The sequence below is a fragment of the Thalassolituus sp. UBA2009 genome (assembly GCF_002335285.1).
Taxonomy (GTDB): Bacteria; Pseudomonadota; Gammaproteobacteria; order Pseudomonadales; family Oceanobacteraceae; genus Venatoribacter; species Venatoribacter alkanivorans.
Window position 1 is genome coordinate 21,574 of the sequence record NZ_DDCJ01000103.1, and the last position, 49,870, is coordinate 71,443.

Annotated in this window: 38 protein-coding genes and 9 tRNA genes; 14 read left to right on the plus strand and 33 right to left on the minus strand. The window is 52.6% G+C overall.

Annotation, left to right across the window (positions count from 1 at the left end; translation table 11 throughout):
* A partial coding sequence (locus tag B3P58_RS13160; protein WP_286718088.1) for an ABC transporter ATP-binding protein occupies window positions 1–608 on the minus strand: 608 nt, incomplete at its 3' end.
* Complete coding sequence (locus B3P58_RS13165; protein ID WP_145468485.1) at window positions 601–1,851, minus strand: lipoprotein-releasing ABC transporter permease subunit; 1,251 nt, start codon at window positions 1,849–1,851, stop codon at window positions 601–603. The genes B3P58_RS13165 and B3P58_RS13160, both read right to left, overlap by 8 nt.
* Before the next feature lie 269 nt (window positions 1,852–2,120).
* Here B3P58_RS13165 and B3P58_RS13170 point away from each other — a divergent pair, with 269 nt between their 5' ends.
* The gene (locus B3P58_RS13170; protein ID WP_286718091.1) at window positions 2,121–2,759 is read left to right on the plus strand and encodes a hypothetical protein; all 639 of its coding nucleotides are present in this window, start codon (window positions 2,121–2,123) and stop codon (window positions 2,757–2,759) included.
* Between the two features lie 187 nt (window positions 2,760–2,946).
* Window positions 2,947–4,224: an alpha/beta fold hydrolase gene (locus tag B3P58_RS13175; protein WP_286718094.1), complete on the plus strand. Its 1,278-nt coding sequence runs from the start codon at window positions 2,947–2,949 to the stop codon at window positions 4,222–4,224.
* 66 nt (window positions 4,225–4,290) lie between these two features.
* Here the strand turns inward: B3P58_RS13175 and dinG are convergent, their stop codons facing one another.
* From dinG to B3P58_RS13205, 6 genes are all read right to left on the minus strand, one after another.
* Window positions 4,291–6,381, minus strand: a complete 2,091-nt coding sequence (dinG, locus tag B3P58_RS13180) for an ATP-dependent DNA helicase DinG (protein ID WP_230332304.1) — start codon at window positions 6,379–6,381, stop codon at window positions 4,291–4,293.
* 16 nt (window positions 6,382–6,397) lie between these two features.
* A complete protein-coding gene (locus tag B3P58_RS13185; protein ID WP_286718099.1) occupies window positions 6,398–7,093 on the minus strand; it encodes a general secretion pathway protein GspB in 696 nt (231 codons plus the stop codon).
* A 1-nt stretch (window position 7,094) separates the two neighbouring features.
* Window positions 7,095–8,615 carry an ExeA family protein gene (locus B3P58_RS13190; RefSeq protein WP_286718101.1) on the minus strand — a complete coding sequence of 507 codons (1,521 nt, stop codon included), beginning with the start codon at window positions 8,613–8,615 and terminating at the stop codon, window positions 7,095–7,097.
* 163 nt (window positions 8,616–8,778) lie between these two features.
* Window positions 8,779–9,687, minus strand: a complete 909-nt coding sequence (locus B3P58_RS13195; RefSeq protein WP_286718104.1) for a hypothetical protein — start codon at window positions 9,685–9,687, stop codon at window positions 8,779–8,781.
* 140 nt (window positions 9,688–9,827) lie between these two features.
* Window positions 9,828–12,833, minus strand: a complete 3,006-nt coding sequence (locus B3P58_RS13200) for a hypothetical protein (RefSeq protein WP_286718106.1) — start codon at window positions 12,831–12,833, stop codon at window positions 9,828–9,830.
* Window positions 12,834–12,992: 159 nt separating this feature from the next.
* Window positions 12,993–15,170, minus strand: a complete 2,178-nt coding sequence (locus B3P58_RS13205) for a malate synthase G (protein WP_145468469.1) — start codon at window positions 15,168–15,170, stop codon at window positions 12,993–12,995.
* A gap of 297 nt (window positions 15,171–15,467) precedes the next feature.
* Between B3P58_RS13205 and B3P58_RS13210 the strand changes: the two genes are divergently transcribed.
* Window positions 15,468–16,412, plus strand: a complete 945-nt coding sequence (locus tag B3P58_RS13210) for a nucleoside recognition family protein (RefSeq protein WP_286718109.1) — start codon at window positions 15,468–15,470, stop codon at window positions 16,410–16,412.
* A 78-nt stretch (window positions 16,413–16,490) separates the two neighbouring features.
* On the opposite strand, the gene B3P58_RS13215 is transcribed toward B3P58_RS13210, so the two are convergent.
* Window positions 16,491–19,421 (minus strand): hypothetical protein, encoded by a 2,931-nt coding sequence (locus tag B3P58_RS13215; protein ID WP_286718111.1) that lies wholly within the window; start codon window positions 19,419–19,421, stop codon window positions 16,491–16,493.
* A 317-nt stretch (window positions 19,422–19,738) separates the two neighbouring features.
* Between B3P58_RS13215 and B3P58_RS13220 the strand changes: the two genes are divergently transcribed.
* Window positions 19,739–20,575 carry a 6-carboxytetrahydropterin synthase gene (locus B3P58_RS13220; RefSeq protein WP_286718114.1) on the plus strand — a complete coding sequence of 279 codons (837 nt, stop codon included), beginning with the start codon at window positions 19,739–19,741 and terminating at the stop codon, window positions 20,573–20,575.
* 99 nt (window positions 20,576–20,674) lie between these two features.
* On the opposite strand, the gene B3P58_RS13225 is transcribed toward B3P58_RS13220, so the two are convergent.
* Window positions 20,675–21,235 (minus strand): DedA family protein, encoded by a 561-nt coding sequence (locus tag B3P58_RS13225; protein WP_286718117.1) that lies wholly within the window; start codon window positions 21,233–21,235, stop codon window positions 20,675–20,677.
* Window positions 21,236–21,498: 263 nt separating this feature from the next.
* Between B3P58_RS13225 and purB the strand changes: the two genes are divergently transcribed.
* The 3 genes from purB to B3P58_RS13240 all read left to right on the plus strand — a co-directional run bounded on the left by purB (window position 21,499) and on the right by B3P58_RS13240 (window position 25,015).
* Window positions 21,499–22,866, plus strand: a complete 1,368-nt coding sequence (purB, locus tag B3P58_RS13230) for an adenylosuccinate lyase (protein WP_145469057.1) — start codon at window positions 21,499–21,501, stop codon at window positions 22,864–22,866.
* 78 nt (window positions 22,867–22,944) lie between these two features.
* Window positions 22,945–24,114 (plus strand): cupin domain-containing protein, encoded by a 1,170-nt coding sequence (locus B3P58_RS13235; protein ID WP_286718120.1) that lies wholly within the window; start codon window positions 22,945–22,947, stop codon window positions 24,112–24,114.
* On the plus strand, window positions 24,104–25,015 hold the full coding sequence (locus B3P58_RS13240; protein WP_286718121.1) for a GNAT family N-acetyltransferase: 912 nt from the start codon (window positions 24,104–24,106) through the stop codon (window positions 25,013–25,015). The genes B3P58_RS13235 and B3P58_RS13240 overlap by 11 nt, the downstream gene beginning before the upstream one ends.
* 24 nt (window positions 25,016–25,039) lie before the next feature.
* Here the strand turns inward: B3P58_RS13240 and B3P58_RS13245 are convergent, their stop codons facing one another.
* From B3P58_RS13245 to B3P58_RS13295, 11 genes are all read right to left on the minus strand, one after another.
* Window positions 25,040–25,456 carry a DUF3429 domain-containing protein gene (locus B3P58_RS13245; RefSeq protein WP_225692622.1) on the minus strand — a complete coding sequence of 139 codons (417 nt, stop codon included), beginning with the start codon at window positions 25,454–25,456 and terminating at the stop codon, window positions 25,040–25,042.
* A gap of 276 nt (window positions 25,457–25,732) precedes the next feature.
* Window positions 25,733–26,500 carry a 3-deoxy-manno-octulosonate cytidylyltransferase gene (gene kdsB, locus B3P58_RS13250; RefSeq protein ID WP_286718125.1) on the minus strand — a complete coding sequence of 256 codons (768 nt, stop codon included), beginning with the start codon at window positions 26,498–26,500 and terminating at the stop codon, window positions 25,733–25,735.
* Between the two features lie 7 nt (window positions 26,501–26,507).
* The gene (locus B3P58_RS13255) at window positions 26,508–27,515 is read right to left on the minus strand and encodes an NAD-dependent epimerase (RefSeq protein WP_225692621.1); all 1,008 of its coding nucleotides are present in this window, start codon (window positions 27,513–27,515) and stop codon (window positions 26,508–26,510) included.
* A complete protein-coding gene (locus B3P58_RS13260; protein WP_145468448.1) occupies window positions 27,512–28,072 on the minus strand; it encodes a KdsC family phosphatase in 561 nt (186 codons plus the stop codon). Before B3P58_RS13260 ends, B3P58_RS13255 begins: the two co-directional genes overlap by 4 nt.
* Window positions 28,073–28,259: 187 nt before the next feature.
* Window positions 28,260–28,335: transfer RNA gene (locus tag B3P58_RS13265), tRNA-Glu, on the minus strand.
* A gap of 19 nt (window positions 28,336–28,354) precedes the next feature.
* A tRNA-Ala gene (locus B3P58_RS13270) sits at window positions 28,355–28,430 on the minus strand.
* Window positions 28,431–28,464: 34 nt separating this feature from the next.
* Window positions 28,465–28,540: transfer RNA gene (locus tag B3P58_RS13275), tRNA-Glu, on the minus strand.
* Between the two features lie 21 nt (window positions 28,541–28,561).
* Window positions 28,562–28,637: transfer RNA gene (locus B3P58_RS13280), tRNA-Ala, on the minus strand.
* A gap of 162 nt (window positions 28,638–28,799) precedes the next feature.
* Window positions 28,800–30,317 (minus strand): glutamate--tRNA ligase, encoded by a 1,518-nt coding sequence (gene gltX, locus B3P58_RS13285; RefSeq protein WP_286718128.1) that lies wholly within the window; start codon window positions 30,315–30,317, stop codon window positions 28,800–28,802.
* A gap of 363 nt (window positions 30,318–30,680) precedes the next feature.
* A tRNA-Ser gene (locus tag B3P58_RS13290) sits at window positions 30,681–30,768 on the minus strand.
* 83 nt (window positions 30,769–30,851) lie between these two features.
* Complete coding sequence (locus tag B3P58_RS13295; RefSeq protein ID WP_286718130.1) at window positions 30,852–31,403, minus strand: nitroreductase family protein; 552 nt, start codon at window positions 31,401–31,403, stop codon at window positions 30,852–30,854.
* Window positions 31,404–31,666: 263 nt separating this feature from the next.
* On the opposite strand from B3P58_RS13295, the gene B3P58_RS13300 reads away from it, so the two are divergent.
* Window positions 31,667–32,995, plus strand: a complete 1,329-nt coding sequence (locus B3P58_RS13300; protein ID WP_230332324.1) for an adenylate/guanylate cyclase domain-containing protein — start codon at window positions 31,667–31,669, stop codon at window positions 32,993–32,995.
* 75 nt (window positions 32,996–33,070) lie between these two features.
* Here the strand turns inward: B3P58_RS13300 and queF are convergent, their stop codons facing one another.
* From queF to B3P58_RS13315, 3 genes are read right to left on the minus strand one after another with little or no spacing between them, the layout of a single operon-like run.
* A complete protein-coding gene (gene queF / locus B3P58_RS13305) occupies window positions 33,071–33,892 on the minus strand; it encodes an NADPH-dependent 7-cyano-7-deazaguanine reductase QueF (RefSeq protein WP_286718134.1) in 822 nt (273 codons plus the stop codon).
* A 12-nt stretch (window positions 33,893–33,904) separates the two neighbouring features.
* Window positions 33,905–34,681 (minus strand): ABC transporter permease, encoded by a 777-nt coding sequence (locus B3P58_RS13310; protein WP_145468438.1) that lies wholly within the window; start codon window positions 34,679–34,681, stop codon window positions 33,905–33,907.
* A complete protein-coding gene (locus B3P58_RS13315) occupies window positions 34,678–35,598 on the minus strand; it encodes an ABC transporter ATP-binding protein (protein WP_286718137.1) in 921 nt (306 codons plus the stop codon). The genes B3P58_RS13310 and B3P58_RS13315 overlap by 4 nt, the downstream gene beginning before the upstream one ends.
* Window positions 35,599–35,623: 25 nt before the next feature.
* Between B3P58_RS13315 and B3P58_RS13320 the strand changes: the two genes are divergently transcribed.
* Window positions 35,624–36,025, plus strand: a complete 402-nt coding sequence (locus B3P58_RS13320; RefSeq protein ID WP_230332321.1) for a PA2817 family protein — start codon at window positions 35,624–35,626, stop codon at window positions 36,023–36,025.
* A gap of 85 nt (window positions 36,026–36,110) precedes the next feature.
* Here the strand turns inward: B3P58_RS13320 and B3P58_RS13325 are convergent.
* The 4 genes from B3P58_RS13325 to B3P58_RS13340 all read right to left on the minus strand — a co-directional run bounded on the left by B3P58_RS13325 (window position 36,111) and on the right by B3P58_RS13340 (window position 36,577).
* Window positions 36,111–36,186, minus strand: a tRNA-Gly gene (locus B3P58_RS13325).
* 27 nt (window positions 36,187–36,213) lie between these two features.
* A tRNA-Glu gene (locus tag B3P58_RS13330) sits at window positions 36,214–36,289 on the minus strand.
* Between the two features lie 110 nt (window positions 36,290–36,399).
* Window positions 36,400–36,475, minus strand: a tRNA-Gly gene (locus B3P58_RS13335).
* Window positions 36,476–36,501: 26 nt separating this feature from the next.
* Window positions 36,502–36,577, minus strand: a tRNA-Glu gene (locus B3P58_RS13340).
* Window positions 36,578–36,764: 187 nt separating this feature from the next.
* On the opposite strand from B3P58_RS13340, the gene B3P58_RS13345 reads away from it, so the two are divergent.
* Together B3P58_RS13345 and B3P58_RS13350 are read left to right on the plus strand one after the other, a co-directional pair.
* A complete protein-coding gene (locus B3P58_RS13345; protein ID WP_286718142.1) occupies window positions 36,765–37,508 on the plus strand; it encodes a hypothetical protein in 744 nt (247 codons plus the stop codon).
* 105 nt (window positions 37,509–37,613) lie between these two features.
* Window positions 37,614–39,755, plus strand: coding sequence for a response regulator (locus tag B3P58_RS13350; protein ID WP_286718144.1), 2,142 nt, complete (start codon window positions 37,614–37,616; stop codon window positions 39,753–39,755).
* Here the strand turns inward: B3P58_RS13350 and B3P58_RS13355 are convergent.
* From B3P58_RS13355 to msrB, 3 genes are all read right to left on the minus strand, one after another.
* A complete protein-coding gene (locus tag B3P58_RS13355; protein WP_145468428.1) occupies window positions 39,724–40,191 on the minus strand; it encodes a MarR family winged helix-turn-helix transcriptional regulator in 468 nt (155 codons plus the stop codon). The genes B3P58_RS13350 and B3P58_RS13355 overlap by 32 nt on opposite strands.
* A gap of 3 nt (window positions 40,192–40,194) precedes the next feature.
* Window positions 40,195–40,674 carry a glutathione peroxidase gene (locus tag B3P58_RS13360; RefSeq protein ID WP_225692615.1) on the minus strand — a complete coding sequence of 160 codons (480 nt, stop codon included), beginning with the start codon at window positions 40,672–40,674 and terminating at the stop codon, window positions 40,195–40,197.
* Between the two features lie 113 nt (window positions 40,675–40,787).
* Entirely contained in the window at window positions 40,788–41,186 is a 399-nt protein-coding gene (gene msrB, locus B3P58_RS13365; protein WP_230330288.1) for a peptide-methionine (R)-S-oxide reductase MsrB, read from the minus strand.
* A 94-nt stretch (window positions 41,187–41,280) separates the two neighbouring features.
* Here msrB and B3P58_RS13370 point away from each other — a divergent pair, with 94 nt between their 5' ends.
* The gene (locus tag B3P58_RS13370) at window positions 41,281–42,498 is read left to right on the plus strand and encodes a pyridoxal phosphate-dependent aminotransferase (RefSeq protein ID WP_145468422.1); all 1,218 of its coding nucleotides are present in this window, start codon (window positions 41,281–41,283) and stop codon (window positions 42,496–42,498) included.
* On the plus strand, window positions 42,498–42,935 hold the full coding sequence (locus B3P58_RS13375; protein WP_230330287.1) for a hypothetical protein: 438 nt from the start codon (window positions 42,498–42,500) through the stop codon (window positions 42,933–42,935). Before B3P58_RS13370 ends, B3P58_RS13375 begins: the two co-directional genes overlap by 1 nt.
* Window positions 42,936–42,999: 64 nt before the next feature.
* Here B3P58_RS13375 and pdxB read toward each other — a convergent pair whose 3' ends face one another.
* On the minus strand, window positions 43,000–44,142 hold the full coding sequence (gene pdxB, locus B3P58_RS13380) for a 4-phosphoerythronate dehydrogenase PdxB (protein ID WP_230330286.1): 1,143 nt from the start codon (window positions 44,140–44,142) through the stop codon (window positions 43,000–43,002).
* Window positions 44,143–44,228: 86 nt separating this feature from the next.
* On the minus strand, window positions 44,229–46,364 hold the full coding sequence (locus B3P58_RS13385) for a molybdopterin oxidoreductase family protein (RefSeq protein WP_286718149.1): 2,136 nt from the start codon (window positions 46,362–46,364) through the stop codon (window positions 44,229–44,231).
* A 499-nt stretch (window positions 46,365–46,863) separates the two neighbouring features.
* On the opposite strand from B3P58_RS13385, the gene B3P58_RS13390 reads away from it, so the two are divergent.
* Window positions 46,864–49,656: a bifunctional aconitate hydratase 2/2-methylisocitrate dehydratase gene (locus B3P58_RS13390; protein ID WP_230330284.1), complete on the plus strand. Its 2,793-nt coding sequence runs from the start codon at window positions 46,864–46,866 to the stop codon at window positions 49,654–49,656.
* Window positions 49,657–49,870 lie beyond the last annotated feature (214 nt).

Sequence of the window (49,870 nt, forward strand, 5' to 3'; positions counted from 1 at the left end):
ACCATAATAAATGCCGTCTCAGCCTGCTCGGTCAGAGCTAACATAGCAGCCTCGACCTGTCGCGCGGTTTGCTGATCCAGATTACCGGTTGGTTCATCCAGCAACACCAGTCGTGGACGATTCACCAAAGCCCGGGCAATCGCCGTACGCTGACGCTCACCACCGGACAGCTCCGCCGGTTTATGATCAACACGATGTTCAAGCCCCAGCTGCGCCAGGCACTCACGCGCCCGGGCGGCCGCGGCCTTACGTGCAACACCGGCCAGCAACTGCGGCATCATCACATTTTCCAGCGCCGAAAATTCCGGCAATAAATGATGAAACTGATAAACGAATCCAATTTCCTGATTACGCAGGCGGGTACGCTGCGCATCACTCAATTTGGTCAATGGCTGGCCACCAATAATGACGGCACCGGCATCGACCGTGTCCAGTCCGCCAAGCGCATTCAGTAATGTGGTTTTACCGGAACCCGAGGCACCGACAATGGCGACCGACTCCCCTGCTTTGATCTTTAAATCCACATCCTGCCAGACTGTTACCGCCTGTGGTCCGGATGTGTAGGTTTTACGCAGGCCCGTAGCCTCAAGCACCCAGGACTCACTCATAGCGTAATGCCTCCGCAGGCTGAACACGCGATGCGCGATACGATGGATACAGCGTCGCCAGGAAACTCAGCAACAAGGAAGCACTGGTTACAATCACCACATCACTCCATAACAACTGTGACGGTAAATATGAAATAAAATACACGTCGGCACTTAAAATCTGGAAACCAAAAGTCTGCTCAACCCAGGCAACAATCTCGGAAATACTTAACGCTCCCAACACGCCCAGTATCGTGCCAAGGACAACGCCGACCAGACCAATAGACAGACCCTGCACCATAAAAATACCCATCACGGTCGATGGCCGTGCGCCCATGGTACGTAAAATCGCAATATCGGCTTGTTTATCGGTTACGACCATAACCAGCGTTGAAATAATGTTAAAGGCAGCCACCGCAACGATAATCAGCAACAGCAGGCCAATCATGGTTTTCTCAAGCTTAATCGCCTGAAATAAATTGCCGTGGGTACGGGTCCAGTCGCTGCCGGTGTAATAACCATCCAGCGTATTGACCATGCGCCAGATACCAGCCGGCGCATCGAATAAATTACTGAATTTAACCCGTAAAGCCTGAGCCTGAGCATTGATGCGCCCAAGCTTGCGCGCATCCTCCAGATTCACGACGGCAAGATTGGCATCCAGCTCAGCCCCTACCGAAAAAATACCCACCACCGTTAAACGTTTAATGCGTGGCAATACCCCGGCCGGTGACAGAGTTGCTTCCGGCAGCATCAAAGTAATTTTATCGCCCACCACAACATTCAGATGTTGCGCCAGCAAACTGCCCAGCAGCACACCAAAACTGCCGGGCTGTAAATCGTCCAGCTGACCATCAATGACATGCTGCGGCAAAATCGAAACCCGCGCCTCTGCCGCGGGTTCAATCCCGGTAACCATTACCCCCTGAACACGACCGCCATAACCCAGCATGCCCTGCAGACGGGTTAAAGGTGCGGCAGCCACGACACCCGGCTGCTGTTCAACCTGTTCAGCCAGCACCTGCCAATCGTTAATACCACCGCGTTCATACAACACGCCATGGGGCACCATTCCGAGAATCCGCTCGCGTAATTCGCGATCAAAGCCATTCATCACCGACAGCACCAGAATCAGGACTGCCACACCCAGTGTCATACCAACCATCGAAGATGCTGAAATAAAAGAAATAAAATGATTTCGTCGCTTAGCTGCCAGATAACGCAGGCCTATCCATAAAGGCAGAGAGGATTCTGAAATGTTCATTGTGACCTTAATCAAACAGAGAGAACGGGGTGGACAACAATCCGGACGCAATAGTGCCCGACAATGCCGGATTTAGCGACACCCGTGCACGGAAAAGCTGCGGATTGTATAGAGACGATGCCTCTTCAATCACAAAAATATGCGGCATTCCGGGCCATCAGTTCCACCACAGACGCCGCACAGAGAACCAGAGGCAAACTTGACGTAAAGAACCTTGTCCTTTTATCGCCCTGCTCTAGGATAAAGAAAAACTAACCGGACACACCGCCATGAACCGTTCCTTTCTTTCCGCGTTGCTGCCTCTGTCACTCATACTGCCGGCCAGCATACTTATCAGCGCGTCCGTTCAGGCCGAAATCACAGAAATTCCGCCCGAAGAAATGACCGAAGCCTACATTAAAGACACCACGGTCATTGTCCGCCGGCAGCCCGCCGCCCAGAAAGCGGAAAACGGTCAGGGGGACGCCTCCCTGCGGGTGTCACCACTGGATAAGCCCTACAGCGAAAGTGATCAGTTAAATGGCGGAACAGAAGTCCCCTCCCAAATTGCTGATCAATATTTGTCAGAGCAGCGGGACAACGCTCTGCTGAGTCAAAGCACCTACGATTTCCACACTCCGGCACTGGACCCACAACAGGCTCTGCGAGAGGAATACCTGCGTGATGTCCTTGGCCTCGAACCCGGTACGCCGATTGACTACGGTAACCTGCAATTCCCGACCAACATAACTCCCGATGTCACGCCACCGGCCGGCCTGGGATACAACATTGCACCGGGACAGTTTGCTATCAGCATTCCGAACAGCGACAACATCAACGCCCAGACTCACCAAACTCCGGGCGGAGAATACCGGATAGATGTAACTCCTTCAGAAATCATTTTCACGATCAATCTTCCTCAGCAATAAGTCGGACATTGCGGGCCAATATCCCTGAAACGCCTCAGGAAACGGCCCACAAAAATACAAAAACATCAATATAATCAAACGCTTACAACAACATCAGCGTTCCGTAAAGAAAACATACAACTGTGGCCATTTGTCTATAAATGGGGTAGAGTCGGGAAACTATAAGAATAAAAGAGCCAATTGTGTTATGCAGTTCTCTACCTTCTCTGCCGCCGATCTACGCAACACTCCCCGCATCCAACTGCTGGATACTCCCCGCGGGCAGTACAAAGTCGAATTCCAGGCATACAGCCTTCCGGAAAACCTCCATAAAACGCCTGTCGTTTTTCTCGGTGGTGCATTCCAGAGTTTCACCTCATTCAAAAGTGAAGTGGAATTAGTCGTCAGCACACATCCGGTAATTCTGGCCGACTTCCCCTCACAGGGCAGCAACGATCAGCTTGCTCCGGAACTCAGCCTGAATGACTACGCTGACCTGATTGAGTTGTTCTGTCAGGAACAGCAGCTGGATAAAGTTCAGATGCTGGGCATCAGCTATGGCTCGGCCATGGCCACTCTGTTTGCGGCGGCCTACCCGCAGCGGATTGAACGCCTGTTGTTATCGGGCATCACCTGTTTCCGCCGCGAAAGCCTGATCACCCTGCTGGCAGACTCGCTGGAGTTGCTGGCCGCTGGTGATATGAACGCTTTCGCGACCACCGCCGTCTGCAATCTGATCAATCACAATCGTCTGCAGGCAACCGAAGTCAGCCCGACCTATCGCCGTCTTCTGTTCCGTCAGATTGCCCGACTGAACGACAATGAGCGTCAGCGCTACGCACAAAACACGCAACGCTTGCTCGATTTCCCAGGCTTCGAACGTTTCCCTGAATGCCCGACCATGATTGCAACCGGTGAGTTCGATAACTTCACCCTGCCATCAGAAAACGCTGCCGTTGCCCGTCAGTGTGCCAATGCTACTTTCGCCATCATCAAAAACGCTGATCATCTGGCCCAGTTTGAGCGCAAAGAAGCCTCAAGCACCCTGTTCCACAGCTTTATGTGTGGCGAGTCTCTGGAAGGTATAGACGGTACCGAAATATACAATCCGGAAGCCTATGATCTTGCCGACCAGCGTCTGCAAAGCCGCCAACGTCCGCTGGAGCAGCCTTATCGTCTGATCGATGAAGTGAATGGCAAAGAGCACATTGTTCGCATTAACAATATTAACTTTGCTGGCTGCGAACTGGAGCAAACTCATGTGGATCTCAGCCTGTCTGAATCCAGCCGTGGTTTGTATCTGGAAATTCCGGAAACCGGCGCCCGCTTCCATGTGCGTATTATGGAGCGTGAGCGCAAACAGCTGCGCTGCCTGCTGATTCAGCGCGATCTGAAAGAAGCCGATCAGCTGCTCGCCTATCTTGAAGGTCATTTACTGATGATTCGCGATCAGAATGATAATGACCTCAGAGAGCAGCTGGCCTGAAAACCCCTCCTCTGGCACAAAAAAGCCCGGTAATTACCGGGCTTTTTTTATTCGCGTATTTCTTTATTAAATCCGCTTAAAAGGCGGTAAAGAATCCAGTAACAACTTGCCATAGCGATGCGACAACAGCCGCTTATCGAGAATACTGATGCGTCCCCGATCCTCTTCGGTACGGATTAAACGCCCACAGGCCTGCACCAGACGAATAGAAGCCGCAGGCAGGGTTAATTCCATAAAAGGATTGCGTCCACGGCTTTCCATCCATTCGCTGATCGCAGCCTGAATCGGATCATCGGGCACCGCAAACGGAATTTTAACAATCACCACATGGGTGACATATTCGCCCGGTAAGTCGATCCCTTCAGCAAAACTGGCGAGACCAAAAATAATGCTGCCCTCACCATTATCAATCCGCTCTTTATGGCGGCGGACAATTTCTGCTTTCGGTAAAAAGCCCTGACACAGCAGCTGGTCATACCAGTCGTGCAAAAACGTATCACGCGTAGCCTCAAGCTGGGCACGGGAACTGAATAACACCAGCGTTCCCCGGCTCAGGTCGGTATTGTTTTTCAGCCAGTCTTCAATATCCGCCTGAAACTGATCGCTCTTGGGATCAGATGCCAGCGACACCGGTTGCAACTCACCCAGCTTCTGATAATCGAAAGGACTCATAACCCGCTGATAATTTGCCCAGTCGGGCAAACCGCTTTCCCAGCTTAATTTATTAAAGCTGTTCAGCGCCGTCAGGGTTGCCGAGGTAACCACCGCACCATAGCAGCGCCACCAGAGGTTTTTGCGTAACTGATCGGCCACCGCAATAGGCGAGGCACTCAGACGAATATCCCAGCCATCGCCAAACGGGGTTTTCGACAACCAGCGCGCTACCGGCAGAGCACCCTCAGCCTCTTCGGCACAGAGCCAGGACAGCGCTTCGGATAATTGCTCCGCACGGGAAAACATAATACCCATTGGCGCCTGCCAGGCTTCTGCTACGTCGCGGGTAAAATCACCATCTTCTTTCGGATCGAGGGATTTCTGCAGCATGTCATTGAGCTTATCCAGACACAGCAACAGAGGCTGCAACGGTCCTTTTATATTGATCAGCAGCTGACGTAAGTTCTCCGGCATTTTTCCCGATTCAAAGCGCAGCCGGTCCTGATCGCCGATCATATCCATTAGTAATGGCCAGACCAGGCTGATGCTTTGCAGAATATCGCGGATATTCTGCGGTGCCTCCGTTAATGAATGCATGATGCTGTGCGGAATACCGCTGGCTGCAACAAACTGCTCAATGCCTTTTTCTAGCTGCTGCAACCACTGGCGTTGCGCCCGCACGCCGATTTCAAGACGGAAATGATTGAGGGCTTTATCGGCAAGATGATGGCCTTCGTCGAACACATAAATGGTTTTTTCCGGCGCAGGTAACACTGCACCACCACCCAGCGATAAATCAGCCAGCACCAGATCGTGGTTGGCCACAATCACATCCGCATCTTCCATCGCATTACGGGCTTTATAAAAAGCACAGTTCTGGAAATGCGGGCAGCGCCGGTTTGAGCATTCACGGTGTGTGGCGGTTAAATGCGACCATTGTTTGTCTTCGATGGCATCGGTCAGACGGTCGCGGTCACCGTCCCATTTACCGGAGCCATACGATTGCAATAAAGATTCATAAAGCTCCCTGTCCTGCTCTTCCGGCGTTTGCTCAAATAAATCGACCGTGGATAACAATCCGGACAAATGCTGCAATGATTTATCCAGTTTTAACAAACACAGATAACGGCCACGGCCTTTTGCCAGGGCAAAATTAAATGGCAGAGAAATGGTCTTTTTTAAATTCGGCAGATCCTTATCCAGAATCTGCTCCTGCAAGGCGACGGTGGCCGTCGAGATCAGCAGTTTCTTTTCTTTTTCAATCGCCATCGGCAAAGCAGCCAGCAGATACGCCAGTGTTTTACCGGTACCTGTACCCGCTTCCACCACCGCGATGCCATTATCATTATCGCGCTGGCCTTTATCATCTTCATGAATAGCGCCCAGACTTTTGGCAATTTCAGCAATCATTACCCGCTGACCATAACGCGGTTTTAAATCCAGCGCTTTAATGCACTCACGATACAACGCCTGGATGCGTTCTTTGCTTTCACTGCTCAGCATGCTGTCTTTTCTCGCATCAGGGAATGGCCTGCCAGCCTTTGCTGCGGCCAACCTGCAATGGCCAGCCATCAACATCCAGCAGAATACCGCCCGGGGTAATTTCTTTCAGAATAATGCCGGGAGCAATAAGGTCTCCTTCATTCCACTCGCGATTATTCATACTGACCGTACGCTTCTCCGGCACCGGACTGTAAATATGACTGGTGATCATTAACTGCGGAATCCGGCGTAAAGACGCTAACGGAGGTAACGAGCGGGTTTCAACACCAGCGCGCGGCACAGCTTCCCGCTGCGCAGTCTCCCGCAGCTCAGAATCAATGGCTGTTTCCGGTGCCGGAGATGGCGTCGATACCGGCGTCTGTTGCAACGGAACCGGTGTCGCTCCGACGGCCGGCGTTACCGCAGCAACCGGCGGTGCCTGGCGTAAGGTTACTGTCTCAGCGGCCGGGGTTATATCGTCAGCCAGTGCAGTTACCTGCGGTGTATTCTCCACCGGCACCGGTGCGGATTTACCACTTAACAGAGTCAGGCCATACAACAGTCCCGTGATTACCGTAACCAGTGCAACAGACAACAAGATCCGGTTAATACTTCTGAACGGTGTTTCTGCCGCCAGGGATATCGACGTACTGTCCTGCAACGACATTGGCTGGTTCATCTGCCGGGCACGCTCCTGCTCCGATTTTTTCAGGGCATCGAGGATATAAGACATATTAATTATCCCCTCCTGCCAGACCAGGACGGACCTCATCCTGTTCCGCCTGCTGCATAAACAGCAAGGTTTCCGGGCCAATAATTTTATCGGCACTCAACCCATGCTCCGCCTGAAACTGTGCAACCCGGTTGGCCAGCAAAGGATCATAAAACCGCGAGTCAACCTGATTATTCTGTCCTTCCGGACTGATCACCAGCCAGTCTGCCTGCCATTCCATATTCAGCTGACGGCGGATCCAGAGAATCAGATCCGATTTTTGTCCGGGACGAACCAGCTGGCCGCTGTATCCGGCGGGGGGCTGCCACAGTAATAAGGCCTGTCCCGCATACGATGCCGGATTAAGATCAGCACTAAAGCGCTGCCAAACGAATCCTTCTGCCGATTTCATCTGTACCGCAACCGGCACGGACAGGCCCTGCAACCTGAGCCACGGCCAGTCCACCCACAAACACTGTTTACTGCCCTGCAGCTGCTCACAGGTAACAACCTCTGCCGCATTGTCAGACTCTCCGGCCAAACCGGCAGCCGTCAGCAGCGCCAGCGGCGACACCGGGTCTGCCGTCACAGGGGCTCGCCAGTCTGAAATCTGCTCTTTCAAAGCCGGACTGAAAACAAACAGCAAAACCAGCAGGCCAGCCATGGATACGAAGCCTATCAATGCCGACAACCAAGTGAAGGCACTGCGCCGCGGAGCACGATCAAGCCATCCGGCACCATGACCAAGGATTTCTCTTTCAGCGCCTTTAACCAAAGCGACGTCGACCAGCCTGCCGCCACGGGCATAAGCGCCCAATAACGCCCGGTCGGCCAGATTATTAATCAGGCGAGGCACGCCACCACTTACCCGCCACAGCCGCCGTGCGGCGGACGGGCTGAACAGCTGTCCATCCACACCGGCCAGCGCACAGCGATGGCGCAGATAAGCACGGGTTTCTGTAAGGCTGAGATTCTGCAGGTGATAGCGCGCGGTAATACGCTGACTGAGCTGACGCAGATCATGGCGGGCCAACAATTCCCGCAACTCAGGCTGACCAACAAGAATCAGCGTCAGCAGCTTTTCTTTATGGGTTTCCAGATTGGTCAACAGCCGGATTTGTTCCAGCAGCGGCGGCGGCATACTCTGCGCTTCATCAATCACGCAGATTACCCGCTGCCCGGCGGCATACCATTCCAACAGAGCCTTGTTGAGCAAAGCGTACAGCTCACGTAATGATGCATCGGGGTTATAGCTCAGCCCCAACTCATCACACAGACTTTGCAACAGCTCCGTCGCCGACAACTGTGGATTGAACAGATACGCCGTGCGTACTTCAGCGGGTGTCTGAGCAAGAAATGCACGGCACAGCGTGGTTTTACCGGTACCCACTTCACCGGTCAGACAAATCAATCCGCCATGCCCGGTCAGCGCATACTGCAGATGTGCCAGTGCCTCCTGATGCCCGCTCGACGGAAAGAGAAAATCCGGGTCCGGTGCAATGGTGAAAGGGAAACGCTGAAAACCGAAATGTTCAAGATACATCGGAGACTCTGCTGCTCAGGGCGGTGCTTACCGGCAACGTCACGCCGGCTAAAATCCAGCGCGCATCATAGCGGATTTTGCCGCATCCCGCAGTTGAAAGAAGACCGCAGAAATACGGACAGATAAGACAGGCAGCAGTCACAGAGAAACAGAGTCCGCCCCGCTACCAACCCAGCGTTAGCCCCAAACGCAGCTGAATATCCCGTGCATAAGCGGGCCGTACATCATCGCTGACTATTTCCAGCTGGTGCCAGCCTGAACGCCAGTGCACTCCAACCTGATTCGTAGAATGAAGTGACATCCCCATATCACCTAAAGGTGTCGTCCAGTCTTTGGCAAGACTGAAGCGTTGATAGCGATCATGCTGAAAATAGCGCCCCCCCAACTGCCAACTCGTGTCATAAACACCGGTATTCAATGACCAGGGAATATCGGTCACATAAGAAGATTGCCCCGAGCGGCCGGAAGCGGCCCCAGAGCTGTTGCAAACCGCCTGCCCCCCACCACTCAGATTGATGCATCCGGTAGTGAAAGCGGCATCATCGAACTGCCAGCGATTCCATAAATCACTGAAGGCAGCATCCAGCTGCCAGCGCTCCTTTAGCAGGCCACTGAATGAAATATCCATACTGATGCCGGAACCATCACTGACATCTGCCGGATATTCCAGAATTTTGTCCTGATCAAAGTGATAATCGAGCACAGCTGATGCAGTCAACGGATCACCCGCAACAGAAGCCCCCCTGAGAGAACCAAACTGAAAATGACCTACATGGTAATAGGCCAGCGCCGGTGTAATGCTCAGCGCCGGCAACTCAAAACGGTGAGAAAGACGTAAGCCACGCGCCTGCAGACCTTTCACTTCAAGGTCCAACTGACGATCTTTTGCTCCGGGCAGCCCCAGCTCCAACTCGCGGTAAAACTCTGAAGTATCACGATTAAAGGTCAGGTAATAATACCAGCGCGTTTCACGCTCCAACTGCCAGCTTTGATAACGCATGCCAAAACGAAACCGGGCATCGGCATAGGCATAAGTGCCTGGCTGAAAATCGCCATCCCAGCCAGTCGTCATATCGGTCAGAGAAACCGGCTGTGAACTGCCATGAATTTCCAGAAGCGAATACAGCTGCCGATCGGCCGCCTGAGATGAAAAGGAAAAACTGAATGCGGCGGTATATACCGCCGCAGAAAGGAAAGAGTGAACTTTGTTCTTCAACCGCCAAGCACCAGGAACTGACCATCACTGAAACGGACGACATAAATGCCATCACGCTCTTCACGGATAACACCTACTATGGAGTTGCGGTAGGTCAGATAACCGACTGCATTACAGTTGCCGGTCACGATTTCATCCTTACGATTAATAACACCGCAAGGCTGGCCACTGCCATTCAGTTCGTAATCAACACGACTGGCCAGGGTGACACCAATGCTTTCGCCTTTTTCTTCCGAGGTAAAGAGTTTTACACCACCTCGGTAAATAATCAGCCCACCTAATTCAAAGGTAAAATCGCGGATTACGTCAGCATTATTTTCGTCCGGAGCAGAGTTATTACCGACCAGATAAGACAGATACAAACTTTGCGCCCGAACACCGGTTGGCAGTACATCAACCAGATAGTCGTAGTCATAACCTGCTGCAACAGCCAGCTCCCAAACATCCTTACTTGTACGGGTTAATTTAACATCGACAATTGCCAACGGTGCACGCTCAACATCACTCCCCTGCCCTTCGGTCAGTTCATGTGCTGCGCGCAGACTTAAATTATTAATACCCTGAGTAAATACAGCTTCCAGCTTGCCATCAAGCACCACATCGGTACCGGTTATTAATTCATAACTGCCGTTGTTATCAACATCAGGAAACAATGGCCGGTACGCGCCGCGGCTGGGAATAGAAAACAGGCCAAGCAGGTCATCATCCACAAGTTTCTGAATAGTGAGCTCTTCTTCGCTTTCACTTAACTGTGTGCAAACGCTGGTTTCCCGCTCATTAGCATCATTAATAATCACCGAGCATTTACGCAGACCAGGCACACCATCGGTATCGCCGAATACTTCCAGCCGGTTTATACCGTAGCCGGTAATATTGACATCAATATAGTCAGCCTGACGGAAAACCTCTTTATCGTCGATTTTACTGAACAGCACACTCTGATCTTCCATAATCCGGTATTCGAAGAGGTTACTTTCAATAATTCCGGATTCAAAACCACTGCGCACACGGAAGAAATCATCCAGCTCAGGCCATACAGAATCTGAATAATAATTAGCGGCATTAGAGGATGTCGCCGACAGAGTGACCTGAGCCAGATCTTTCAGTTCAACCTCTTTCCCACCTTCTGTAATCGTCCCTTTAGTGTCACTGTTAGCAACCAGCGACAGAGCGACAGACGTCAGGTTGTAATGCAGAGGAGATGCAGGGACCAATACATCATCAACACCAATCAACTTGGCTGAGAAATACAGATTGAATTCCTGATTAACGCCATTAACTGTCACTGGAATTTCAACATCCGGCCATTCCAGGTCATAACCTAAAGGGGGTGTTACAACCGGGTCAGGAGGCGTAGAGAAACCTTCTTCACCACTGTATACAATACGGACACGCGAATAACTTTTAACTTCCTCGCCAGCGTCGTTGGTACCTTTAACTTCTTTAAACTTAATACTGGCAATGGTGTCCAGTGGCCCACTGGTGCCACCTGGCACATTAGGGACAGCAGGATCATCCGCATCGACGATTATTTCGCCCAATAACTGAATATCAAAAGCGTTGTACTTGCCTTCTTTTTCAATTTCCGCACCCAACTCAACCGGCACCATGGTCAGAACAAGACCATCAACAGTAAGTTTTTTATTAGTGCCATCATAGCGGGTATCACCGGCGCAACCGGAGTTAGTGCAAGCAATTAACTCCAGCACCAGATCTTTCAGTGTGCGGGTACCAGTGGCCAATTGCGGAGCAACGCCTTCGTATATGCTGTTCAAGGCGTCATAATAATCTACCGTTTTAGTAACATAAGCCGGATCGATAAAACTGTGTACACAGCTATTATCATCCTGAGCTTCGCCATTATTACAGGTATTCGGATCCTGACCTTTATAGTTAACCAGTCGCTCATTCAGATCAGCCATAAATGCACGGGCATTATTAATACGATCCAGCCAGTTTTTTACCTGGCTTGCAGGAATATCCACCGCGGTCAGTTCATCCGTTTTACTTTCCAGAGCATCCAGGCGCTGATCAAGTACAGCAATAGCAGCTGTCAGCTCTGATGGAACAGAATAATTCTGAGCAGAAATATAGGTTCGGTTCTCCTGAAGAACCGTTCGTGCAGCGCTGAAAATACGATACAGAGAAGTGGTCGAAGACACAGATGATCGCTGATACAACTGCCCCTGATTATGCAGAAATTCATCAACCACATCCGCCAACCAGTCAACCGGATCCTGCCCGGCTTCGAGTGCCAACTGCTGCCCCGCCGCAACAATGGCGCCATAGATAATTGATTCCTGCTTAATTGCTGAAGCCAGACCACTGTCTTTATACAGTTCTGATGGTGCCAGCGGACGCAGCGATACAATATCTGACAAACCGAAAAGCTCATTCAGCCATAAATTGGCGCGTTCAATAGTGAAAGCGGTATAAACACCAGCCCGTGGTACATCCGGGTTGGTACCATCTCCACTGTTATCTATATAACTGGTATATGCCAGTGCACTGGCCAGATGCGTTACCCAATTAATATTGATGCGCATATTATTCTGAGCATTACCGACCGATGAACGCAACTCATATTCCTGCGGTACAGCTTTGGTTGCCCGATAACTCCAGCCACCATAACAGCCATTTACCAGCTCACAACGTTCAACGGTCGCGTCATCGCTCTTCCCACTGACAATCAGGGTAACCGCGCGGCCGATATCATCACTGTCGAGCTTCACCTGATAGTAGGCTGCAGTCGTTGAAGTGGCTTTTGCACCGACATAAACTTCTTGCTGACCATCATCGGTATCAATGACCTCGGTTGCCGTCTGTCCCTGAACATCGATGGACACAGCCTGAATCACAGCACTCTGTACACCACTACTGCCAACGTAACCGTTAACGTATTTGACCGGCTCCGTCTTACGGGTGGTACTGGAACCATTACCGCTGCATGCCGCCAGCAGGCAGACACTCAGCAACAGAGATATGCGGGAAAGAGAGAACATAGTTATTTTTCTTTTGAATGCGAAAGTAAACAGATTGTAACCGCCTCATTGATCAGCAACCAGTCAGCAATACCCTTTTACCCCGCTTTTACATAAAAAAAGCCCGGAATAATCCGGGCTTTTCCTACTCACACAGTCTGAACGATCAGGCAAATGAGATTACTGAGCTGCTTTGAACTTCAGACGGTAAGCGTGCAGCAGTGGCTCAGTGTAACCACTTGGCTGCTCTTTACCTTTGAAGATCAGGTCAGACGCGGCCTGGAAGGCAATGCCATCAAAACCTGGTGCCATGTTGATGTACAGCGGGTCACCTGCGTTCTGACCATCAACAATCGCAGCCATACGCTTCAGGCTGTCTTCAACCTGTTCGCGGGTACAAATGCCGTGCTCCAGCCAGTTGGCAACATGCTGGGAAGAGATACGCAGAGTCGCGCGGTCTTCCATCAGGCCAACGTTGTTGATATCAGGTACTTTGGAACAACCAACGCCCTGATCGATCCAGCGCACAACGTAACCCAGGATGCCCTGGCAGTTGTTATCCAGTTCTTTCTGAATCTGTTCCTGAGTCAGCGCAGCCGCTTCTTCAGCAGTCATCAGAGGGATAGTCAGGATGCCATCAACAGATGCATGCTCACGGCCTTTCAGTTCATTCTGAACAGCAAATACGTCTACTTTGTGGTAGTGCATAGCGTGCAGAGTCGCTGCAGTCGGAGACGGAACCCATGCAGTGTTGGCACCGGCTTTAGGGTGACCGATCTTCTGATCCATCATCATGCCCATCTCATCCGGGATAGGCCACATGCCTTTACCGATCTGAGCACGGCCCTGCAGACCAGTTTCCAGACCAGTGTCCACGTTCCAGTTTTCGTAGGTATTGATCCACAGCTGCTGTTTCATTACAGACTTAGGTACGAAAGCACCGGCCAGCATAGAGGTATGGATTTCGTCACCGGTACGGTCGAGGAAGCCGGTGTTGATGAACACAACACGGTCTTTCGCAGCACGGATACATTCTTTCAGGTTTACTGTAGTGCGACGCTCTTCGTCCATGATGCCCATTTTCATGGTGAAACGTGGCAGACCCAGTGCATCTTCAACGCGACCGAACAGTTCGTTAGCAAAAGCCACTTCTTCAGGACCGTGCATTTTTGGCTTAACGATGTTCACGGAGTCAGCAGTAGAGTTGCGGAATGGCGCATTGCCTTTCAGGTCGTGAATCGCGATCAGCGTGGTGATCATGCCATCCATAATACCTTCAGGGATTTCACTGCCATCAGCCAGCAGAATCGCCGGGTTAGTCATCAGGTGACCAACGTTACGGATGAACAGCATAGAACGACCTTTCAGCTTCACGGTTTCACCGTTCAGGCCAGTGTATTCGCGGTCAGCGTTCATGGTACGGGTAAAGGTCTTGCCACCTTTGGTCACTTCTTCTGCCAAGTCACCTTTCATCAGGCCCAGCCAGTTGCCGTAAGTTACGACTTTATCAGCCGCATCAACCGCAGCAACAGAGTCTTCACAGTCCATGATGGTGGTCAGTGCAGATTCCATCAGGATGTCTTTAACGCCAGCAGCGTCAGTAGAACCAACCGGAGTGGTTGCATCGATCTGAATTTCAAAATGCAGGCCGTTATTCTTCAGCAGAATCGCAACCGGTGCAGCAGCATCACCGTTGTAACCAGCCAGCTGAGCCGCGTTTTTCAGCGTGGTGGTTGAACCGTCTTTCAGGGTAACAACCAGCTTGCCTTCTTCGATCGCGTACTTGGTGCTGTCAACGTGGTCGCCGCTCAGCAGAGGTGCCGCTTCGTTCAGGAAAGCACGGGCATAAGCAATAACCTTGTCGCCACGTACCTTGTTGTAGCCAGTGCCTTTTTCTGCACCGTTTTCTTCAGAAATAACGTTGGTGCCGTACAGCGCATCGTACAGAGAACCCCAACGGGCATTGGCAGCGTTCAGAGCAAAACGCGCATTCATTACCGGTACAACCAGCTGAGGACCAGCCATCTGGCCAATTTCTGGCTCTACATTAGCAGTGCTTGCTTCGAAATCCGCGCCTTCAGGCAGCAGATAACCGATTTCCTGCAGGAATGCTTTGTACTCTGCAGCATTGTGAGGCTGACCTTTGCGTTCAGTATGGTAAGCATCGATTTTCGCCTGCAGATCATCACGCTTGGCCAGCAGCGCTTTGTTCTTCGGAGCCAGTTCGTTCGCCAGAACGTCGAACTCTGCCCAGAATTTCTCTGCATCGATACCAGTACCCGGAATCGCTTTTTCATTTACGAAGTCGTACAGCGCCTGAGCAACCTGCAAGCCACCCTTCTGAACGTATCCAGTCATTGTTAAGCCTCAAAAAAAATTCAATCACAACCGGCTGCTGCCGGTCATTCTGACCACTACTGAACGACTGCGGACAATCGCCAGCCACAAATTAAGACGCGGGAGTATACAGGAACGAACTGGCGACTGCTAACCCGCCTCTGTCATGACCACGCTAAAACCGCAGCAGGGATAAGTAAAATCACTATATAGATAACGGTATAAATACATCTGAACAGCGGTCATCTCCGACCAAGTAACCAAAGCCGGACACCAGCAACTCTGTTATCGTCTGCGTTTTCAGCAAGAACCACGTTTATGGATCAGATAGCCACCACCATTCTCAGCTCCGGCCGCTCGGCGGTGGAGCTGGCCCTGTTTATCCTGCTGCCCATTATGATTGTGATGCTCAGCATCATGCGCTGGCTTGAAGCACGCGGCCTGCTGCAGCGGATTGTCCGCGTGGTCAGCCCGTTGTTACGCCCGTTCGGCCTGACGGGTCTTGGGGTGTTCGCCCTGATTCAGGTGTCCATGGTCAGCTTCGCCGCGCCAATCGCAACACTGGCCATCATGGCACGCAACGGCTCCTCTCCACGCCACATCGCCGCGACCCTGGCCATGGTGCTGGCCCTCGCCCAGGCGAATGTCGTCTTCCCGATGGCCGCCGCCGGGCTGGATATACCAACCACCCTGCTGCTGGCTATTCCTGCCGGTCTGATTGCCGCCGCCGCAACCTACTATGGTTTCGGCCGCAAGCTGAGTGTGGAAGAAAGCGCTCCGCCCTCTGCCGAACTGATGCCAGAGGCCGATCCCGAGCACGGCAAACTGTTGCAGGTCATACGCCGCGCCGGCAGCGACGCCTGGGATATCGCCATGGGCGCACTGCCCTTGCTGGTCGTTGCCCTGGTGGCAGTGAACCTGATCCGCCTGACCGGCGCCATCAGCGAACTCGAAAGCCTGCTGTCTCCTCTGCTCACGGCTATCGGTTTTCCACAGCAAACTCTGCTGCTGGCCATCACCAAATACATCGCCGGCGGCACCGCCATGATGGGTATCGCGATGGAACAGGTGCAGCTCGGATTACTCAGCGCGCAGGACATCAACCTGCTCGCCGGCCTGCTGCTATGTCCGCTCGATGTTGCCGGCGTTGCCATTCTGATTGCCGCAGGCAAGCCTGTCGCCGCCGTTGTCCGCCCAGCCATTTATGGCGCACTGATTGGTATCGCTTTACGCACCGCCGGCCATGTCTGGCTGTTTGCCTGAAGATCCGAAACTCTGTAAGCAGGCATAAAAAAAGCGACCCGAAGGTCGCTTTTTTTATGCCTATTGAACGCTGTGAAATTACAGCGTCTCCCAGCTGCCATCAATATAGCGGATCAGCCAGATACCATTCTCCTGACGGATACGGCCGTACACCACATCGCGGAAGTTAAGCGTGAATACCGCATCAGCAAGCACGGTGTTATCCGCCACTTCAGCTACGTTATTCAGCACGCACAAATCGTACTTACCATCACTGCCGGTGATGTACTTATATGGCAGCGGCGACAGATTGTAGTTCTGCTGCAGGTAGGCGGTCAGTTCACTGTCGATGGTGGTTTCTGTTCCATCATTTAATGTCAGGGCAACACCATCTCTGTACACCGCCAGACTGCCGGTGGTTTTAAACGATGAATCGGTATCAAAGCTCAGCACAACGCGATCCAGTGACGACCCTGTTCCCAGGTAAACGTCGCTGCTGGTGAGACCGGAGTAACTATGCGACAACGCCGCGGTCAGCTTATAGCGATCCATGGTTGGCGCATTCAGCAGTACATCCAGTAAGGTACGCGGCTGATCGTTCAGACGCACTTCACTGGTAACACGTACCGCATTCAGCCCCAACACCATAGGATCGTACAAAGTGCCATCCATTGACGTTTCCGCCGTTGCCAGAGGCGCCAGCGTCAGACAGCCATTAGCGTCCGCTGTATTGGTTGGCCAGGTAACGAAGTAGAGGCCACGTCCCGGAATTTCAATCCGTGAAAACACGCCGGCTTCCCACAGATCGTTAATGGCCAGCTGCAGATCACGCTCTGCATACAGACGCTGCTTTGGCTTACAGGAACTGACCACCCAGCCACCACCGGAATTGCTCAGATCACAAATCTCCAGATCGTGGGTACTGACCAGTTCGGTTTTATCGTCATCTTTATCCACGTCATTAACATCTTCACGTTTCACCGTCGGGTAAAAACGGAAACGCTGCGACTCACCCAGCGGCACATAAAAATCCAGATACTGCACATTCTGACCGGCCACCGTCTGCTCACCGGTTACATAGCTCACAAGACCATTTACCACATTGCCTGCCGCAAATGCCGGATTGGGTGTAAAGAAGCCGTTGAACGAAGCAAAACGCTGCGCCGGATAATGCTCAGAAGCGTTAGTACTGGTCGCCGCCACATACAGGGTTGAATAATCCACATCCTGCTCATTGTCGTCGCCAACTTTGTCGGAAATACGACCATTCAGCACCACGGTATCAATATTAAAACGGCGCTCGCTGTTACTGTCCTGCGGGTCTTTCACACCGCGGAAGAAAATGCGATAGCTGCCGGTTACTTCGGCTTCTTCAACTCCACCGACACGACTGGTGTCGTACAGTGAAAAATCCGACCAGCGCATTTCATAACCCAGAATTTCATTCCCCGCCGGATCAGCCAGAGTACTCACTGGCGTGGTGAAATAAACGCGCACACCGGAGGCCGAAAGAATGTCGTTGGCAGCGTTATCGCCTTCATAAACGTTATCGACCACAAAGCGCAGCGTGCCCTGCTCATAGGTACCGCGAATCAGCACATCAATAGCATTCGATGACGTTGGCTTGTCATCGGCATCGGTGGTGTTCACATCCGCTACCGCCTGACTGACGATGATCGTACCGTTATTCAGTGTCATCGTCGGGTTGCTGTAAGAACAGGAAGTCACCCAGGCATAGGCCGAAGTATCCGCACAGGTATTAGCACCCGCCAGATAGGTCTGCTGATACAGCTCGGCCGTCTCACGATAAGCCGTCACGATTGTATTCAGGTTAGCGGCATGCTCATCACCGATTTTTTTCAGCAGATCAACATACTGATCCACCTTGGCTTTGTAGCTGTCTTCAAAAAAGGTATCGCTGTAATTGCGCATAACCCCGACAAAAGCCTTGGTGCGTTTAATGCCCAGCACAAAATCGTCATAGTCACTCTGACCAAACAGCGACAACAGCGTATCGGGAACTTTGGCAGTCAGGGTATCGGCGGTGAAGCCATCAATATCAGCCTGCAGTGCGGAAATAACCCCGGCAATGTAGCCCTGCAGAGTCGCATCCGTTACGTTCAGTGCCTGTAAATTGCTGATCGCATCGGTATACAGTGCCGCCAGCGTCAGCGTCTGCGTACCACCCAGCTGCATCATCTGGCCTTTATTGGCGCTGAAATCGGCAGCGACGGCATGGGTAAAATCAACACCATCGACAGCAGTATGGTTTTCAGCCAGATGTGCCCAGGCCGCCAACAAGGCACCGTAACGAATGCTGTCTGCAGCTTTGGCGGCATCGGCGCCACGCCATTCATTAATTTGGGTGAGATCGGCAGGCTCTGTGGTCTGCACATTACTGATACCAAATACCCTGGAAACCTGAGAGATAGCCTGCTCGGTGGAATACGCGGAGTAATAGCCGGTTTCGACCCAACCAACAGCCACATCCGCAACAGTGCCGGAACCGCTGACCAGACTCTCGTTATAGACATAATCGAATGCCAGCTGAGCGGCCAGATCCGTCAGGGGGGTCACACGAATACGTTCATTTTTGCTCAGATCGTAAGCAACCGAACGCCAGCCCAGATTGGCCGTCTGTTCCATATGCGCAGCAAACGCACCAGCTGAACAACCAGCAACCCACTGACAACGCACAGTAGTTGCCGCCGTAGTTGTATCACTGTCAGCATCACGACCAACCAGCTCAAACAATTGCAGCTCACCGGTCGAAATCACAGCCTTAACCACACCGTGCTTATCAGTAACATACTCTGAACGGACCAGGCGCCCTTCAGCATCCTCATTAGGCAAACCGGCTTCGGTAATCGACACCGACCGTACGATGGCATGATTGATATCCTCCTGGCCGGCCTGAACATAAACCGACACAGTTGAGGAAGAAGAAGAGCCGCTGTCACTGCAGCCGGACATCAGACCCGCCAGCGCAGGAAACATCAGAGAAGCGGTCAGAAGTTTATGCATAGCCATACAAAGGAATCACTCAGTTAATACAGGACACGCAGCGACTCACGCATCCTTCAGATATAAAAATGCCGCCTATCATAACAGGCTTTGTCAGCGGCGATAGCTCAGGAACGGCTTAATGCCACTCTTTATAAACACAGTGTGGTGCATAGACCCGGACAGCTGAGACAGGTTCAATCCCCTCCCGGCGTGGCGCATACCGGGTTCACTGGCCGCACAGTGCTATGCTCTGATGGCCGCTTTCCGCTAGAATGCGCGGCTATTTCAGGCTTTGTCTCTCAGTCGGGCTTTGCCTCTCAGCGGAACACCAGAGGAACACCATGCAGTTATTCGTAGAGCAACTCACCAATGTCGATTTCAGCTATCTGGATGCCAAGCGCGGCCTGGTAGGTGAAACCTGGTGGGCATCCGCCGTGCTCGACGGCGCCCTCGACGAACAAGGCATGGTCTGCGACTTCGGCATCGTCAAAAAGACACTGCGCAACTGGCTGGACGACGAGCTCGATCACCGCCTGCTGGTGCCGGTTCAGTCACCGGCCCTGACCCTGAAACACAGCGGTGACATCATCGAACTCAGCTGGCAGTACGACAACGGCGACTTACTGGAAATGCGTGCACCACGCCAGGCCGTTGCCCTGGTCGATGCCGAACACATCGACGCCAACAGCGTTGCTCACTGGTGCCGTGAGCAACTGCGCAGCCATTTCCCGGTCAATGTTGAACAACTGACCCTGAGCTTCGCTGCAGAAGACATCGATGGCGCGTTTTATCACTACAGTCACGGCCTGAAAAAACACAACGGCAACTGCCAGCGCATCGCTCACGGTCATCGCTCACGCATTCAGATCTGGCTTGACGATGAGCGCAGCAGTACGCTTGAACAACAATGGGCAGAGCGCTGGGCCGATATTTATCTGGGCAGCGCGGAAGATCTGATCAGCAGCGACAACAACCAGCTTCTGTTCCGCTACAGCGCACAGCAAGGCGAATTCGAATTATCTCTGCCAGCCAGCCGCAACTATATGATGAACACTGATACCACCGTGGAATTTATCGCCCGCCATCTGGCCGACACCATCAAACAGCTACACCCTGACAGCCAGGTCAGAGTGCGTGCTTTTGAAGGTGTTAACAAAGGCGCCATTGCGGAGGCCTGAGTTTCCGCCAGCAACAGCCAACACAAAAAAAAAGCGGCCGCTGCGCAATAACGCCAGAGCCGCTTTTTTTATGATACAAATTCTCCTGTCACATCCCGCTCAGGCGGCTTCCATCCGAGCGCGCAAACGCCGTTGACCGAGAACAAACACCAGCAGAGCCACCGGCAGCACAAACCACAGCCACTCGTGCAGGGTTTCGGCATATTGTTTACCCAACACGAAAGCCACGCCAAAAATCATCGCAGCCCAAATCACGATAGAAATCACATTGGCCAGGGTAAAGGTCCAGCCCGGAACCCGTGCCAGTCCGCAGGCGATATAGCCGAAAGTACGCAATCCCGGCATGCAGCGAATCAGCGCCAGCTGATGCCAGGGTGCCTGCTGCAAAGGCTTCACCTGACGCTGAATCAGATCATGGCGGAACTTGTTCGCCAGCCAGGGCCAGACATGCGCCAACCGGCCAAACAGATACAATGCCGTATCCCCAATAAACATACCGGTACAGGTTGCCGCAAAGGCCACTTCCGGCGCCAGTTTACCGCTCGCGGCCAGCATCCCGGCGCCAATAATCGCCAGGTCTTCCAGCATAAAGGTCGACACAATCACCACCAGAACCAGCCACAAGGGGCTGTCGGAATAACTCAGCAATGAGTCCAGCATGAATACTTCTCAGCTAACGGCCTGTAAATTTGCGCAGCATTCTACCTGAAACTGCGTGACGGGTGAGTGACAATAACGCCCAATCCAGCGGCAAAATGCCCTTACCGGCACACCTTCACCGCCCGCAACGGGCACTCGCGACATGAAAGCGCAGTTAAATCACCGCCAGTGCTGAGATATACAAAAAAATCCGGTAGAATTGCGCGCCTTAAAATTCTTACATTCATTGTCCGTTGAGAGTCGCTATGTCCTCCCAGAACCCAATGGAGCTGTCTGCCCTGACCGCTATTTCTCCGATTGATGGTCGTTACGGCAACAAAACCGTGCAACTGCGTCCGATTTTCTCCGAATTCGGTTTGATCCGTGCCCGCGTCGAAGTAGAAATCCGCTGGTTACAGCGCCTTGCGGCCCATGAAGCCATCACCGAAGTTCCGGCCTTCTCGGCAGCTACCCAGCAACAGCTGGACGCCATCGTTGCCAACTTCAGTGAAGAAGATGCCCTGCGCATCAAAGCCATCGAAGCCACCACCAACCACGACGTGAAAGCGGTGGAATACTTCATCAAAGAAAAGTTTGCCGACAACAGCGAACTGATGGCGGTTAATGAATTCGTGCATTTCGCCTGTACTTCTGAAGACATCAACAACCTGTCCCATGCGCTGATGCTGAAAGCCGGTCGTGACGACGTTATGCTGCCGGTTATGCAGGAAGTCGCCGATGCGATCCGCGCCCTGGCCCACGAAAACGCTGCCCTGCCGATGCTGTCACGTACCCACGGTCAGACCGCCTCGCCAACCACGCTGGGTAAAGAGATGGCCAACGTTGTGGCCCGCCTTGAGCGTCAGATCAAGCAGATCAAAGCGGTTGAATTGCTGGGCAAAATCAACGGCGCCGTGGGTAACTACAACGCTCACCTGTCGGCCTACGCCGATATCGACTGGGCGGCCAACGCTGAAACCTTCGTGACTTCTCTGGGCCTGACCTTCAACCCGTACACCACCCAGATCGAGCCACACGATTACATCGCAGAACTGTTCGATGCTATCGCCCGCTTCAACACCATCCTGATCGACTTTGACCGCGACATCTGGGCTTACATCTCGAATGGTTACTTCAAACAGCGCACCATTGCTGGCGAAGTAGGCTCTTCGACCATGCCGCACAAGGTGAACCCGATCGACTTTGAAAACTCCGAAGGCAACCTCGGTATCGCCAACGCAGTGATGACTCATATGGCGCAGAAACTGCCGATCTCACGCTGGCAGCGCGACCTGACCGACTCCACCGTACTGCGTAACATGGGCGTTGGTCTGGGCTACAGCCTGCTGGCGTATCAGGCCAGCCTGAAAGGCATCAGCAAGCTGCAGGTCAATGCAGAGCGTATCGCTCAGGATCTCGACAACGCCTGGGAAGTTCTGGCTGAGCCGGTACAGACCGTTATGCGCCGCTACGGCATTGAACAGCCGTACGAAAAACTGAAAGCCTTTACCCGTGGCAAAGCCATTACCCGTGACGCGATGGCTGAATTCATTGCCTCACTGGAACTGCCACAAGCTGCCAAAGACGAGCTGAATGCCATGACTCCGGCTACCTACATTGGTAATGCCGCAGATCAGGCGAAGAACGTTTAAGCCGCGTTAAAATCGGAAGCCTCCGCCAGCACCTTTCTGGCGGAGGCTTTTTTGTATCCGTATTCTGAGTAACACACTATGCATATTCTGGGTCATCTGACGGTTGAAGAATTTCTGCGCGATTACTGGCAGCAGAAACCGGTATTAATCCGCAACGCCTGGCCGGACTTCGAGCCTCTGCTCAGCTCCTCCGAGCTGGCCGGCCTGAGCCTGGAAGAAGAAATTGAATCACGCCTGGTCGAAGAAGAAGGCAAAGACGGTCCCTGGACCATCCGCACCGGCCCTTTCACCGAAGACGATTACCGCGCCCTGCCGGAAAGCAAATGGACCTTACTGATTCAGGCCGTCGATCACTGGATTCCGGAAGCCGCCGATATTCTTGAACACTTCCGCTTCCTGCCCAGCTGGCGCATCGATGATCTGATGATCAGCTATGCCGTCGACGGCGGTTCCGTTGGCCCGCATTACGACCAGTACGACGTATTCCTGCTGCAGGCCGAAGGCCAGCGCGAATGGCGCATCGGCCAGATGTGCAGCGACGACTCACCGATTCTTAAAGGGCCGAAAATCCGTGTCCTGCAGCAATTCGACGAAACCGAGCGCTGGACCCTGAACCCCGGCGACATGCTGTACCTGCCGCCACAGCTGGCCCATTACGGTATCGCCCAGGGCGAGTGCATGACCTACTCCATCGGCTTCCGCGCCCCAAGCCAGGCGGAACTGGCACAGGCCGCCATGGACGATATTCTCGCCAGCGCCAGTGAAGATCAGCGCTACACCGATGCCGGCATCCGCCCAACCCAGACCCCGGGCCTGATTGATCAGGACGCGATCGCGCGCCTGCGCGCCCTGCTGACCGCTGCCCTCAACGATGACGAGCGTCTGCAGCAGGTACTGGGAAAACTGATGACCGAAGCCAAATACCCGGAACAACTGCCTGAACCACGGGATGAAGCCAGCTGGGATGAATTACGCGACGAGCTGAACCATTACCAGCAATGGCGCCGCTCTGAATTTGCCCGCTTTGCTTACAGCCAGCAGGATAACCAGTGCAGCTTCTTCGCCCTTGGTCACAGCTGGACCCTGCCAGCGGTCGACCTGGCGTTAGTTGCCTATCTGGCCGACAACAGCCAATATGAAACAGAGGTTCTGCAGACGCTGGCTGCCAGCACAACAGCCCAAAGCCTGCTGACCAGCCTCTGGCAACGTCATATGTTGTACAGTCCGGAGACCGAGCTTGGAGATTGAAACCGCTAACTGGAAAGAGCACCGGGATATTTTACGCGCCATCCGTGAGCGCGTATTCATTCAGGAGCAAAACGTCCCGGAAGCTATGGAATGGGATGCTGACGACGCCAACGCGGTGCACTTTATTGCCCGCGATGGCAAGCGTCCGGTCGGCTGCGCCCGGCTGCTGAGCAATGGTTCTTTCGGACGTATGGCCGTACTGCCTGAATACCGTAACCAGAACTGGGGAACCCGGCTGCTGCGCGCCGTAGAACACCATTACGAGAAAGAAATGCGCGGCCGCATTCTGCGCGCAACCGTTCAGACTCAGGCTTATGGCTTTTACCATCACAATGGTTTTTCACCGGAAACGGAGTTCTGCTGGGATGCCGGCATTCCCCATGTGCGCATGAGCAAAGTACTGGGACGCTCCAGCCAGGGCAGCGAACAGTTTATCCCTGGAAAAGACAACGAAGTGTATGTACTGGAACAACCTGCAGCGGCTGAAGGGATGCTGCAGATTGCCAGTCACTTTGGCCCGGCCGCCATCCATCTGAGCATTGCCGACCTCAGCCACCCATTGTGGTCGGATAAAACCACACTCTCCTGCTTTAACCGTTATTTGCGTGGAGCGCGTCAGCGCAGCATCCGTATATTAATTGCCCACGAATATCCGGGCATTGCTGATCATCCGCTCTTACAGCTACAGCAACGAATGAGCAGCCGCATACAACTGCAGGTTCATTCGGCGGTGAATAACAACCAGGTTTTAATGACGCCTGCGGTTTTTATCAGCATTGAGCGCAATAAAGTAACCGCCTGCATGAACGACCGGGCAACGGTAGCCCGCCAGCTGGAAAAGTTTCAGGAATGGTGGCGCAACGGCCAGCCATGCAGGGAAGGACGCAGACTGGGGCTTTAAAACGCCCCGTCTGTTAATCACCGCTCAGTGAACGGCGATAAAAACGATAACATTCAGAATAGTTACCGCTGCCGTCAGAATATTACGCAAACGCTTATAAGACTCGGCATAAGCACGTTTAAAAATCGGATTGGTCTCAGTCCAGAGCAGCAACCAAAAACCAACCATAAACATCAGCACCGCGACATTCGTAGGCAGAAAATACGCCAGCAATCCCCAAAGGAAAGTGCCGATGGATAACTCCAGCGGGATTTCATCAATCTGCTCCGGATTCGCCTGCTCAACGCCCCAGCAGCCACCGGCCATAAATGCCAGAATCAACAACGAATATAATTTAAAAAATTCTTCGCCCCCGTCGATACCCAACACAACCGCTGTCGCGCCGGCAATAAAAGGCAGCAGACCGGCATAACCGAGCTTCTCTGAAATAGACAATGCCATCGTGGTACTCCTTACTTCAACAACGTCTGTATTGCAGGACAATCTGAATAAATCCGGTTAGGAATCCCCAGCCACCTCATTCAGCGCCACATCTGAAAGGTGATAGCGCACAGGGCAAACACAAGGGAATTATTCAAAAGAGCCTTAAACCTCTGTTTTCAAAGACTTACAGGCTAAAAATAGCCCAGACAGAAAGAAAAGTATCTAAAAAAATGGCTGCAGTGTCGGACACTGCAGCCATTTTTAAGCTGATAAAGCGCAAAAAAGAAAAATAACTCAGTTCAGGCCAAGTAAAAGTTCTTCAACCCGCACCACATCATCCTGAGTATCAACGCCATGACCCGGCGCCTGATCGATCACCGACATATGGATTTTTACGCCGTACCAGAGTGCGCGCAGCTGCTCCAGAGATTCGGTAGCTTCCAGCGCACAGGGTTCCATACGGGTGTACTGCTGCAGAAAGGACACGCGGTAACCGTACATACCGATATGACGGTACACCGGCATTTTACCGGTCATCTGCTCTGTGCTGATTTTATAGGCATCACGATCCCAGGGAATCGAAGCACGGCTGAAGTACATAGCAAAATGCGCCCGATCCAGCACCACTTTCACCACGTTCGGATCAAATGCGTCTGCCGCATGCTTTAACGGTGTACAGACAGAACTCATCCCTGCCTGCGGATTTTCCAGCAGACTGGCAGCGGTCATCTCGATTAAAGACTGTGGGATCAGTGGCTCGTCGCCCTGCAGGTTCACAATCACAGCCTCAGCATCCCAGCCTTTAATCTGCGCAACTTCAGCAATACGTTCAGTACCGTTTTCATGATCCGGTGAGGTCATCACCACATCCGCACCAAAAGCCAGAGCCGCATCGCGGATGCGCTCGTCATCGGTGGCAATCACAATATCCTGCACACCGGTTGCCAGCGCACGTTCATAAACATGCTGAATCATGGGCTTTCCGGCCAGCATAATCAGCGGCTTACCCGGCAGACGACTGGAGCCATAGCGGGCCGGAATCACAATTTTATAATCAGCCATTTATTGCTTATACCTTATAAAAATCACGGTACCAGCGGGCAAAACGTTCAATGCCTTCTGCCAGCGGTGTGTTCGGAGCAAAATCAACATCTTCAACCAGATCATCAACATTGGCATAGGTCGCCAATACATCACCCGGTTGCATTTCCATATAGTTTTTATTGGCTTTTTTACCCAGCACATTTTCGATGGTTTCTATAAAGGTGCCCAGCTCAACGCTGTTATGGTTGCCAATATTGTAAATTTTATAAGGCGCAGAACTGCGCGAGCAGTCACCACTTTCCGGCGTCCAGCCGCTCACACCCTGAGGAATTTTCTGGGTGATACGGGTTACACCTTCGACAATATCATCGACATAGGTAAAGTCGCGCTGCATCTTGCCATGATTAAAGACGTTAATGGTTTTGCCTTCGAGAATATCGCGGGTAAAACTGAAGTACGCCATATCCGGACGTCCCCAGGGGCCATACACGGTAAAGAAGCGCAGACCGGTTACCGGCAAACCATAAAGATGGGCATAGGTGTGCGCCATTAATTCATTGGATTTTTTCGTCGCGGCGTACAGCGATACCGGATGATCAACCCGGTCAGAGGTGCTGTACGGAATTTTGGTATTCAGGCCATAGACCGAGCTGGACGAGGCGTAAACCAGATGCCCTACTTCATTATGACGACAGGCTTCAAGAATATTCACAAAACCAATTAAATTACTGTCGACGTAGGCATGCGGATTGGTAATGGAATAACGCACACCAGCCTGTGCCGCCAGATGCACAACACGGTCAAATTTATGCTCGGCAAACACCGCATCAACCGCAGCACGGTCAGAAAGTTCGACCTGCTTAAAGGTAAAACCGGACTGTTCAGCCAACCAGCCCAGACGCCCGTGCTTTAAATTCACGTCGTAGTAGTCATTCAGGTTATCGATCCCGATAACTTCGTGACCCTGCTCAACAAAGCGCTTACTGGTAAAAGCACCGATAAAACCGGCCGCACCGGTTACCAGAATTTTCATATTTTTTTATCCTCAAACTCAGGCAGCATGGCCTTGATATAAGCTTCGTCCAGCGGCATACGACTGCCGAGTATAATATCGGCCACTTCGCGGGCAACGCCCCGACCACCTTCGGCTTCAGTAATTAAATCGGAATGGTCTTTCACCATCCAGAAGGCATCTTTTGGCGCAATGCTTAAACCGACTTTTTTCATCACTTTCAAATCAATAACATCATCGCCGACATAACAGACTTCGCCAGGTTCAAACCACAACTCATCCATTAAGGCAGATAACACCGCCCATTTATCTTTGGTGCCCGGAAAGAAATGTTTAATTCCCAGATCTGCGGCACGACGCGCCAGTGGTGCAGACTCTTTGGCAGAAATAATAGCGGTCACGATGTCATAGCTATCCAGCAACTTAATACCGACGCCATCTTTGACATTAAAGTGTTTCACCTGTTCGCCATCCGCCGAATAGGTCAGCGTGCCGTCGGTCAGAACACCATCAACATCGAACACAACCATTTTAATAGCGCGGGCTTTTTCTTTAACCACATTAGGAATATGTACCATAACCGCATCCTGACAACGCCTGTACGGGAGCCTGACTGATGCATAGAGCAACAAACCAGAATTTTGCCGCTATTGTAACGCGTTTAACGAAGCAGTGTTATGGCAAAGCAGCAGAGAAGCCAGCCTGTAACAGCAAAAAAATATGAGTTATTAATACGAAGATAATGACCTGAAGCGGTCAGAAAAATGGCATCCCCAAGGGGATTCGAACCCCTGTTACCGCCGTGAAAGGGCGGTGTCCTAGGCCTCTAGACGATGGGGACACAAGGACGAACAAAAAATTGGTGGAGCCTAGCGGGATCGAACCGCTGACCTCAACACTGCCAGTGTTGCGCTCTCCCAGCTGAGCTAAGGCCCCGTATGCAGTACAGCCTGAAAGGCTTATGCAAAAGTGGCATCCCCAAGGGGATTCGAACCCCTGTTACCGCCGTGAAAGGGCGGTGTCCTAGGCCTCTAGACGATGGGGACACAAGGACTGCTTTGAGAATTTGGTGGAGCCTAGCGGGATCGAACCGCTGACCTCAACACTGCCAGTGTTGCGCTCTCCCAGCTGAGCTAAGGCCCCGTCTCAAAACGTGCGCGAATATTACTTACGCCCTTCTGTACTGTCAACCTATGACAACCGAAATGAGCAAAAAAATTTTCTGAAACAATAACTTAGCCGACGTAACCGGCATTGCAGCCCACCCACCCCGCCCTGACGGACAGAATGAGCGGGCGCAGCAAATCAGGGCTCTGCCGCAACACTCAGTTCAACAGCAATCGCTGCTGACAGCTGCTGGTAGTCCTTTTCCATCTTCTTGGCTTTCTTCTTACCAACACCGCCCAGCACATCAATGGCATGACGCAGACGCGCACGGCTCATATCCGGCCCCAGCAGCGCCATGCTGTCGAGTACGGAAATGGTGGCCGAGGTACCGGCAATAGCAATAAAGAACGGGAACAGGAAGTCGCGGACCTTAATGTCCAGCAGGCGCGCCAGAGCAAACAGGCGCGCTTCGATGTCTTCTTTACTCCAGTGACGGATCTCCTCCAGCTGCCATAAGCCAAACTGCAGCACGGTCAGCAGACGCTCTTCGTCATAGGCTTTATGCTCAAAGCTGGCGGGCGCCAGCGGCGTCAGCCCCGACAGGAAATGCCCGGCCAGCGGTACAACATCGGAGAAGGTCTCGATACGCGGCTGCACATGTGGAATCACCGGCAGAATATTCTGCGGACGCAAACCCCAGGCCGCAAAGCGCTGAGCGAAGGTTTCAGCATCCAGCTCACGCACCCACAGACTATTCAGCCAGCGCAGTTTTTCAACGTCAAACACCGGCCCACCAAGGGATACGCGCTTGATATCAAAGTTGGCAAACATCTGATCACGGGTGAACTTTTCACTCTCATCCGGCATCGACCAGCCCATACGGCCCAGATAGTTAAGCAGCGCTTCCGGCATGTAGCCCATGCGATCGTAGAACAGGATCGAGGTCGGGTTTTTACGCTTGCTCAGCTTGCTCTTGTCCGGGTTGCGCAGCAGTGGCATATGGCACAGGTGCGGCATATCCCAGCCGAAGTATTCGTACAGCAGCTTGTGCTTAGGCGCAGAGCTGATCCACTCTTCGCCACGGATAACGTGGGTGATCTTCATCAGATGATCATCCACCACGTTAGCCAGGTGGTAAGTCGGCATACCATCGGATTTCAGCAGAATCTGCGCATCGACCTGAGCCCAGTCGAGTTCAATCGCACCGCGCAGCATATCATCCACCACGCACACGCCCTCTTCCGGCACCTTCATACGCACCACATAAGGCTCACCTGCCGCTTCGCGACGGGCGACTTCATCGGCGGGCAGCAGCAGATCGGAAGGCTTGAGTGCAGTCAGTGAACCCTGCTCCTGACGGGCAAGACGCAGAGCATCCAGCTCTTCAGCGGTGCGGTAGCACTTAAAGGCATGACCACTGTCGAGCAGCTTCTGCACGTGCTCAAGATACACATCACGGCGTTCGCTCTGGCGATAAGGGCCAAATTCACCACCGACATCCGGACCCTCATCCCATTCCAGACCCAGCCAGCGCATGCTGTCCATAATGGCCTGCTCAGATTCAGGAGTACTGCGTGCCTGATCGGTATCTTCAATACGCAGAATAAACTGGCCGCCATGCTGGCGGGCAAAAGCCAGATTGAATAAAGCGATGTAGGCAGTACCTACGTGCGGATCGCCGGTAGGCGAAGGTGCAACACGGGTGCGGACCGTCATAAATGATGTTCTCTGTGACATGCGGATTTAAGGCGGAGGATTATAGAGAATTCACGCACATAACGCACCGGTCTGCTGCATTGCCAAGCGCTGCACATAACAAACCGCGAACATAAAAACCGCAGAGCCTGACGACTATGCGGTTTTCAGAATGAGTGGCCGACGAGAGAAAGTGGAGGGATATCCCGACCACGCCACAGCATAAACCCGGTCGGGATGAACGCCGTCGCAGGCTCCGGGCGTTTGTCGCTGCGCTCGGTACGAACCCACGAGGGTTCGGCACCCTCCCTCACCGCCCTTGGCGCAAAGTTTCAGACATAAAAAAACCGCGAACTTTTGCAAGTGCGCGGTTTTTAAAATTAGTGGCGGTGAGGGAGGGATTCGAACCCTCGATACCTTGCGGTATACACACTTTCCAGGCGTGCTCCTTCAGCCACTCGGACACCTCACCTAACTGAGCACTGCTCAGAGGCCGCGTACTATACGCAGCAGCGACCTGAGCGTCAACACCCATCCAGCGCTAATTGCTTGTTTTTATGACGATTTCGCCTTCCAGCGGGTAACAAAATCGTCCAGCGGCAATTCCGGAGGCTGCTTCAGGCTGCCGTTGATATGACCGATATAGACAAAACCGACAATGACATCGCAAGCTTCCAGACCCAGAGCTTCGGCAACCTTTGGATTGGTTGCCATATCTCCGGTCCGCCAGATAGCCCCCAGCCCCATTGCCCAGGCTGCATTGAGGATATTCTGCACCCCCGCACCGGTCGACAGCAGCTGCTCATCACGTGGTACCTTCGGATGTTCCTGAATACGGCTGACCGCAACAATCAGCAGCGGCGCCCGCAATGGCATATTGAGTAATTTTTGCTGTTTTTCTGCACTGAGACTCTGCCAGTCCGGCGTTGCCTGCAGGAAACATTCTCCGAGCAAGCGCCGGTCGTCGCCTTCTACCAACAGATAGCGGCTGGGACGCAACCAGGCATGATCTGGCGCCCGCAGCGCTGCACGCAGCAACACCTCCTGCTGCTGTCGCGTAATGTCCGGTCCTGTCAGTTGCGGAGAGGACACTCGTTCAGTCAACATTCGTAAAGCATCCATAGGCGCACCCAAATCAATATTTTCGTCATATGTCTATTGTAAAGTCGCGGCCCTTAATGAAAAGCCTGACTTAGCCGTCATGCACTTGCTGAGCTGTCTTATTCTGGGTATATAGATGTTCTCAATCATTGCCGCTGGTCGAACCGTGTCACCCATTATAAGAACAACAATTTTTTCGGGCCTTCACAATGTCTAACCGTCAGGACCCGTCCCATTTCGCTGAAACCACATTACCAAAGCAAGATTACATGGCCCGGATTCTGGGCTATGGGGTCGCTGCCGTCACGGTTTTAATGGGCATCCTGCAGGGTTATTTTGAAGATCAGGCCATTGTTGTGGCGGTAGTCAGCATTCTTTATCCCCACGCCGTCTATGTTCTGAGCCGCCCTTTCCGCCAAAAGCGTGCCTATTCCACCCGGCAGTTCCTGATTCATTTTGACGCGGTTCTGTGTGGGGTATTTCTCGGCTATATCCAGCTGCCAATTGAGCTGACTGTGCTGTTTCTGATCATGATCAACACCAGCTTTATTATTGTCGGCAGCATTACTGCCTGGGCCTTCTGCATTATTTCGCTGATCTCCGGTGCCGCAGCCGGCATTTTGCTGTTCGGCCACGAAGCTGCCCCGCCGGTTCCGACCGAGCTGTTTTTAACGGCAGCCTTCGGTGTTGGCCTGCACCTTGGCATTTCAGCCTTTAACAGCAACCGGCAGGCGCGCGATCTGATCCGCCTGAAACAAAAATTTCAGGGCCAGGTTGAGCGTTTTCAGGCCCTGTCTCACCAGGTATCCAAATACGTTGCCCCTCAGGTGTGGGAATCCATTTTCTCCGGACGTCGTCAGGCTAAACTGGAAACCCAGCGTAAGAAGCTGGTTATCTTTTTCTCCGACATCGTTGGTTTCTCTTCACTTTCAGAACAGATGGAAGCAGAAGCCTTTACCGACCTGCTGAATCAATACCTTACCGATATGTCGCGCATTGCTCTCAAGTACGGCGGCACTATCGATAAATTCATCGGCGACGGCATGATGATTTTCTTTGGCGACCCGAAAAGCAAAGGCACCAAACGCGATGCACTTGCCTGCGTGTCTATGGCCATTGAAATGCGCCGCCATATGCTCAAATTGCGCAAACAATGGGCTGAACATGGCATGACAGCTCCGCTGCAAATTCGTATGGGTATCAATACCGGCTACTGCACCGTGGGTAACTTTGGTACCGAAAGTCGTATGGATTACACCATTATTGGTAAAGAAGTGAACCTCGCCAGCCGTCTCGAAAGCGAAGCCGATGCCGGTGAGATTCTGGTGTCGCACGAAACCTACGCTTTAATTAAAGATAAAATCATCTGCCGCCAGCGTGGCAGTGCCATGGTGAAAGGTTTCCGCGACCCGGTGCCGCTGTATCAGGTGATGGATTACCGCCGTGATCTGGGCTCCAACCCAAGCTTTATGAACCACGAGTCAGAAGGCTTTTCGCTGTATCTGGAATCCGACAAAATCCGCGAAGAAGAACGGGAAAAAGTTGCCGATGCTCTCGAAAAAGCGGCCAATAAAATCCGCGGCAAGGTCAACACTTAAAACCGCAACGCACATAAAAAAACAGCGGCATCTGCCGCTGTTTTTTTAATTAGCCCTGCTGTTATCAATCCGTAACTACTGGCGTACCAGCCGGAAATTTTCCGCAGAGAAAACAGCCTCTGACGTACGGAAAGGATTAATATCCAGACCACCACGGCGCACATAGCGCGCATACACGGTTAACGATTCAGGCTTACACGCCAGTGAAATATCACGGTAAGTACGCTCTGCACACTGCTCATGGAAATCCTGATGCTGACGCAGTGAAACGATATAAGCCAACAAGCCAGCCTCATCGATTTTCTGGCCACGATAATAAATGTACAGCGTACCCCAGTCGGGCTGCCCCGTAACCGGACAGTTGGATTTCAGCAGATGACTGCACAACCAGCCTTCAAACTGACCGTCCGTTGTTTTCAGCAACGAAGCATCCAGAGCATAGCTGTTCACTTCAATATCCAGATCGTCAATACAATGAGCAACTGGCGGTCGCGGGAAATCTGCATCCACCGCATGAAAGATCACCTGGACATCCCCTTGGGCTGCGGCCGATAAATCGGTCGCCATACGCAGGCGAGCCTGTTCCGCATCATCAAAGCGGGTCTGATTAAAAGAGTTCAGATAGAGTTTGAACGACTTGGATTCCACCAGAAAACGACTGGTCGCGGGGATACGGAATTCTGCCAGACAAACCACCGGCTTACCTTTGAAATTCAGCCAGGAAATTTCGTAACCATTCCAGATATCAACGCCGTAAAACGGTACTTCATGGCGATTCAGCCCCTGCGCCCGCCAGCTTTCCTCCCGCTCAATCGGAAACAGTAAGGACGCATCATATTCGTCTTTATACGCCGATACTTTGCCCAGCGGATTATGTTCACTTGTTACTGACGCCATTTTAAACTCCAATCACTGCCGCATACCGACACCACGACGCAACAGCCAGAGACTGTAGGCCGAAAGCACAACAATAAAAAACACCAGCATTCCTAATGAGAACCAGATATTCACATCTGACACACCCAAAATGCCGTAACGGAATGTATTAACCATATAAAGAATCGGATTAAACAGGGATACGCCCTGCCAGAATTCCGGCAACAGGTTAATCGAATAAAACACCCCACCAAGATAGGTTAAAGGCGTAATTACAAAGGTCGGAATAATAGAAATATCGTCGAATTTACTGGCGAAGATCGCGTTTATAAACCCACCCAGCGAAAACAGCATCGCCGACAATAAAATCACCAGAAACACCACTAACAGATTATGAATCTGCAGGTCGGTAAAATACAAAGACAGCAGCGTCACGATAATGCCGACACCAACACCACGGGCAATACCACCACAGACATAGCCAAGCAGAATGGTCCCGGGATGAACCGGCGCCACCATCAGCTCTTCAATACTGCGCTGAAATTTATTACTGAAAAATGAGCTTGATACATTAGCGTAAGCATTGGTGATAACGCTCATCATAATCAGCCCGGGGACGATAAAGGACATGTAATCGACGCCACCCATCTGGCCGATACGGGAACCGATCAGCTGACCGAAAATCACGAAATACAGCGTCATGGTAATGGCCGGCGGCAATAACGTCTGTTGCCAGATACGGGTAAAACGACGGATTTCTTTCGTCACTATGGTTGAAAAAGCAACCCACTGAATACGGGCAGGACTCATGCGTTTGCCCCCCGGACCAGATCGACAAACAATTCTTCCAGGCGATTGGATTTAGTTCTCATACTGCGGACCTCAATTCCCTGCTGCGTCAGCAAGGCAAAAATCTGGTTAATGCTCTGACCTTTTTCCACGACGACCTCAATACAATCGTCGGCTGTTCTTTTACATTCAAAACCGGCCAGAGCAAAATCAGCCGCCACAGTAGAATTAAGATCGAAGATAAAGGTCTCGGTACCAAGCTGACTCAGCAATTTTCGCGTACTGGTTGCCTGTATAATTTCGCCATGATTAATGATGGCAATATTGCGGCATAACTGTTCCGCCTCTTCAAGATAATGTGTCGTCAGGATGATGGTTGTACCGGCACGGTTAAGCTCCTGCATAAACGCCCACATAGAACGGCGCAGCTCAATATCAACCCCTGCCGTTGGCTCATCCAGAATCAGCACTTTAGGTTCATGCACCAGTGCACGGGCAATCATCAGCCTGCGTTTCATCCCACCAGACAACATCCGCGCCTGCTGATCACGCTTCTCCCATAAATCGAGTGCACGTAACAGTTTTTCGGCATTGGGCGCTGCCTGAGCAGCGGTCAGACCAAAATAGCCAGCCTGAGTGATGACAATGTCATACACCTTTTCAAACTGATTAAAATTAAATTCCTGCGGCACCACGCCCAGATAACGGCGCGCCGAAAACGCCTGGGTATTAACATCAAACCCCATGACTTCGGCATTGCCGGATGTTTTTTGCACCAGACCCGATAGAATACCCAGAGTGGTCGACTTGCCGGCGCCATTGGGGCCCAGCAAAGCAAAAAAATCGCCCTGTTCTACGGTCAGATCAATGCCTTTCAGCGCCTGAAAGCCATTGTCATACACCTTGGACAAACTTCGTACCACGAGGGCAGGAACCATAATTTTTAACCTTAAGAGCGTATTAATGAGTGAACGACTGAATGATCATATCCACCTGCTGCAGCAGGTTCATGAGCGCCTGAGCAAGGCACAGAGCCAGTCAGGCGGTGTTATCAGTGACGAGATTCTACATCAGCTGACACAGGTTATTGATCAGCTCACGCAACATTCTGATTCAGGCTACACCCTGGGACAGGATTGGATCACCCATATCTTCAGCCATCACCCACAATTATCACCCGCCATAGACCGCGACCTGCTGTGGTTCTTCGGTGGCGACTGCCTGCACTTCCTGACGGATGAAGAGATCGACCTGTTCCAGCAGATCGATGAGATTGAAGCTCAGCACCATCAGGAACAAAAGCCATTTGACCGCCTGGCGACAAAAGCCCTGCTGCTGAAACCCACCCCCGGTTTCAACGCCTGAATAAGCCCGCACCCTGCCGCCTCGCGGCAGGAGGCTGAACAACGGGCATAAAAAAAGCCACCATAAAGGCAGCTTTTTTAGAATTTGGAGCGGGAAACGAGACTCGAACTCGCGACCCCAACCTTGGCAAGGTTGTGCTCTACCAACTGAGCTATTCCCGCAATTTTTCTTGCTTATGCCATTTTAAATGGCATCCCCAAGGGGATTCGAACCCCTGTTACCGCCGTGAAAGGGCGGTGTCCTAGGCCTCTAGACGATGGGGACATCGCTAAACACGCTGCGCATTTTACTGCGCTTTTGTTGATTTGCAAGAACTTTTTTCTTTTAAATCAACAACTTCCCGATTAAGCCGCTGAAACCTGAGTTTCATAAATTGGAGCGGGAAACGAGACTCGAACTCGCGACCCCAACCTTGGCAAGGTTGTGCTCTACCAACTGAGCTATTCCCGCACACTTTATTAAGCTGCCATATTAAATGGCATCCCCAAGGGGATTCGAACCCCTGTTACCGCCGTGAAAGGGCGGTGTCCTAGGCCTCTAGACGATGGGGACGTCTCAATCAAGGAGCGCGCATTCTATTGATGGACATTTAGGTCGTCAACCCCTGTAAATAAGATTTTTACAGCTACACTAACAAAAGGTGTGTTTAAAACCGGAAGCTCTCAAACTTCCCGGCGTTATGACAAATCCCGTTTAACATCGACTCCCGACGGAGCCAAGGAAAGGAAACAGGAAACACATGTCCACCACCAGTCTGGTTATTCTGGCGATATTCACAGCCTTGGCCGCCGTCGGGGCGCTTGGCTTTATGCGCTGGCAGGAACAAAAGCGCCTCGAACGGGCGCGGTTGGCGGTTGTCCACTCTGATCAGATGGGTGAACTGAGTATGCTCGGAGAAAGCCTTCAACCCTGGCTTTCAGCTCCGATGCTGCATTTTATGGCTCAGGAAATTCAGTATCACGGCGGCGAACTGGCCCTGCTGAAGGCCCCCAGCAACAAACGCTGCAATAAAGCAATGGAAGACGCCTTAACCTGGCTTAATGCCACTCCAAGACCACCGGCCAAACTGCCCGGCCAGGTAAAACAGGCACAGGAAGTACGGCATTCAGTCCAGCGGCTGCAGGAACTGATCCGGGCCAGCCATCAACAGCACCACCTGGCAACGGATAAAGCCAAACAGTTATTACAGGAAGCCAAACTGCTTAACGTCAAAGTTGCCATCGCCGTGTTTGACTCCAAAGCGACCGCGGCAGCCAGCGTTAACAACCCCGCTCAGGCCATTCACTACCTGAAAAAAGCCGAAACAGCCCTGCAACAACTCAGCAATCTGCCAGATGAGCTTAAGCCCGTTCTGGACAATATTCAGCAGCGTATCACTCAGCATCAGGATGAACGACAACCCGCAGCCAGCGGCACCAGACTGGAGGAAGGCACTGACCTGCTGAATGCTGAGGATGATTCCTGGAAGAAAAAACACTTTTAAGGCTGGCCTGTGGCGTTATAACGGCCTGTGCCTGCTCCCTCATCTGAGGTAAAGTTCAGGCCGGTATACACCCGAAACAGCGCCTGCGCAAAGGACAGAATGCAGATGTTTTCTCAGGTCAAAAAGAAACTGGCTCTGCAACTGGCTCTGAACACAGCGGCCGTTACGCTGATTATTGCCGGCATAATCAGCACCATCAGTATTCACTCCAATATCAGCACACTGAAAACACGCCAGCAGCAAATTGTCTCCAGTATTATTGCCAGCACCCTCCCCTCATTTAATCTGGCCACTTTTAACTACAATATCCGCCTGAATCAGCAACTGGCTGAAGGGCTTGTCAGCCACCCTAATATTATTTCAGCCATTGTTATCGACAGCACCGGTATGCAACTGGCACAGGCAGTTGAAGCAACCGAGTGCCAGCCCTCTACCCTGGACATGATGATTTTCAGCGAACCCGGTATTCATATCGAAGCCCTGAGCTACAACAATACCCCGCTCGGAAAACTGATCATCGAACTGGATCGCTGCCAGAGCATTGCCGAGCTGAGCAGCCTGACCCGGAGCACATTATTTAATGCCCTGCTGTTCAGCCTGCTGCTGGCGACCTTTATCTATGCTGCCTTTTATCGCGCGGTTACCAGCCCACTGACCCGGCTGGTGCGCCAGATCACCGGGCTGACTGCCGACAATCTCGACAAGGTGGATCTGACCCGTATGCAATCAAGACGTCAGAATGAACTCGGCCAGCTGATGAACCAGTTTGCGGCCCTGCTCAGCCTGCTTAAAGATCACATACATCAGCAACGCAAAGCCGAAGCGACGATCAACGACTACTCAGCCAAGCTCGAAGAGCTGATCCATAAACGCACCCATGCACTGACCCATCTGAACCGGCGCCTGCAGCAATCTTCTGATGATCATTCCGGCAGTACATCGTCTCTGCAGACCCGGCTGAGCACCCTGACACAACTACTGAAAGAGCCTATGGATCAGCTGATCGGCAAACTCAGCAATACCGATCAGGCCGATGCGCGGGCCATGGCCGCTAATATCCGTGGCCTGCTGCATGACCTGCGCACCCTGCAAAACAGCAGCAGCCAACAAGAACTGAAACTTGTCGATATCCACCGGATAGTCACGGATTGCCTGGCGGAAATTCCGGCGGATATGGCAGACATTGACTGCCACTGTGGTGAGGCTGATCTTCTGCTACTTAACCGGAGCAGCCTCAGACTGCTGATTCTGAGCCTGCTCAGCAACGCCATCATCCACTGCAGACAAGGCCCTCTGACACTCAGCGTCCGCTATGAAGCGCAGCGGCTGCTGATCAGCCTGGCCGGGCAGGATCTGTTTATTAACGACACCCTGCTGGAGCAGGATCTGATGCCTCTGTGCCCGGAAAACCTGCCCCTGCCTTCCGCTTTCGGTCTTGGCCTGAGTCGCGAGCTGGCACGTATATCTGGTGGCGACCTGCACTACGAAAGCCAACCGGATGGCGGCACGGTTCTGCTATGTCATATCCGCTGCCAGCCCCTGGCAAAACTGCTGCCGGAAATCCGCAAACATCTGCGCCAGCATCCCCTGAATATCGCCATTCAGGATAAACAGTGCCGTGCCCAAATATTGCACTGGGCAGAACAATGGCAACTCCCTCAGAGTGCCGAGGGTATGAACAGCAAACACACCCTGTTACTGACAGACCAACCCGAGCTGAGCAGCCGGCATGGCGAGCACAGCATCCTGTTGCAGCCACAAGGAACAGGAGAAATAACAGACGACGAATGCTACTCAGCATCCGGACTGTTAACTGCCTTACTTGAACAGACAGATCCCGACCACGCCGCGCCTCCGCGCACCCTGCGGGTCCTGCTGGTTGATGACAACACCATTAATCGCATGCTGTGTCAGCGTTATCTGAAAAATCTGAATATTGAACCGGATACTGCCGACAATGGTTTGCAGGCGATAGAACACGCCCGCCACAACCGTTATGACCTGATATTGATGGATTGCCAGATGCCGGTGATGGATGGCTTTGAGGCGACACGGCAGATACGCCGCAACTCTCTCAACAGCCAGACGCCCATCATTGCACTGACCGGATTGACCGGAGAAAACGAACGCCAGCAGTGCCTGACCGCCGGCATGAATGACTTTATCGGCAAGCCATTCACTCAGGATCAGATTCAGGCAACGCTGGTACAGTGGATTAACAATTATTACGGCAGCGCCAGCGACTGATCAGACTCTGCAGGCGCTCTTTCAGCGACAGAGCTTCTGCTGCATCGACGGCCGTCGCACAGAGAATGTCCTGCGGAACAGAAGCCGCCTGCTCACGCAGCGCCCAGCCGGCAGTGGTCAGATTCACCAACACCACCCGCTCATCTTCACTGCTGCGACTGCGCAATAACAGGCCCGCGCTTTCCATGCGCTTCAATAATGGCGTCACCGTTCCGGTATCCAGCAACAGGCGTTCACACAAATATTTCACCGATACAGGTAGCTGTTCTTCTTCCTGTGCCTGCCACAACACCAGCATCACCAGATATTGCGGGTACGTCAGCTCCAGCTTTTTCAGCAATGGCTGATAGGCCTGGGTAATCAGACGTGACAGGCTGTAGGCCGAAAAGCACAGCTGATTATCCAGATGTAACTGCGGATAAACTTTGCGTTTCACAGCCTACCCCAGCAGACGCTCAATATCGGCCTGCAGTTTTTCAGGCTTAGTGGTTGGCGCATAACGTTTGACCACCTCACCCTCACGGTTAATCAGGAACTTGGTGAAGTTCCATTTGATGCCTTTGGTACCCAGCACGCCCGGCGCCGCGCTCTTCAATTCCTGATACAGAGGCGCAGCATTGTCACCGTTCACCTCAATCTTGCTGAACATCGGAAAGGTTACGCCGTAGTTTTTCTGACAAAAGGCGCCGATTGTCGCACTGTCACCCTTTTCCTGCTGTCCGAACTGATTGCAGGGGAAACCCAGAATCACCAGCCCTTTGTCTTTGTATTGCTGATACAAAGACTCAAGCCCCTCGTACTGATAGGTAAAGCCACACTCACTGGCGGTATTAACCACCAGTACGACCTGCCCCTGATAAGCACTCAGATCCTGTTCCTGACCACTCAGCAGCGGCATGGTATGAGAAAGAACGGACATAAACCTCTCCTTTTAATTTTTCAAAATAGTATTGCGCACAATATATTTATCGGTAAAAAAGGGCAAGTATCACCTGCCCTTAATAACCTTTCCGGCCAGCAACGGCCCGGGGTTTAATCGCTGTCTTTCTTCAGATCCAGCGACACCGAATTAATACAGTAACGCAATCCGGTGGGAGCCGGACCATCGGTAAACACATGGCCCAGATGCGCCCCACAGTTCTGGCACAGCACTTCGGTGCGCACCATAAAATGGCTGGTATCCATACGCTCTTCGATAACATCATCGGACAGCGGCTGGAAAAAACTCGGCCAGCCGCAGCCGGAATCAAATTTGGTATCGGATAAAAACAGCGCTTCACCACAACACACGCAGTGATAGACACCCGGGTCTTTGCAGTCGTGATAGCGGCCGGTAAAAGGCGCTTCCGTTCCGGCTTCGCGCGTTACCCGGTAGGTTTCGGCATCCAGTTCTTTCCGCCACTCTTCGGCCGTTTTATTTACTTTGCTCATTGACGGATCTCCTGATAAGCCACTTTCGAAGCATCGATCTGAGGAGTATCATGCCAGCTTTCTTTTTCCTTTCAACAAAGGCAGTGCGACTTCCATGCAGGAAATTCTTAAATCCAACAAATTGGCTAATGTGTTTTACGATTTGCGTGGACCTGTATTGCAAGCCGCCAAACGCATGGAAGAAGAAGGCCACCGGATTCTGAAACTGAACATCGGCAACCCCAAGCCTTTCGGCCTGGATGCGCCAGAGGAAATCATTCAGGACGTTATTTATAACCTGCCGGATTCCGAAGGTTACGCCGATTCCAAAGGCCTGTTTTCTGCACGCAAAGCCATCATGCAGTACGCGCAGCAAAAGAATATTCAGAACGTTGGCATTGAAGACATCATCGTCGGCAACGGTGTCAGCGAACTGATCGTTATGGCCATGCAGGGCCTGCTGAATAACGGCGACGAAGTGCTGGTACCGGCACCGGACTACCCGCTCTGGACCGGCGCCGTCAGTCTCGCCGGTGGCCGTGCCGTGCATTATATCTGTGACGAAGGTGCTGGCTGGCAGCCGGATCTTGATGATATGCGCGCCAAAATCACCGATAAAACCCGTGCACTGGTACTGATCAATCCGAACAACCCGACCGGCGCCGTGTATCCGCAGGAAATGCTGCTGCAGATGCTGGAAATCGCCCGCCAGAATAACCTGATCGTGTTCTCCGACGAGATTTACGACAAGATTCTGTACGATGAAGTTGAGCACGTATCGACCGCATCACTGGCCGATGACCTGCTGATTGTGACCTTTAACGGTCTGTCGAAAAATTACCGCCTGGCCGGTTTCCGCTCCGGCTGGATGATTATCAGCGGCGCCAAACACAAAGCCCGCGACTACATCGAAGGCCTGGAATTACTGGCCTCTATGCGCATGTGCGCCAACGTGCCGGCGATGTACGCTATTCAGACCGCACTGGGTGGCTATCAGAGCATCGACGATCTGGTCGCACCGGGCGGACGCCTGTGCCAGCAGCGTGATATTGCCTGGGAAATGCTCAACGATATTCCCGGCATCAGCTGTGTTAAACCGCAGGGCGCGCTGTACTGCTTCCCGAAAGTCGATGCGAAAAAATTCAACGTGCGCAACGATGAACGTCTGGTGCTCGACTTACTGGAGCAACAGAAAATTCTGATTGTACACGGCACAGCGTTTAACTGGCCTTATCCGGATCACTTCCGCGTGGTGTTCCTGCCACGTCCGGAAGACCTGACACTGGCTCTTGGCAAAACCAAGCAGTTTTTTGAAAGCTACCGCCAGCTCTGATGCTCGACGTTCATATCGACGATTTTTACAAAGATTGTGCAACCACTCTGCTGAGTGGTTTCCGCGCATTTCCGCGTCAGCAAACGCTGTTTATCGAAGATATTTCAGGCCCGGATACCGTTGACGAATTTGGCCTGCACAGCCCCCGCCACCTCGCTGCCCTTGGCGCAGTGCAGTGGCTGAAAGAAGAAGGTTTTATCCGTTTCGGTGCCATTAACCGTCAGGATTCGGTAGATGATTTTGTCCTCACCAGCAAAGCCTTTACCCGCCTTATAGCACCCGCCCTGCCGCAATCACTGCGCGGCGATGCTGAGAGCATTGAACACTCCGGCGATATTACACCGGTGTTTCAGGTGCTGGAATTTGCCCGATTGCAGGGCGATTCACTCTGGATAGGCGAACTGGTTCGCGACTACCTGCTCAGTCATCAGGCCTGAGCAGACGGCAGACATAAAAAAACCGCGCATTGCGCGGTTTTTTTATGTGAGCTCTGCAGCAAATTTATTTAGTACGCACATCAAAACCCGCGGCACTTAATGCTTCATGCAGGTCATGACACTTGGCCGGAACACCAACCCGCAAGGTCGGAATATCACGGCGCAGCGGATAATGTTTGCGCAACTGATCGAAGGTTGCCTTGAGGTTATCCGAGCGCTTCATCGCCGTACGCATTACACCGTCATCAACACGGATTTCATACGCCGCACGAATAGCAGTGCGCAATGCCTGATGAACCGGCACCTGATCGGAGAAATTTACCCGTTTAACACCCGGCTCAGGTAAAAACTGCGCCAGTTTGCGCCGTACCGGCAAGCCGAAAAACTCACACAACCCCTGATACACATATTCGGTGCCGCGCATTTTGCCGTCCAGCGAGTAGCCGGCAATGTGCGGCGTTGCCAGCAGACAACGGTGCATCAGGTTCAGGTCCAGCTCAGGTTCGTTTTCCCAGACATCCAGAATCGCCTCAAAATCGCGGTTATTCTGCATATGCTCGAGTAATGCGGCGTTATCGACCACCGCACCACGACCGGCGTTGATCAGACTGGCATCCGGCTTCATCTGCGCCAGACGCTGCTGATCAATCAGGTGCCAGGTCGGATGTTCGCCATCACGGGTCAGCGGCGTATGCAGCGTTACCACATCGGCCTGCAGGGCTTCGTCCAGCGTAACCAGCTCACCCACCTCTTCCGGGTCTTTGAACGGATCAACCGCCAGCACGGTCACGCCCATCTCTTCCAGACGGCGGCGCAGCAGCAGACCCACATTTCCCACACCGACAATGCCGACACTGACATCGGTAAAGCCGATACCGCGCTCGTCCACCAATACACTGAGCGCGCTCAGCACATAATCGACCACCGCCTGCGCATTGCAGCCCGGTGCGCTTTTGAAACCGATTCCGGCTTCCTGCAGATAATCCTGATCAATATGATCGGTGCCGATGGTCGCCGTGCCGACAAATTTTACCTTGCTGCCGGCCAGCAACTGCGCATCCACCCGGGTAACAGAACGCACCAGCAGAATGTCGGCGTCTGCGACATCCGCCGCCGTCATACTGCGCCCTTCAACCAGAGTGATCTCGCCAAAATCCGCAAAGAATTCGTTTAACAGGGGAATGTTTTCGTCCGCAACTATGTGCACTGGGGTCCGCTCTTTTCAACAGGAAGGCGCCATTGTGGCAATTGCCATCAAGAATGACAATTGCCACAACTCATGGAGTACTGATCTCAGGCCACAGCCGTTAATGTAACCGCCACACCATTCAGTGCCGCGTTACCGGTCAGGCCATCCAGCAGCTGATCATCGGTCAGGTCGTTGGTGTTAACTCCGGCCACCTGCTGTGCCTGACGCAGACGGATACCGGGCACGTTATGCCCCCAGCCGTGGGGAATACTGACCACACCGGGCATCAGTTCATCACTGACCTCGGCCACCACCTCCAGCTCGGCGACACGGGAGCTGACCCGCACACTGACACCATCGGCGATACCCAGTCGCTCCGCATCCGCCGGATTCAGCATCAGCGTACAGCGGCTTTTGCCCTTCACCAGACGCTGACTGTTATGCAACCAGGAGTTGTTGGAGCGGATATGACGACGGCCAATCAGCAACAACTGATCACCCGTCAGCAACGGCTGCTGCAGTTCAGAGGCAACCTCCGCCAGAGCCTTCAGGTACACATCAGGGGTCAGATTCAGGCGCTTATCGCGGGTAAACAGCCGCTTTGGCATCACCGGCTGCAGTGCACCGAGATCAATACCTTCGGGCTGCTTCTTCAGGGCATTCAGGTCGAGCCCGCTCTTGCCGCTTTTCAGCATCTTATTCAGCACGCCTTCAGGCTTAAGCCAGCCCATCACCGCCCAGGTCAGGCGGTTGATCAGGCGCTTTTTCAGGTCGCCGCGGTTCAGTCGTTTAGTGAGTTCGAGCAGAATCTGCCAGTCCTGCAGCACGCCGGCTTTGGGTTTAAACAAAGCCGTCGAGTATTTGGCCACATTGCGCACTGCCAGCGCGTTGAAGATCACATCGTAATGATCACGCTCCAGCGGGCCACACGGCGGCAGAATCAGGTCGGCATGGCGGCTGGTTTCATTGAGGAAATAATCCACCGACACCATAAAATCGAGAGAGTCAAAGGCACGCTCAAGCTGTCGGGTGTTGGGCGTAGACAGCAACGGATTACCGGCCACCGTCAGCATGGCACGAATCTGTCCCTTGCCCGGCGTCAGGATTTCTTCGGCCAGCACCGCCACCGGCAGCTCACCACCGAATTCCGGCAGATTCCGTACCCGCGAGCGGTAGCGGTCAAAATGTCCGCGCCCGCCCTGCGCGGCGGTAATGCCGACAATATCCACCGCCGGTGAGGTAAACATCGCTCCGCCTGCACGATCAAAATTGCCACTGACAATGTTCAGCACATTGATCAGCCACTGACACAAACCACCGTACTGCTGTACCGACACCCCCATTCGGCCATAGCAGACCGCCGATTTTGCCTGCAGCCACTGCGCCGCCAGCGCCCGCACCTGAGCGGCTTCTATACCGGTGCGTGCAGCGGTATTTTCCGGCACATAAGGGGCACATAGTCCGGCCAGATCGGCACTGTCGATATAGTCCGGCAGCGCCGGCAACTGTGCTTTCAGCTCATGGGTAAAGACATAGAGCAGCGACAGCAACAGCAGCACATCCTGCCCCGGGCGGATAAACCAGTGCTCATCAGCAACGCCAGCCGTCTCGCTGCGGCGCGGATCGATCACCAGAATTTTACCGCCGCGTTCATGGATGGCTTTCAGGCGGTTTTTAATATCCGGCGCCGTCATCAGGCTGCCGTTTGACGCCAGCGGATTACCGCCCATAACGATCAGAAAATCGGTACGGTCAATATCCGGCACCGGAATCTGCAGCTGATGGCCAAACATATGCAAACTGGCCATATGGTGCGGCAGCTGATCAACCGAGGTCGCGGAGAATTTGTTCTTCGAGCCCAGCTGTTTGAGCAGCAACGGGCCAAAAATCATATTGCCGTAATTGTGAACATTGGGATTGCCAAGATAACTGCCCACCGCATCACGTCCGTGCTTGGCCTGAATACGGCGGAAACCTTCTGCTGCTTCATTCAGCGCCTGTGACCAGGAAATTTCCTGCCAGCCGGAGGCGGTTTTTTTCAGCGGCTTGCGCAAGCGGTCAGGATCGTTATGCAGATCCTGCAGCGCCGTGGCCTTCGGGCAGATATAGCCGCGACTGAACGGATCAGACTTGTCTCCTTTGATGGACTCGATATCACCGGTTTTATCGTCGTAACGGATTTCGATACCGCAGGTAGCCTCACACAGGCTGCAGGTGCGTTTGTGCGTCTGAATAGTCATGCTGTTGTCCTGGCTGCTGATCGCCGGTTAAGGCCGGGATTATTGTTTTTCCTGACTATACCTGTTGCTCAATGGCTCGGAGCAGGCCTTTTGTGCCAAATTCAGGACAACAAAACTCCGGACAACCAGGGCTGCCCCAAGAGGCGCAGCTAAGCTGTACATCCCTGCAGATACACGCCCAAAGACAGCAAAAAGAAACCGCCGAAAGCCCCCGACGATCAGATCCGCCGCCGTCCGAATACACTGATAAACCGGGAAAATATCGGACCTGACACACATAACTTCTATGAATAATGCACATCAGGGGGACTAATGCGCCTGACGCCATAATTCCGGTATACTCCGCGCCATTATAGAAAGGGTAGCTCCCTGTATGGGCTGATCGTCTGTTCAGGAAACTGCCTTCTTACTTAATGGTACTTAGTCAGAACGACATACAATCCCTCGTTGCTGACTAAAGTGCCCATACGTTGCAACTGAGGCTTTGAGAGGGTCGCTAATGAGTCTGTATTCAGAATATCTGAAAGAAATTGAGGTTCGTAAGAACGAGCTGGGTTTACACCCAAAACCAATCGATAGCGCAGAACTGCTGTCTGAAATCATTGCCCAGATCAAAGATACCGGCAATGCAGAGCGTGAAGCCTCTCTGAACTTCTTCATCTACAACACCCTGCCAGGTACTACCCCGGCCGCTGGTGTTAAAGCTAAGTTCCTGAAAGACATCGTAACCGGTGCAGAAACCGTTGCTGAAATCACTCCGGAATTCGCGTTAGAGCAACTGTCTCACATGAAAGGCGGCCCTTCTGTTGAAGCCCTGCTGGACATCGCTCTGTCTGACGACGCCAACAACGCCGCTGCCGGCGAAGTTCTGAAGTCTCAGGTATTCCTGTACGAAGCCGACACCAGCCGTCTGGCTGACGCTTTCAAAGCTGGCAACGCCATTGCTAAAGACATTCTGGAAAGCTACGCAAAAGCAGAATTCTTCACCAAGCTGGACGACATCCCAGAGAAAATTAAGGTTATCACCTACATCGCTGCTGAAGGCGATATCTCTACCGACCTGCTGTCTCCGGGCAACCAGTCTCACTCCCGTGCTGACCGTGAACTGCACGGCCTGTGCATGATTTCTCCTGAAGCTCAGCAAGAAATCAAAAAAATGGGCGAAGAAAACCCAGACGCTAAAATCATGCTGATCGCTGAGAAAGGCACCATGGGCGTAGGTTCTTCCCGTATGTCCGGTGTAAACAACGTGGCACTGTGGGCCGGTGAAAAAACCTCTCCATACATCCCGTTCGTTAACAACCGTCCTGTGGTTGCCGGTACCAACGGTATCGCTCCTATCTTCCTGACTACTGTAGGCGTAACCGGTGGTATCGGTCTGGACCTGAAAAACTGGGTACAGAAGAAAGACGAAAACGGCAACATCGTACGTGACGCCAACGGCGACCCGGTACTGGAAGAAGCCTACTCTGTTAAGACCGGCACCGTTCTGACCATCGACACCAAAGCCAAGAAACTGCTCGACAGCGAAGGCAATGTACTGGTTGACGTAGCCTCTGCTTTCACCCCACAAAAAGTGGAATTCATGAAAGCCGGCGGTTCTTACGCCGTAACTTTCGGTAAGAAGATCCAGACTTTTGCTGCTGAAACTCTGGGCATTGAAGCACCGGTTGTTTACGCCTCATCTAAAGAAATCTCTCACGAAGGTCAGGGCCTGACTGCTGTTGAAAAAATCTTCAACCGCAATGCCGTAGGCGTTAAGTCCAAGACCCCTCTGCACGCCGGATCTGACGTTCGCGTTAAAGTGAACATCGTAGGTTCTCAGGACACTACTGGCCCTATGACCTGTCAGGAACTGGAATCCATGGCTGCGGCGACCATCTCCCCAAGCGTTGATGGTGCCTTCCAGTCTGGCTGTCACACTGCCTCTGTATGGGACAACAAAGCCAAGGCCAACACGCCTAAGCTGATGGCCTTCATGAACGCATTCGGCGTAATCACTGCACGTGACCCGAAAGGCGTTTACCACTCAATGACCGACGTAATCCACAAAGTACTGAACGACATTACTGTGGACGACCGCGCGATCATCATCGGTGGTGACTCTCACACCCGTATGTCTAAAGGTGTGGCGTTTGGTGCGGACTCCGGTACCGTTGCTATCGCTCTGGCGACTGGTGAAGCAGCAATGCCGATCCCAGAGTCTGTGAAAGTAACCTTCAAAGGCCAGATGAAGCCGCACATGGACTTCCGTGACATCGTACACGCTACTCAGGCGCAGATGCTGAAGCAGTTCAACGGCGAAAACGTATTCCAGGGTCGTGTAATCGAAGTACAGATCGGTACCCTGCTGGCTGACCAGGCCTTCACCTTCACCGACTGGACTGCAGAAATGAAAGCGAAAGCTTCTATCTGTATTTCTACCGATGACACCCTGATCAAGTCTCTGGAACTGGCCAAGTCCCGCATCCAGATCATGATCAACAAAGGCATGGACAACGAAGCTGGCATGCTGAAAGGTCTGATCGATCTGGCTGACAAGCGTATTGCTGGCATCCAGTCTGGTGAAGAGCCAGCTCTGGCTCCGGACGACAACGCCAAGTACTACGCCGAAGTTGTGGTAGACCTGGACGCCATCGACGAACCAATGATTGCTGACCCGGACGTAAACAACGAAGACGTATCCAAGCGTTACACCCACGACGTAATCCGTCCGGCTTCTTACTACGATGGCCGTAAAGTGGATCTGGGCTTCGTTGGTTCTTGCATGGTTCACAAAGGCGACATGCAGATCATCGCTGCCATGCTGCGTAACCTGGAAAAGAACGGTCCTATCACGTTCAAGGCACCACTGGTTGTAGCGCCACCAACGTACAACATCGTTGACGAGCTGAAAGCCGAAGGCGACTGGGACATTCTGGCGAAATACGCTGGCTTCATTTTCGATGATGCACATCCGAAAGAAGCAGCCCGTACCAAGTACGAAAACCAACTGTACCTGGAACGTCCTGGATGTAACCTGTGTATGGGTAACCAGGAAAAAGCCGAAGCCGGTGACACCGTTCTGGCAACTTCTACCCGTCTGTTCCAAGGCCGTGTTGTAGAAGACAGCGCAGAGAAGAAAGGTGAGTCTCTGCTGGGTTCTACCCCAATGGTTGTTCTGTCTACTATCCTGGGTCGCTTCCCGACTCTGGAAGAGTACAAAGCAGCGGTTGACGGTATCAACCTGACTTCTTTCGCTCCACCGTCAAAAGACCTGGCTCGTCCAGCCATCCCTCTGAAAGCTATCTAATTAGCTTTTGAGGGAATCAGCCCACTGCCCTGACCTTCAGGTTCAGGCAGCGGGCTAAGCTCAGCCAATGCGCTAAGCCAGAATGAACGATTGGGTTTTGAGGTTCTGTAAAGAACGATTTCTAAGCACAAAAGATCAATGACGACAGATTGAATTTAAGAGCGGATTTAGGCGGGTTTAAAATCAGCTTATGTGAATTAGTTCAGACCTGATC

Bases quoted from the DNA above. Each gene is read 5' to 3' on its own strand.
- B3P58_RS13165 (WP_145468485.1), bottom strand. From the start codon at position 1,851: ATGAACATTTCAGAATCCTCTCTGCCTTTATGGATAGGCCTGCGTTAT.
- B3P58_RS13170 (WP_286718091.1), top strand. From the start codon at position 2,121: ATGAACCGTTCCTTTCTTTCCGCGTTGCTGCCTCTGTCACTCATACTG.
- B3P58_RS13175 (WP_286718094.1), top strand. From the start codon at position 2,947: ATGCAGTTCTCTACCTTCTCTGCCGCCGATCTACGCAACACTCCCCGC.
- dinG (WP_230332304.1), bottom strand. From the start codon at position 6,381: ATGCTGAGCAGTGAAAGCAAAGAACGCATCCAGGCGTTGTATCGTGAG.
- B3P58_RS13185 (WP_286718099.1), bottom strand. From the start codon at position 7,093: ATGTCTTATATCCTCGATGCCCTGAAAAAATCGGAGCAGGAGCGTGCC.
- B3P58_RS13190 (WP_286718101.1), bottom strand. From the start codon at position 8,615: ATGTATCTTGAACATTTCGGTTTTCAGCGTTTCCCTTTCACCATTGCA.
- B3P58_RS13195 (WP_286718104.1), bottom strand. From the start codon at position 9,687: ATGACGACTGGCTGGGATGGCGATTTTCAGCCAGGCACTTATGCCTAT.
- B3P58_RS13200 (WP_286718106.1), bottom strand. From the start codon at position 12,833: ATGTTCTCTCTTTCCCGCATATCTCTGTTGCTGAGTGTCTGCCTGCTG.
- B3P58_RS13205 (WP_145468469.1), bottom strand. From the start codon at position 15,170: ATGACTGGATACGTTCAGAAGGGTGGCTTGCAGGTTGCTCAGGCGCTG.
- B3P58_RS13210 (WP_286718109.1), top strand. From the start codon at position 15,468: ATGGATCAGATAGCCACCACCATTCTCAGCTCCGGCCGCTCGGCGGTG.
- B3P58_RS13215 (WP_286718111.1), bottom strand. From the start codon at position 19,421: ATGGCTATGCATAAACTTCTGACCGCTTCTCTGATGTTTCCTGCGCTG.
- B3P58_RS13220 (WP_286718114.1), top strand. From the start codon at position 19,739: ATGCAGTTATTCGTAGAGCAACTCACCAATGTCGATTTCAGCTATCTG.
- B3P58_RS13225 (WP_286718117.1), bottom strand. From the start codon at position 21,235: ATGCTGGACTCATTGCTGAGTTATTCCGACAGCCCCTTGTGGCTGGTT.
- purB (WP_145469057.1), top strand. From the start codon at position 21,499: ATGGAGCTGTCTGCCCTGACCGCTATTTCTCCGATTGATGGTCGTTAC.
- B3P58_RS13235 (WP_286718120.1), top strand. From the start codon at position 22,945: ATGCATATTCTGGGTCATCTGACGGTTGAAGAATTTCTGCGCGATTAC.
- B3P58_RS13245 (WP_225692622.1), bottom strand. From the start codon at position 25,456: ATGGCATTGTCTATTTCAGAGAAGCTCGGTTATGCCGGTCTGCTGCCT.
- kdsB (WP_286718125.1), bottom strand. From the start codon at position 26,500: ATGGCTGATTATAAAATTGTGATTCCGGCCCGCTATGGCTCCAGTCGT.
- B3P58_RS13255 (WP_225692621.1), bottom strand. From the start codon at position 27,515: ATGAAAATTCTGGTAACCGGTGCGGCCGGTTTTATCGGTGCTTTTACC.
- B3P58_RS13260 (WP_145468448.1), bottom strand. From the start codon at position 28,072: ATGGTACATATTCCTAATGTGGTTAAAGAAAAAGCCCGCGCTATTAAA.
- gltX (WP_286718128.1), bottom strand. From the start codon at position 30,317: ATGACGGTCCGCACCCGTGTTGCACCTTCGCCTACCGGCGATCCGCAC.
- B3P58_RS13295 (WP_286718130.1), bottom strand. From the start codon at position 31,403: ATGTTGACTGAACGAGTGTCCTCTCCGCAACTGACAGGACCGGACATT.
- B3P58_RS13300 (WP_230332324.1), top strand. From the start codon at position 31,667: ATGGCCCGGATTCTGGGCTATGGGGTCGCTGCCGTCACGGTTTTAATG.
- queF (WP_286718134.1), bottom strand. From the start codon at position 33,892: ATGGCGTCAGTAACAAGTGAACATAATCCGCTGGGCAAAGTATCGGCG.
- B3P58_RS13310 (WP_145468438.1), bottom strand. From the start codon at position 34,681: ATGAGTCCTGCCCGTATTCAGTGGGTTGCTTTTTCAACCATAGTGACG.
- B3P58_RS13315 (WP_286718137.1), bottom strand. From the start codon at position 35,598: ATGGTTCCTGCCCTCGTGGTACGAAGTTTGTCCAAGGTGTATGACAAT.
- B3P58_RS13320 (WP_230332321.1), top strand. From the start codon at position 35,624: ATGAGTGAACGACTGAATGATCATATCCACCTGCTGCAGCAGGTTCAT.
- B3P58_RS13345 (WP_286718142.1), top strand. From the start codon at position 36,765: ATGTCCACCACCAGTCTGGTTATTCTGGCGATATTCACAGCCTTGGCC.
- B3P58_RS13350 (WP_286718144.1), top strand. From the start codon at position 37,614: ATGTTTTCTCAGGTCAAAAAGAAACTGGCTCTGCAACTGGCTCTGAAC.
- B3P58_RS13360 (WP_225692615.1), bottom strand. From the start codon at position 40,674: ATGTCCGTTCTTTCTCATACCATGCCGCTGCTGAGTGGTCAGGAACAG.
- msrB (WP_230330288.1), bottom strand. From the start codon at position 41,186: ATGAGCAAAGTAAATAAAACGGCCGAAGAGTGGCGGAAAGAACTGGAT.
- B3P58_RS13370 (WP_145468422.1), top strand. From the start codon at position 41,281: ATGCAGGAAATTCTTAAATCCAACAAATTGGCTAATGTGTTTTACGAT.
- B3P58_RS13375 (WP_230330287.1), top strand. From the start codon at position 42,498: ATGCTCGACGTTCATATCGACGATTTTTACAAAGATTGTGCAACCACT.
- B3P58_RS13385 (WP_286718149.1), bottom strand. From the start codon at position 46,364: ATGACTATTCAGACGCACAAACGCACCTGCAGCCTGTGTGAGGCTACC.
- B3P58_RS13390 (WP_230330284.1), top strand. From the start codon at position 46,864: ATGAGTCTGTATTCAGAATATCTGAAAGAAATTGAGGTTCGTAAGAAC.